Annotated in this window: 53 protein-coding genes (1 of these 53 only partly in view); 16 read left to right on the top strand and 37 right to left on the bottom strand. The window is 60.7% G+C overall.

Features of this window, described 5'->3' with window-relative positions; translation table 11 throughout:
• The 3 genes from AOA62_RS25390 to AOA62_RS25400 form a co-directional block, all read left to right on the top strand.
• Positions 1–1764: RHS repeat domain-containing protein (locus tag AOA62_RS25390; RefSeq protein ID WP_143521914.1), on the top strand; the 1764-nt coding region annotated here is incomplete at its 5' end.
• Positions 1761–2093, top strand: a complete 333-nt coding sequence (locus AOA62_RS25395; protein WP_017134605.1) for a hypothetical protein — start codon at positions 1761–1763, stop codon at positions 2091–2093. The genes AOA62_RS25390 and AOA62_RS25395, both read left to right, overlap by 4 nt.
• 205 nt (positions 2094–2298) lie before the next feature.
• Positions 2299–2682: a hypothetical protein gene (locus AOA62_RS25400; RefSeq protein WP_099550116.1), complete on the top strand. Its 384-nt coding sequence runs from the start codon at positions 2299–2301 to the stop codon at positions 2680–2682.
• A 56-nt stretch (positions 2683–2738) separates the two neighbouring features.
• Here AOA62_RS25400 and AOA62_RS25405 read toward each other — a convergent pair whose 3' ends face one another.
• The 8 genes from AOA62_RS25405 to AOA62_RS25440 form a co-directional block, all read right to left on the bottom strand.
• Positions 2739–4271 (bottom strand): sodium:solute symporter, encoded by a 1533-nt coding sequence (locus tag AOA62_RS25405; protein WP_099550117.1) that lies wholly within the window; start codon positions 4269–4271, stop codon positions 2739–2741.
• Positions 4271–4522, bottom strand: coding sequence for a hypothetical protein (locus tag AOA62_RS25410; protein WP_065931763.1), 252 nt, complete (start codon positions 4520–4522; stop codon positions 4271–4273). Before AOA62_RS25410 ends, AOA62_RS25405 begins: the two co-directional genes overlap by 1 nt.
• Positions 4523–4655: 133 nt before the next feature.
• Positions 4656–5591 carry a choline kinase family protein gene (locus AOA62_RS25415; protein ID WP_099550118.1) on the bottom strand — a complete coding sequence of 312 codons (936 nt, stop codon included), beginning with the start codon at positions 5589–5591 and terminating at the stop codon, positions 4656–4658.
• Positions 5588–6544, bottom strand: coding sequence for a phosphotransferase family protein (locus AOA62_RS25420; RefSeq protein ID WP_017134610.1), 957 nt, complete (start codon positions 6542–6544; stop codon positions 5588–5590). The genes AOA62_RS25415 and AOA62_RS25420 overlap by 4 nt, the downstream gene beginning before the upstream one ends.
• 8 nt (positions 6545–6552) lie before the next feature.
• A complete protein-coding gene (locus tag AOA62_RS25425; RefSeq protein WP_099550119.1) occupies positions 6553–7833 on the bottom strand; it encodes a Zn-dependent hydrolase in 1281 nt (426 codons plus the stop codon).
• Positions 7811–8569, bottom strand: coding sequence for a DeoR/GlpR family DNA-binding transcription regulator (locus tag AOA62_RS25430; RefSeq protein ID WP_017134612.1), 759 nt, complete (start codon positions 8567–8569; stop codon positions 7811–7813). The genes AOA62_RS25425 and AOA62_RS25430 overlap by 23 nt, the downstream gene beginning before the upstream one ends.
• Before the next feature lie 224 nt (positions 8570–8793).
• Positions 8794–10194 carry an amidase gene (locus AOA62_RS25435; protein WP_099550147.1) on the bottom strand — a complete coding sequence of 467 codons (1401 nt, stop codon included), beginning with the start codon at positions 10192–10194 and terminating at the stop codon, positions 8794–8796.
• 131 nt (positions 10195–10325) lie between these two features.
• Positions 10326–10763, bottom strand: a complete 438-nt coding sequence (locus AOA62_RS25440; RefSeq protein WP_017134614.1) for a DUF3995 domain-containing protein — start codon at positions 10761–10763, stop codon at positions 10326–10328.
• A 92-nt stretch (positions 10764–10855) separates the two neighbouring features.
• Between AOA62_RS25440 and AOA62_RS25445 the strand changes: the two genes are divergently transcribed.
• Both AOA62_RS25445 and AOA62_RS25450 read left to right on the top strand, forming a co-directional pair.
• Entirely contained in the window at positions 10856–11245 is a 390-nt protein-coding gene (locus AOA62_RS25445) for a DUF2946 domain-containing protein (RefSeq protein WP_017134615.1), read from the top strand.
• A gap of 94 nt (positions 11246–11339) precedes the next feature.
• Positions 11340–13466 (top strand): TonB-dependent siderophore receptor, encoded by a 2127-nt coding sequence (locus AOA62_RS25450; RefSeq protein ID WP_099550120.1) that lies wholly within the window; start codon positions 11340–11342, stop codon positions 13464–13466.
• Positions 13467–13582: 116 nt separating this feature from the next.
• On the opposite strand, the gene AOA62_RS25455 is transcribed toward AOA62_RS25450, so the two are convergent.
• Positions 13583–14602, bottom strand: a complete 1020-nt coding sequence (locus AOA62_RS25455; protein WP_017136434.1) for an ABC transporter substrate-binding protein — start codon at positions 14600–14602, stop codon at positions 13583–13585.
• Positions 14603–14734: 132 nt separating this feature from the next.
• Complete coding sequence (locus AOA62_RS25460) at positions 14735–15184, bottom strand: hypothetical protein (RefSeq protein ID WP_050547738.1); 450 nt, start codon at positions 15182–15184, stop codon at positions 14735–14737.
• Between the two features lie 407 nt (positions 15185–15591).
• Between AOA62_RS25460 and AOA62_RS25465 the strand changes: the two genes are divergently transcribed.
• From AOA62_RS25465 to AOA62_RS25475, 3 genes are all read left to right on the top strand, one after another.
• Positions 15592–15867, top strand: a complete 276-nt coding sequence (locus AOA62_RS25465; protein ID WP_017136432.1) for a hypothetical protein — start codon at positions 15592–15594, stop codon at positions 15865–15867.
• Positions 15868–15991: 124 nt separating this feature from the next.
• Positions 15992–16222, top strand: coding sequence for a hypothetical protein (locus AOA62_RS25470; protein WP_026013642.1), 231 nt, complete (start codon positions 15992–15994; stop codon positions 16220–16222).
• Between the two features lie 77 nt (positions 16223–16299).
• A complete protein-coding gene (locus AOA62_RS25475) occupies positions 16300–16536 on the top strand; it encodes a DUF2789 domain-containing protein (protein ID WP_099550121.1) in 237 nt (78 codons plus the stop codon).
• A gap of 6 nt (positions 16537–16542) precedes the next feature.
• On the opposite strand, the gene AOA62_RS25480 is transcribed toward AOA62_RS25475, so the two are convergent.
• The 14 genes from AOA62_RS25480 to iolC form a co-directional block, all read right to left on the bottom strand.
• Positions 16543–16746: a hypothetical protein gene (locus tag AOA62_RS25480; RefSeq protein ID WP_017136429.1), complete on the bottom strand. Its 204-nt coding sequence runs from the start codon at positions 16744–16746 to the stop codon at positions 16543–16545.
• A gap of 114 nt (positions 16747–16860) precedes the next feature.
• Positions 16861–18456 carry a methyl-accepting chemotaxis protein gene (locus AOA62_RS25485; RefSeq protein WP_099550122.1) on the bottom strand — a complete coding sequence of 532 codons (1596 nt, stop codon included), beginning with the start codon at positions 18454–18456 and terminating at the stop codon, positions 16861–16863.
• A gap of 181 nt (positions 18457–18637) precedes the next feature.
• Positions 18638–19042 (bottom strand): TraR/DksA C4-type zinc finger protein, encoded by a 405-nt coding sequence (locus AOA62_RS25490; RefSeq protein ID WP_003191666.1) that lies wholly within the window; start codon positions 19040–19042, stop codon positions 18638–18640.
• 461 nt (positions 19043–19503) lie between these two features.
• The gene (locus AOA62_RS25495; RefSeq protein WP_026013640.1) at positions 19504–20526 is read right to left on the bottom strand and encodes an ABC transporter permease; all 1023 of its coding nucleotides are present in this window, start codon (positions 20524–20526) and stop codon (positions 19504–19506) included.
• A gap of 31 nt (positions 20527–20557) precedes the next feature.
• Entirely contained in the window at positions 20558–22111 is a 1554-nt protein-coding gene (locus tag AOA62_RS25500) for a sugar ABC transporter ATP-binding protein (RefSeq protein WP_099550123.1), read from the bottom strand.
• Between the two features lie 63 nt (positions 22112–22174).
• Positions 22175–23104, bottom strand: coding sequence for a sugar ABC transporter substrate-binding protein (locus AOA62_RS25505; RefSeq protein WP_099550124.1), 930 nt, complete (start codon positions 23102–23104; stop codon positions 22175–22177).
• A gap of 48 nt (positions 23105–23152) precedes the next feature.
• The gene (locus AOA62_RS32095; RefSeq protein ID WP_163005443.1) at positions 23153–23329 is read right to left on the bottom strand and encodes a hypothetical protein; all 177 of its coding nucleotides are present in this window, start codon (positions 23327–23329) and stop codon (positions 23153–23155) included.
• A gap of 127 nt (positions 23330–23456) precedes the next feature.
• On the bottom strand, positions 23457–24485 hold the full coding sequence (locus tag AOA62_RS25510; protein ID WP_099550125.1) for a Gfo/Idh/MocA family oxidoreductase: 1029 nt from the start codon (positions 24483–24485) through the stop codon (positions 23457–23459).
• A 169-nt stretch (positions 24486–24654) separates the two neighbouring features.
• Positions 24655–25665: a Gfo/Idh/MocA family protein gene (locus tag AOA62_RS25515; RefSeq protein WP_056859439.1), complete on the bottom strand. Its 1011-nt coding sequence runs from the start codon at positions 25663–25665 to the stop codon at positions 24655–24657.
• An 18-nt stretch (positions 25666–25683) separates the two neighbouring features.
• A complete protein-coding gene (gene iolD / locus AOA62_RS25520; protein ID WP_099550126.1) occupies positions 25684–27615 on the bottom strand; it encodes a 3D-(3,5/4)-trihydroxycyclohexane-1,2-dione acylhydrolase (decyclizing) in 1932 nt (643 codons plus the stop codon).
• A gap of 88 nt (positions 27616–27703) precedes the next feature.
• On the bottom strand, positions 27704–28525 hold the full coding sequence (locus AOA62_RS25525) for a TIM barrel protein (RefSeq protein WP_017136422.1): 822 nt from the start codon (positions 28523–28525) through the stop codon (positions 27704–27706).
• Positions 28526–28551: 26 nt separating this feature from the next.
• Positions 28552–29340, bottom strand: a complete 789-nt coding sequence (gene iolB, locus AOA62_RS25530) for a 5-deoxy-glucuronate isomerase (protein ID WP_099550127.1) — start codon at positions 29338–29340, stop codon at positions 28552–28554.
• On the bottom strand, positions 29340–30230 hold the full coding sequence (gene iolE, locus AOA62_RS25535) for a myo-inosose-2 dehydratase (protein WP_099550128.1): 891 nt from the start codon (positions 30228–30230) through the stop codon (positions 29340–29342). Before iolE ends, iolB begins: the two co-directional genes overlap by 1 nt.
• 175 nt (positions 30231–30405) lie before the next feature.
• Positions 30406–32343 carry a 5-dehydro-2-deoxygluconokinase gene (iolC, locus tag AOA62_RS25540; RefSeq protein WP_099550129.1) on the bottom strand — a complete coding sequence of 646 codons (1938 nt, stop codon included), beginning with the start codon at positions 32341–32343 and terminating at the stop codon, positions 30406–30408.
• Between iolC and AOA62_RS31580 the strand changes: the two genes are divergently transcribed.
• Entirely contained in the window at positions 32342–32545 is a 204-nt protein-coding gene (locus AOA62_RS31580; RefSeq protein WP_138450968.1) for a hypothetical protein, read from the top strand. The genes iolC and AOA62_RS31580 overlap by 2 nt on opposite strands.
• A gap of 82 nt (positions 32546–32627) precedes the next feature.
• Positions 32628–33536, top strand: coding sequence for a MurR/RpiR family transcriptional regulator (locus AOA62_RS25545; protein WP_017136418.1), 909 nt, complete (start codon positions 32628–32630; stop codon positions 33534–33536).
• A 194-nt stretch (positions 33537–33730) separates the two neighbouring features.
• Here AOA62_RS25545 and AOA62_RS25550 read toward each other — a convergent pair whose 3' ends face one another.
• The 5 genes from AOA62_RS25550 to AOA62_RS25570 all read right to left on the bottom strand — a co-directional run bounded on the left by AOA62_RS25550 (position 33731) and on the right by AOA62_RS25570 (position 41181).
• Positions 33731–36841, bottom strand: coding sequence for an efflux RND transporter permease subunit (locus AOA62_RS25550; RefSeq protein WP_099550130.1), 3111 nt, complete (start codon positions 36839–36841; stop codon positions 33731–33733).
• Complete coding sequence (locus AOA62_RS25555) at positions 36838–38067, bottom strand: efflux RND transporter periplasmic adaptor subunit (protein ID WP_099550131.1); 1230 nt, start codon at positions 38065–38067, stop codon at positions 36838–36840. Before AOA62_RS25555 ends, AOA62_RS25550 begins: the two co-directional genes overlap by 4 nt.
• Positions 38060–39298 carry a TolC family protein gene (locus AOA62_RS25560; RefSeq protein ID WP_099550132.1) on the bottom strand — a complete coding sequence of 413 codons (1239 nt, stop codon included), beginning with the start codon at positions 39296–39298 and terminating at the stop codon, positions 38060–38062. The genes AOA62_RS25555 and AOA62_RS25560 overlap by 8 nt, the downstream gene beginning before the upstream one ends.
• A gap of 96 nt (positions 39299–39394) precedes the next feature.
• Positions 39395–39733, bottom strand: a complete 339-nt coding sequence (locus tag AOA62_RS25565; RefSeq protein WP_099550133.1) for a hypothetical protein — start codon at positions 39731–39733, stop codon at positions 39395–39397.
• Positions 39734–39759: 26 nt separating this feature from the next.
• Complete coding sequence (locus AOA62_RS25570) at positions 39760–41181, bottom strand: PLP-dependent aminotransferase family protein (protein ID WP_099550134.1); 1422 nt, start codon at positions 41179–41181, stop codon at positions 39760–39762.
• A gap of 94 nt (positions 41182–41275) precedes the next feature.
• Between AOA62_RS25570 and AOA62_RS25575 the strand changes: the two genes are divergently transcribed.
• Positions 41276–42490, top strand: coding sequence for a multidrug effflux MFS transporter (locus tag AOA62_RS25575; RefSeq protein ID WP_099550135.1), 1215 nt, complete (start codon positions 41276–41278; stop codon positions 42488–42490).
• Between the two features lie 96 nt (positions 42491–42586).
• Here AOA62_RS25575 and AOA62_RS25580 read toward each other — a convergent pair whose 3' ends face one another.
• On the bottom strand, positions 42587–43492 hold the full coding sequence (locus tag AOA62_RS25580) for a hypothetical protein (protein ID WP_017136412.1): 906 nt from the start codon (positions 43490–43492) through the stop codon (positions 42587–42589).
• Positions 43493–43904: 412 nt separating this feature from the next.
• Here AOA62_RS25580 and AOA62_RS25585 point away from each other — a divergent pair, with 412 nt between their 5' ends.
• Both AOA62_RS25585 and AOA62_RS25590 read left to right on the top strand, forming a co-directional pair.
• Positions 43905–44588, top strand: coding sequence for a response regulator transcription factor (locus AOA62_RS25585; RefSeq protein WP_003219726.1), 684 nt, complete (start codon positions 43905–43907; stop codon positions 44586–44588).
• Complete coding sequence (locus AOA62_RS25590; protein WP_099550136.1) at positions 44566–45960, top strand: HAMP domain-containing sensor histidine kinase; 1395 nt, start codon at positions 44566–44568, stop codon at positions 45958–45960. Before AOA62_RS25585 ends, AOA62_RS25590 begins: the two co-directional genes overlap by 23 nt.
• Positions 45961–46198: 238 nt before the next feature.
• On the opposite strand, the gene AOA62_RS25595 is transcribed toward AOA62_RS25590, so the two are convergent.
• The 3 genes from AOA62_RS25595 to AOA62_RS25605 are packed head-to-tail and all read right to left on the bottom strand — an operon-like array spanning position 46199 to position 48456.
• On the bottom strand, positions 46199–46609 hold the full coding sequence (locus AOA62_RS25595) for an SRPBCC family protein (RefSeq protein WP_017135357.1): 411 nt from the start codon (positions 46607–46609) through the stop codon (positions 46199–46201).
• A 27-nt stretch (positions 46610–46636) separates the two neighbouring features.
• Positions 46637–47434 (bottom strand): SDR family NAD(P)-dependent oxidoreductase, encoded by a 798-nt coding sequence (locus tag AOA62_RS25600; RefSeq protein ID WP_017135356.1) that lies wholly within the window; start codon positions 47432–47434, stop codon positions 46637–46639.
• Positions 47435–47451: 17 nt separating this feature from the next.
• Positions 47452–48456 (bottom strand): aldo/keto reductase, encoded by a 1005-nt coding sequence (locus AOA62_RS25605; RefSeq protein ID WP_099550137.1) that lies wholly within the window; start codon positions 48454–48456, stop codon positions 47452–47454.
• Between the two features lie 114 nt (positions 48457–48570).
• Here AOA62_RS25605 and AOA62_RS25610 point away from each other — a divergent pair, with 114 nt between their 5' ends.
• Positions 48571–49461: a LysR substrate-binding domain-containing protein gene (locus tag AOA62_RS25610; protein ID WP_017135354.1), complete on the top strand. Its 891-nt coding sequence runs from the start codon at positions 48571–48573 to the stop codon at positions 49459–49461.
• A gap of 116 nt (positions 49462–49577) precedes the next feature.
• Here the strand turns inward: AOA62_RS25610 and AOA62_RS25615 are convergent, their stop codons facing one another.
• Genes AOA62_RS25615 through AOA62_RS25625 form a run of 3 tightly spaced genes read right to left on the bottom strand, consistent with a single transcriptional unit; the run spans position 49578 to position 53337 of the window.
• Positions 49578–50870 carry an FAD-binding oxidoreductase gene (locus AOA62_RS25615; protein WP_099550138.1) on the bottom strand — a complete coding sequence of 431 codons (1293 nt, stop codon included), beginning with the start codon at positions 50868–50870 and terminating at the stop codon, positions 49578–49580.
• Entirely contained in the window at positions 50867–51955 is a 1089-nt protein-coding gene (locus AOA62_RS25620) for a polyamine ABC transporter substrate-binding protein (RefSeq protein WP_099550139.1), read from the bottom strand. Before AOA62_RS25620 ends, AOA62_RS25615 begins: the two co-directional genes overlap by 4 nt.
• 23 nt (positions 51956–51978) lie before the next feature.
• Positions 51979–53337 carry a glutamine synthetase family protein gene (locus AOA62_RS25625; protein ID WP_017135352.1) on the bottom strand — a complete coding sequence of 453 codons (1359 nt, stop codon included), beginning with the start codon at positions 53335–53337 and terminating at the stop codon, positions 51979–51981.
• A gap of 139 nt (positions 53338–53476) precedes the next feature.
• On the opposite strand from AOA62_RS25625, the gene AOA62_RS25630 reads away from it, so the two are divergent.
• The gene (locus AOA62_RS25630) at positions 53477–54373 is read left to right on the top strand and encodes a helix-turn-helix domain-containing protein (protein WP_099550140.1); all 897 of its coding nucleotides are present in this window, start codon (positions 53477–53479) and stop codon (positions 54371–54373) included.
• Between the two features lie 539 nt (positions 54374–54912).
• On the top strand, positions 54913–57060 hold the full coding sequence (locus tag AOA62_RS25640) for a TonB-dependent siderophore receptor (RefSeq protein WP_099550142.1): 2148 nt from the start codon (positions 54913–54915) through the stop codon (positions 57058–57060).
• Here AOA62_RS25640 and AOA62_RS25645 read toward each other — a convergent pair.
• Positions 57050–57318: the 3' portion of an MFS transporter gene (locus AOA62_RS25645; protein ID WP_099550143.1), read on the bottom strand. 862 nt of this gene lie beyond the right edge of the window; 269 of the gene's 1131 nt are visible here — the last part of the coding sequence; its start codon lies beyond the right edge, outside the window — the gene reads right to left on this strand; its stop codon occupies positions 57050–57052. The two genes, AOA62_RS25640 and AOA62_RS25645, sit on opposite strands and share 11 nt — an antisense overlap.

Below are 57318 nucleotides of genomic sequence, written 5' to 3' on the forward strand. Positions count from 1 at the left end.
CACGGCGACGACGGCAGTCAGCTCGTTACCCGTTACAAGCGAGACCACGCCGGGCGCCTCGTAAGAAAAACCCTGCCGGACGGCAATGTTGTCGACTATGCCTACGACCGCCAAGGCAACCTCCTAAGCGTCGACGACGGCCACTGGGCGCTGGCCTACGAGTACGATCCACAAAACCGCCTCACCGCCGAACACCAAGGCTGGGGCACCTTGCGCTACGGCTATGACGCCTGCGGCCAACTGCACAAACTGCGCCTGCCAGACAATAACCGCCTCACCTTCAACCACGACAAAGGCGGCCACCTTTCCACCGTCGAGCTGAATGGCGAAACCCTCACCTCCCACCTGTTCAAAACCGGCCGCGAACACCAACGCCAGCAGGGCCAGCTCCTCAGTCACTACCACTACGACGACCAAAACCGCCTGCACGCCCACGCCGTCAGCCAACAGCAACACACGCTATACCAACGCCAATACGACTACGACAAAACCGGCAACCTCACCCGCCTGCTCGACACCCGCAAAGGCGAACACCACTACCACTACGACCCCCTCGCCCGCCTGACCCGCGCCGACCACTCTCAAGACGTGCAGGAACGCTTCGGCCACGACCCGGCTGGCAACCTGCTCATGCAAGACCGCCCAGGCCCGGACATCGTGGCGGGGAATCGGTTGATGATCCAGGGCGATCATCAATATGACTACGACGCCTTCGGTAATTTGATCCGCCAGCGGCGTGGCAAGGGTCATAAGCTCGTCACCGAGTACCGCTACGACTGCCAGCATCGGTTGATTGGTATTACCCAACCCAATGGGCAAACCGCCAGCTATCGCTATGACCCGTTTGGACGGCGGATCAGCAAAACCGTTAACGACATAACCACGGAGTTTTTCTGGCAAGGCGACAAGCTGGTGGCAGAACACCACGCGGATCGGCATCGCAGCTACCTCTACGAGCCAGACAGTTTTCGCCCGTTGGTACTGCTGGAAGGCTTTGGCCCACAAGAAACAAAACCCTTCCACTACCAACTCGACCACCTCGGCACGCCGCAGGAACTGACAAACCCCGAAGGCGAAATCGTCTGGTCCGCGCACTACCGCGCCTACGGTGAAATCGCCCGCCTAGACGTCAGAAAAATCGATAACCCGCTGCGCTTCCAGGGCCAATATTTCGACGCGGAAAGCGGGCTGCACTACAACCGCCATCGCTACTACAATCCAGATATTGGTCGTTACCTGACGCCGGACCCTGTGAAGCTGGCGGGTGGGATTAACGCGTACCAGTATGTGCCCAACCCTACGGGGTGGGTGGATCCGCTGGGGCTAAATACTTGCCCTGGCGCAGGCAACTGTGATCCAGCTGTTGCAGCTAGCAGTCCACCCAAGTTCGCCAAAACAGACGAAGGAGATGTTGAACTACCCCAAACAGGGGGCGCACAACGGGCGGCCAAATACTCAGGCAACTGGAAAACGGCCGATCTAAATGAAAGTATCATCAAATTTGCGGGTTCAAACCCAGTTACTACAACGACGCACAAAGGTAAAAAAATATATAAAAACCCATCTGACGGCATTGAAATAGTAGAAGATTTAAGTGGTGGATACTTTAGAATACACGACCCTTCACTCCCGGGATCAAGACGTTATCTCAGTCTGGAAGGCATAGTACCAAACAACAAATTATCCCCTTCGGGAAAGCAAATGGGCAGAACACAGAGTGAATACAACGAAGCCACTCACTTCAACAAGAGTATAGAAAAGTGAAACTTATCTGCACGCCTTTGACTAAAGAAGCGATGATTCTATTAGACACTGACGAATGCCCAATCTCGTTATTGGCGAATTGCCCCCTGACCCATACAGAATATCAGCAGTTAATGGGATCAGGGGTTATCGACAAAATCAACAATTCGCTTGGAAAGATGATCGACGATTATGAAGACGAGAGCATCAACACCAATGAAGACCTCAAAAAATCACTATATATACTAGAAAATCATTCAATACCCGAAAACCAAGAGCTGGCAAGAAAAATAATCAAACTCAACAAACTGGCAATTGACAACAACACCGGGCTGTATTTCTTTTTTTAAACCATCACATGTATTGGCACAGGTAGCAGCACAACCAAGCTGCAAACAGCGCCAGTAACAGCTTTATTTTTATGACGAACCCATTTTTATCGTAATTGCAAACGACTACAGTGCTAAACAGACAGGGTTGATGCCGAATGCAAGAAAATCGAATCATTACCAAAACACTCACACGAAAACCGGCAATCTCCCACTCGGAAAAAACATGAAAATTGTAGTGATCGATACATTTTCCTATCTGAACGTATTGCACGTAAAATTCCATTCATCCTTCGGAGATGGCACTGCACTATGGAGCGATACTGCGCCAAAAATCGGTGAAATTATCGACGTTGAGTTTGATTTTGAGGAGGCTTTCTCATGGAATATAAACGTGAAGCCAACCGCTGAAAAATCTTCAAAAATCAAAATGGAGAACAGCCTCATCCAAATAACCGCCGAGCTGGTCCAAGCTGACGAAGAAGGATGTGTAGCATTAAAGCTCGGTGATTCAATAATCCTAATTGAGTTGGATGGTCCCATACCTCAGAAATCAGGATTTGTTGAACTCAGCGCTACCGCAATTCAACTTTACCCAACACATATTTGAGTCCACCTAAGTCAAACGCTCAAACCGGGGCCACAACCCGCAGCCCCGATCCATTTTCAACTCATAACCGGCGCAGCCCCCACCTGCACCCCACGCCCACTCGCGGCCATCTCAAACAACCCCTCCACCCGCGCTTGCTCCACCGCGCTCGGCTTGATCATCAGCGCGCACACCACAAAAATCGCAGCATTCACCACCAGCCCCACAATCCCGCTGGTCAACGACCCAAGCGCTGGAATGTCATCCGGGTACAGCGTGGTCAGTACAATCGCCACCATAATCCCCGCCAACATGCCGGCAATCGCGCCCTGTTTGTTGCCACGGCGACTGAAAATGCCGAAGAACAGCGGCACGGCCAGTTGAATGATGCCCTGGTAGGAGATCTGCGCCAGTAATTGCAGGCGCGAATAATCAAAGGTCAGGTAGGCCAGCACCGAGGCGGCGACGATAAACACCACCATGCCGGCCTTGGCCAGTAAGGTGAGTTGGCGGTCGGTGCGTGGGGTGTTCCAGGTGGCCAGGTCGTTGGCAAACTGGGTGCCGCAGACCTGCACGCAGCCGTCGACGTGGCCGATGCTGGCGGCCAGTACGATGACGATGGCTAGCGCCAGCAGCCATGGCCCGCCAATGTCGAACAGCGAGAGGAACCAGCCTTGTTGCGGGTGGGCCAGCACGTTGGGGTCCTGGCTGATGGCGGCGGCGAACAGCATGAGGATGCCGTAGAACCCGCCCACCAGCAGCATGGTATACAGTGTGCCCTTTTTCACCGCGCGCACGCCGCTGGCGGTGTAGATGCGCTGGAAGCTCATCGGCCAGCACATCGAGCCGATCACGCCGGTGAAGATCAGGCTGAACATGTACATCGGGCCATAACCGGTGCCGGCGGTGCCGGGAATTTGCAGCATTTTTTCCGGTAATTGCGCGAGGTTGGAAAACGCGGCCTGATCGCCGAAAAGCAGGAACACGCAGACCCCGGCGCACACCACGTAGGCGATCAGGCCCTGGAACATGTCGGTCATGATCAACCCGCGCATGCCCATGCTCACGGTCCAGTACTGACGGATCAGTACCACCGCCACGCCTGCAAACAGGCAGGTGGTGACGCCCCAACGGCCGAAGCTGGCGAACTGGAACAGCATCGCCAGGGCCTGGATGCCCATCACCACCCATGGAAACACCGAGATGATGCCGATAATCGAGGCGACCCGTTTTACCGCCGGGCTGTCGAAGCGCATGCCCAGCAGGTCCGGCTGGGTGCGCAGGTTGAAGCGTTTGCCCCAGGTCCAGGCGCGGCTGGCCATCAGGTACATCGCGGTCACGCCCAGGGTCGCATAGACCATGCCGTAGAAACCCAGGGCGCCGCCGACGCTCAGGGCAAAAAACGCGGTGAAGGTCGAGCCCGGCCACCAGGAGTTGGTGTAGCACATGGCGATATACCACGGCCCATAGGAGCGCCCGCCAACGGCGTAGTCGGAAAAACTGGTGCTTTCGCGGTTGGTGGCATAGAGCACGGCGATCATCCCGGCCAGGAACAGGCCGATCACACCGAAGGTAATGAACAAGTGGGCATCGCTGCTGGTGCTGATCATCACACGCCCTCCTCGTCAGGAATATCACCGGCCTTGAGCTCGGCCAGATACAACCCCCACACCCCAAGGGCGGCGAGTACGGCAATGGCGATCCAATAGAAAATCGGCAGCGGGATGCCTACCACCAAGGCGCGACTGCCACTCACGCTCAAATAAAACGGCGGGAATAACGCCAGCATCAACAACAGGAAAAAGTAGCCGCCGAAGATCTGGTTTCTCAGGCGTGCGGGTGACGCGCTTGCGGGTTTCATGATGGAGGGTGCTCCTTGAATTTCTGGATCGGTTTGTTGTGTGATCAATCAAAAAATCAAGCAGTGAAACGTCAGCGCAAACCAGCGCCAAAGGAGCTACAGGGTGACGCGTCGTTATTGTGCTGGCGCAGGCTCAGGCCTGTCTTAGCCAGGTTTCCCATTGCGAATCATTGATCACGCTACGTGCGCGCATGTGCTTCCAGGCACCGTATTTGTAGAAGTCGAAATCCAGCTGCGACACCGCGTGCTGGACCATCGCCCAGGTCGACCATTTGATGTCGGCCAGGGCCTTGTGCAACTTGATCCGCGCCAGCCGTTGCGGGGTGACCTGGCCGAAATAATCTTCGATCAGCGCCAGTTCCATTTCGTCGGTGAAGAACATCTCGCCAAACCACAGCGCCAGCTCGTAATGACGGTCGTTATTGGAGGCGTACTCAAAGTCCACCAGGCGAATCTGGCGGCGGTCATTGAGCATGAAATTCCCCGCCAGCGTGTCGTTCATGCACGGCGCCAAGTCGATGCCCGACGCTTGCAACGCGCCACGCGCCCGGTCACATTGGCGACGCAGCCAGGCATCATCGCTGGGCGTGCAGCCCTGCAGTTCTTCGACCTGGCGCTGATGCTCGGCAATCATGTCGAACACGGTTTTGGTCTGGCACAGCGGCGACTGGTCGTTGAACGCTTTCAGCGCATGCAGGGCGTTATGGCGCACATCGCGGTCGAGAAAGTCCTGATTCGAAGAGGCGCGCCAGCCTTCCATAAACTCGAAAACTTCAACGCCAAACTCTTCGAGGAAGGCAAACACCGGCGCACCATAGCCGGTTTGCGCGGCCTTGACGCTGGCGTCATGGGCGGTGCGCCGGTCGATAAACATCTCGGTGCCGGCGCCGGGCACTTTGAAGAAGTAGGCGGTGTTGAGCCCGCTGACCTCGACCCGCCAGTTGCTGTTGGAGATCCCGCCGCTGACCGGCTCGTAACGAATGCCCGAACCGCTCCAATCGCGTACGCCGCGCACTGCCGCCTCCAGTTGGCATTCTTGAGGCGTACAGGCCTCACCCATTGCTTTCATGCCTGCCCCTCCTGTACCTGCCGTAACCAACTTTCAAATCGCGGGTCTTGCAAGCTCTGCCGGCAGCGCAGCAAGGTCCACTGCCCCACCTTGGAGAACTCCAGGGGCCGCGTTGAGGTCGCGCCGACCCACAAGCCCCACAGCGTCCAATACCAATCATTGATCAGCGCATAGAGGCGGCAGCGGGCGTAATCGCACTCGCGACACTCACCGGCCCAGGCCTTGATGCCGTCACGCCACTGGCTTTCAAAGGCATACAACTCGTTGAGGCTGACGGCCACGTCGTACCACGGGTCAAAGCAACCAGCGTAGTCGAAGTCGATCAATTGCAGCGCGCCGCCGGGGCCGATCATCACATTGCTCGCCAGCCCGTCGCCGTGCAAGGGCACGCAGGTGCCAGGGCTCAATTGCAGCGCGGTCCAGGCCAGATCGATGCAGGTTTCAATCCACCCATGATCAGCGGGCAGGCCCACGCCGTCACGGCTGCACAGCTCACGCAGGTGCTGGATATCCTGCAACGGCGAACGGTTGAAGCCCGGTGAGGTGCCGACGTGCAACTGCCGCTTCAAGGCCCACAGCGCTTGCAGGCGCTGGGGTTGCAGTAACTCATCGAGCCGTGCCCAACGCCACTCGTGGGCCGGCAAGGCATCCAGCAGCAGCACGCCGGCAGCCACATCCACCAGGCGCACGCCGGGGGTCACGTCACAGTCAGCCGCCAGTTGGGTGGCGCGGCCGGTGCGCTCTATGTCGATCAGCGCACGCATATCGTCGTGCAGCACTTTGGCGTAGCACTGGCCCCAGGGCGCCGTGAGGTGAAAGCCGGTCCACTCGGTGGCCAGGCGTATCGGCGAGGCGATACCGGCAGTGCCGTCCGAGACCTCGACATGGGCAGACAGGCCGGCGGACTCCAGGGCGCCCATCAGGCGCGACAGTGCGTAGGAACAGTTGGACATGTCGTCCCTCACCGGTAAGCGTTGGGGGAAGTACAGGCGCAATGCAGCAGCGCGGTCAGCATCTGCAGGCCGGTGCGCATGTCGCGGTCATGGGTGAGTTCCGCCTCGTTATGGGACACGCCGTTGCTGCTCGGAATGAACAACAGGCATGCCGGGTAATGCCGGCCGAGGCTGATGGCGTCGTGGCCGGAGACCGTGACAGTGTTGCCGACCGCCAGCCCCAGTTGTTGACCGACACCGTAGGCCAATTCGGCAAAACCATGGTGTAACGCGATGGGCGCACGCAGGGCGCGGCTTTCGACTTCGTATGTGGTGGCGGTCGATGCAGCGACGGCCTTGAGGCAGGCATCCAGCCGATAACCGGCAACCGCCAGCAATGCCGTGTCCGGCGAGCGGTATTCCACATGCAAGGTGACGCGCGAGGGCACCACGTTCGGCGAGTTGGGGTAAATTTCCAGGCGCCCTACCGAGCTGTGAAACTGCAGCCCGTGCACGTCCGCTTCGGCGCGCACGGTGGTTATCGCATGCGCCGCCGCGAGCAAGGCATCTTTGCGGGCGGCCATCGGGGTTGGGCCGGTGTGGTTCTGTTCGCCGTCGAAACGGATACGCTGCTTGAGCGCCGCCCAGGTTTCACGCACTACGCCGATGTCCAGGCCCTGGCTTTCGAGGCCGTCGCTTTGTTCAACGTGGATTTCCACATAACCGGCCACATCCAGTTCAACCAGGCCGTCCCCCAGATAGCCGATCGCTTGCAGCGCATCCTTGAGGCGAATGCCGTCGCCATCGCGGCATTCCCAGGCTTCGTGCAGGGCCAGGTCGCCGGTAAACACGCTGCTGCCGATCAGGCTGGGTTGAAAGCGCGCGCCTTCTTCGTTGGTCCAGTTCACCACCGCCAGGTTGCACGCCGGGGTTTCGCCGCGCTCGTGCAGTTGGCGCGCCAGGCTGGCGATGGCGACTGCGCCAGCCAACACCCCATAGATACCGTCGAAACGCCCCGCGCTGGGCTGGCTGTCCAAGTGCGAGCCGCACAGCACATAGGGGGCGTCCGGGTTGAAGGTGATCAGCCCGAACAGATTGCCGATGGCGTCTACGCGCACGTCGAAACCGCGCTCACGCAGCCACGCGCTGAACAGGTCGCGCACCGCACCGTCTTCGGCCGATGCGGCCAGGCGGTGCAAACCACCTGCCGGTGTCGCACCGATGGCTGAGCTGTCGCGAAACAGCGTCTCGAAGGCCTCGACGTCCGCCTCACTGGGAGACAGCCACTCAGGGGTAAAGGATGTCGACATGGGCGTGCTCCAGGCAGGTCGCAAACTCCGCGGACGGAGGGCGATTGGTGACCAAAGTGGTGATGGCGCTGAACGGCAGTGTGTTGATGAACGTGCGATGGCCGAACTTGGCGTCGTCCGCGAGGATGACGCTGCGCAGGCAATGTTGGGTCAGGGTGCGGCGCAGCAGCGCCTCGGGCTCCTGGTAGTCCATGAAGCCCAGCTGCAAGTCCACCGCGCCGATGCCCATGAAGGCGATGTCGTAGTGAAACTGCCGGACAAATTCCAGGGTGTGGGCGCCGATCAGCGCATTGTCATTACGGCGCACATCACCGGGCACCACCAGCACCTGATTACTGCTTTGCTGGGTGATCAACTGCGCGATGTCCAGCGAGTTGGTGATGATGCGCAGTTGGCTGAAACCAATCAATTGCTGGGCCAGGGCCAGGGTCGAGGTGCCGGTATCGAGAAACAGCACCATGCCCTCGCTGACCAGTTTGGCAGCACAGACTGCCATGCGGGTCTTGGCCTGGGCCTTGATGCGGGTGCGCACTTGCAGCGGTTGTTCTTCGTTCAGCCTGGGCAAGATCGCGCCGCCATGGATGCGACGCAACTTGCCGGCCTCCTCCAGGTATTTGAAGTCGCGGCGAATGGTTTCTTCGCTGACGAACAGCGCTTGCGCCAGGTCCGACGCCTTGACGCGCTGATGTTGGGTGAGCATGAGCATGATTTCGTCGAGACGCGGCTGATTGAGCATAAAGGGTGCATTCCAAGGCAAATTCGAGCCGTCAGTATCGCGCGCTTTGCGCCCACCACGGTACGCGGCATGCACCAGTCCGGCGGGGGGCAAAGGACGACTGACGGCGATTGATCGGGTCACGTTTACCTCTCACTCATCGGGGTGTGAAAGGGCAGAAACACTACAAAAGGATCTGTCCAGGGCAGGCCTCTAACGAGCCGGCTCCACGGGGCAATCAGGCACTACAACAACAGCGGCGGCAGGTGCTGGTCCCAAGGCGCAATGGCTTCTACTGCGGCGCAGAACTGCAACACCTGGGCGTCGGCAAAGCGCGGCCCGACCACTTGCAAACCAATCGGCAAGCCGCTCGGGCTGAAGCCGCAAGGCAGGCTCGCAGCGGGGTTGCCGGTGATATTGAACGGGTAGGTAAAGGGCGTCCAACGTGCCCAGGGCACCGCGCCGTCCGCGCCCGGCCAGCCTTCGGGCGCGACCTGGTCGGCGGCGAACGGCAGGGTTGGCAGGGTGGGCAGCAGCAACACGTCATAGTCGTTGAACAGCGCGTGCACCTGGTTGGCGAAGTGCGCCCGTTGTTGCACGGCCTTGAGGTAGTCACCGAGGTCGTAATCGCCCGCGCGCTGGATCAGCGCGGCAAAGCCTGGGTCCAGTTGGTCGAGGCGATCCGCCAGGGCTTTGCCGTAGGCAATGCCGCGTCCGCCGACCCACAAGGTTTCGAATGTGGCGAGTGGGTCCTGCCAGTCCAGCGTCAAGGTGGTCACGGTGACCGGCAAGCGTTCCGCCAGGTTGTACACGGCGGCTTCGACGCTAGCGGCAATGACCGGGTCGACCGGGGTGTTGAACAATGTCGGGCAATACGCCACCCGCAGCGGCCCCAGTGGCTGGTCGCAGCGCGCCAGGCAGGATTCGGTCAATGCGGGCAAGGCCTGATGATCCAACGGATCCGGCCCGGAAAGGATGTCAAACAACAAAGCGCTGTCGCGCACCGTGCGCGTGATCGGCCCGGCATGGCTGAGCATTTCGGTGGCCGACCAAGGCCAGGTCGGAATGCGGCCCAGGGAGCCTTTCATGGCGAACGCCCCGCAGAACGCCGCCGGAATGCGCACCGACCCACCGCCATCGGAACCCAGCGTGCCCGGCACCATGCGTGCCGCCACGGCAATCGCCGAGCCGGAGCTGGAGCCGCCGCTGGTGAGGTGTGGGTTCCAGGGGTTGCGACCGTTGCCGAACACACGCGAGGTACTGGCGCCAGTCCAGCCGAATTCGGTGGTGGCGGTTTTGCCGAGGATGATTGCACCGGCGTCCTTAAGACGGCGAATGATTGGCGCATCCTGGCTGGGCACGTGATCAAGGCCGGTCAATGAGCCCCGGGTGGTGCGCAGGCCAGCGGTGGAAAACAGGTCTTTGATCCCAAAGGGCACGCCATGCAGCGGGCCACGCAACTGCCCTGCCCTGGCCTCTTCGGTCAGCACTTGCGCTTGCGCCAATGCCGAGTCGGCGTACACGTCGCCAAACGCATTGAGTGTGGGATTGTGGGTTTCGATTGCGTGCAGGCTTTGCTCGACCAGGTGTACCGCAGACAGCGTGCCCGCGCGAATGGCCTCGGCAGCGTCGATCACAGTGGGCATCAAGAGGTCTGTGTTCATTGAGTATCCTGGGCCGTCTGCACATGAGTCCGGTGGGTACGTCAATAAACGCCCGAGCCTGGGGGCGTGTCAAGTGGGTTTTGTTGGCTATGTGGTTTTTGTGTGCTTTGTTATCAGTTCCACGCCACGATCAATAAACCCGCGCCCAATACCAGGCACAAGGGTGAATAAAAATAGGTGTCCAAACGGGCAAATCGTGACCCGCTCACTTTCTTGAAAAAACCCACCAGTTCCGAATCGCCAATCGCCCTGGCGAACATCACCAAGGCAATCGCACTGATGCCCCATTGCAGCGCGCCGTGGGACACCGGCGAAAAGTACAACCCGGCACGCAGGCACACCAGCAAGGCAATCGCCACCAAGCCCATCGCCACCAGAAACGTGCCCAGTGCCGACGGTTTGAACGCCGGCCGTGGCCCCTGGGCGAACTCGCCGGGCAATTCGGGAATGGCGGCCAGGCTGCCGAGCTTGCCGCCGGCGGCCCAGTACAGATGCACCATGCTGATGCAGGTAAAAATCGCGACGATCCAGCGTGCGACGAAAAAGCTCATGGCAGGCGCTCCCTTAAATGTGCGAATGAGGATAGTCGGCCTGAGATTTTTTGTAGGCATTTCGTCGGCGGCTGATGGTAAAGTGCCGCCCCATGAAAATCGCCCGTGCCGACCGCTCACTCATTGCCTGGATGCTGTATTGCTGCGTCCTGTTCAATGTGTTCGCGTGCAGTATTGGACATGGGCAGATGCTGGGCATGCAGCTCAACGGCATCGGCGGCCAGTTTTGTACGGTCGACCCGCGCACCCAGGCGCCGGCACAGAACAACTCCACCGACGAGAACCTGCCAACGCTGTCCAAGGCGTTCGGTTGCCCATTGTGTTCGACCGGCGGCATGGGGCCAGCACTCAGTTCCAGCCTCAATGTGGCGGTGTTGCCCCAACCGCACGCGCCGCCGCCAGCGGTGGTGCTTGCCGCTGATATTCCTGCCCGCTTCACCTGGCCCACGGCCAACCCGCGTGCGCCTCCCGTTTTCGCCTGATCCCTGCGCTTTCTGATCTGCATCGACCACCGCTCCCTTTAGGACTGCGGAGGACTGTGCGTTGTTTTCAAGCCAAGATTTTCAGGATTCAACCATGAAACATTTACCCTTGTTGGCGGGCCTGTTCGGCTGCCTGCCTGTCTGTGGCTGGGCGCTCGAGCTGGCCCCCACCACCATTGATGGCGAACAAACCAGCGAACCGGGCCTGGCCCTGGACCAATCCAGCGGCACGGCGTCACGCCTGGGTTTAAGCATGCGCGAAACCCCGGCGTCGGTGGCCATTGCCAACCGCAACGACATTGAGCGCCATGGCGCAAAAACCTTCCGCGATGCGGCCAACACCTTGCCCGGCGTCAACGCCAGTGCGCCGCCGGGGTTTGGCGGGTTTGTGTCCTATCGTGGTTTTACCAGCAGCCAGATCACCCAGATGTTCAACGGCATCAACGTCGCCACCGGCCTGGCGCGGCCGGTGGATGCATGGATCTATGACCGGGTTGAGCTGGTCGGCGGCCCCTCCTCCCTGATCAACGGCGCCGGCTCAGTGGGCGGCTCGCTGAACTACGTGACCAAGCTTGCCACACGCGAGGAACAAGCCGCCGAAGGCCAGCTCACCTATGGCAGCTACGACACTGCCGGCATGGCCTTTGGCCTCAACCATGCCCTGACCGAACCCGGTGCCGAGGTGCAGCACTACGCGCGCCTGGATGTCAGCCGCAACACCAACCACAGTTACATCGACCGCGACCAGCGCGATGCCTGGAGCCTGGCGTTCTCCTTGCTCAGTGACCTCACCCCCAACCTGTCCCACACCCTGGCCCTGGAATACCAGGATGAACATGAGGACAGCCCGTATTGGGGCACGCCGGTGCTCAACCCCAAGGCGGGTGAGTTGAAAATCGACAAGCACAACCGCTTCAACAACTACAACGTCGCCGATGGTCGTTACGAGCAACGCACGATCTGGATGCGTTCGATCATCGACTACCGGATCAACGACAGCACCACACTGAAAAACACGCTGTATCACCTGGACAGCCAGCGTGACTACCGCAACCTGGAAACCTACCAGTACAACGCCGACAACAGCGCGGTGAACCGCTCGACCGCCTACCAGGTACGCCATCAGGGCGAGCAGCACGGCAACCAGTTCGAGCTGCGCCATGACGACAGCGTGTTCGGCCTGTCAACCACCTGGTCCGGCGGCTTCGAGTACAAGGTCAACAGCACCACCAATAACCCGTTGAATGTGCCGGGCAACAGCACGGTGGACCCGAATGCCTACAACCCCGGGCACTTCTACGACATTCCGGGCACCCGGCCTGGCTTTGTCAAAGACAAGACCAACGAGGTCACCACCAAAGCCTTGTTTGTGGAAAACCGCTTGGGCCTCACTGATAAACTCTCGCTGCTCACAGGACTGCGTTACGACGCCATCGACCTGGATGTGACTAACCATCGCGTGATCACCGCCACCAACCCACGCCACTTCAAGCGCAGTTGGGAGCCGGTCACCGGCCGCGTAGGCCTGACGTATCAGTTCATCCCATCGGCCAATGTGTATGTGCAATACAGCACCGCAGCGGAGCAACCTTCCACCACCACTCAAGTGTTCGACGTGTCGACCGGCAAACAGTGGGAAGTCGGCAGCAAGTTCGACTACCTCGACGGTCGCGGTTCGGCCACCGTCGCCGCCTACAGGATCGAGCGCAAGGACTTTGCCGTCACCGACCCGCTGGACCCGAACAACAGCATTCCGGTGGGTGCGCAGACCTCCAAGGGCATCGAGTTGGCCAGTTCGTTACGCATCACGCCACGGCTGCTGGCCGAAGGCAACTTTGCCTGGGTGGACGCCGAGTACGATGACTTCAACGAGAAAATCGCCAGCGGCGCAGTGGTATCGCGCAAGGGCAATACGCCCACCAACGTGCCCAAGCGCGTGGGCAACGTATGGCTGACGTATGACGTTGCCGAGGACTGGCAAGGCGGTGTGGATGCGCGGTATGTGGCCCAGGTGTATGCCGATAATGCCAATACCCAGACGGTGCCGGCCTACACGCTATTCGGCACGTTCCTGCGTTACAAAGTGGATTCACATACCTCGGTGACCGGGCGGGTACGTAACCTGACCAATGAGGTGTATGCAGAGTTTGCGCATGTGTCGCCGGCTTACTATTTAGGCGCGCCACGGACGTTTGAGTTGGCCGTACAAACCCGATTCTAAACCTGGAATAAAGATCAAAATGTGGGAGCCGGGCTTGCCCGCGATGGCGGTGTGTCAGTCATGTACGTTGACTGTTACACCGCCATCGCGGGCAAGCCCGGCTCCCACATTGAAGGTTACTTCAGGCTCGCCTCAACCTTCTGCGCCACCTGCGGCGTCAACCACGCCTTCCACACTTCAGGGTGTTCCTTGAGGAACACTTGCGCCACGTCACGCGGCGCCGTGTGATTTTCGCTCATCGCCGCCAAGGCTTTATTCAATGGCTCAATCGGAAACTGCACCTTGGTAAAGAACTCGGCAATCTGCGGCTGCGCTTGCTGGAACGGTGTCGACACACCGATGCTCAGCTTGGACGCCAACGAGCGCGTCGGCCGTGGGTTGGGGTTGTCTGCATCGGTCAGGGTCTTCCAGGCATCGGCGTCAAATGGCGGTTCTTCCAGCTGGATCAGCTTGTAACGGCCCATCAAGGGCGTTGGCGACCAGTAGTAGAACAGCACCGGCTTGCCACGACGGATCGACGACGCGATCTCCGCATCCAGCGCCGCACCCGAGCCGCTGCGAAAGTTCACATAGCTGTCGTTCAGGCCATACGCCTTGAGCTTCTGCGCGTTGACCACTTCCGAGGTCCAGCCGATCGGGCTGTTAAGAAAACGCCCTTTGCCGGGCGACTCCGGGTCTTTGAACACGTCCTTGTAACGCGCCAGGTCCTGCACGGTCTTGAGGTCCGGCGCCAGCGGTTTGAGGCCTTTGGCCGGGTCGCCCTTGACCACGTATTCCGGCACCCACCAACCTTCGGTGGCGCCTTTGACCGTATCGCCCAGGCCGATGACTTTGCCTTCGGCTTCGGCCTTGATCCACACCGGGCTGCGGCCGGCCCATTCTTCGCCGATCACCTGGATATCGTTTTTCGCCAGGGCGGTTTCCAGCGTAATGGTGGTACCGGGCAACGTATCAGTGGGCAGGTCATAGCCCTTTTCGACAATAAAGCGCAGCACTTCGGTGATCAGGCTACCGCTTTCCCAGTTCAGGTCGGCAAAGTGCACCGGCGTTTGCGCAGCCGATACCGGCAACGACAGACTCATGGTCGTCAACGCCGCAGCCGCAGCCGCAACCACCAGGGTTCTCAATCCTTTCATGCCTTTGCACCTCGCATTTTCACAGCCATAGCGGGCGGCTTTGCTGCGGATGCGCGAAGCCTCTGAATAGTTAAGTCAACTCAACTGTAGTAGAGGTTCCGGAGGCGCAAGAATACACGTGGCGTTTAGCAGTTACTCACTGGCCTTGAACGTCACCAGTTCACCCTTGCGCCACTTGGCGGCCTTGCCGGTCACGGCCTTGAGGGTTTTGGTCAAGCCTTCCTGCAATTGTTCATTGGCGGCAAACACCAGCATCACGCTGTGGCCTTCCTTGAACACGATGCCCTGGCCTTCGGTCGACGAAACAAAGGCGTAATCGCCCAAGCCATACACCGTCAACTTGATGTCGCGAAACTTCAGTTCGAACTTGCCGCCTTCACGGCTCGGCAACACGGCGGCACGAAAATGGTCGCCGACCTTGAGTTCCAGGCGCGGTTTGTCATCCACGACCAGCGCCGATTCAGTATCGATCTCGGCGATGTAAATGCCTTCCGGCGTCTGTTCAGTGATGTAAACGAAACGGGATTGAAACTGCTTGACCAACTTTGCGCGCAAATCACCCAGCACGAATAACGCGTGCATATCCAGATTACTGACTGCCAAGGAAACGCCCCCACATCAAAAAAGGCGCTGACCGCCAGAGCGGACAGCACAAAAAAACGGCCGTTACGGCTCGATCACACATTCGTAAAAAAACTGAAGAAACCTGCTGCCACGCCATAAGACTAGTACACAGATGCACGATGGACCTTATGCAAGGTCATCAGGCGACACAGCAAATCACAGGTTCAGCAGCCCGAGAACTCGGACCGACCCACTTCAGAGAATAACCCGGTTAAAAACGCGATTTCCGACAGCCTACACATTACATAACACCCGGAATGGAACCAGGCATCGGCTGCCGACGACAATACTAAAACAGCAACCCGGTTCAAAACCACTCGAAACGCTGCTGGTAAGTCCACAAGGTCGATCGACAGGAGCTGAGCATGCAACCACGTCAACACGCCGTTATGTCATCGCGCACTCGTTCATCATGTCCAGACGAGCGCCAATACTACTGCTTACATAACCCCAACGGGTACTCCAATTACGTTCTTTACCAAGTGGTACCGGCCGGACGCAATTTCTTTCATATCCTTGAAGTGACCAGCGGCAGGATCAAAGGCTTTCGCAGCACGCATTCCAAGGCTTGCGAATTGGCCCAACAACTTGAAGCCAACCTGCAAGCGGTTCACGCTGCGATCGTTTCGTCACCCGCCTGACTTTACTGCGCCGTCGCCCTTCAACAACTGCCATACTGGCCCGTCCATTGAAGTTTGCCCCTTGCGTGTCGGCGTTCATCAGTGCAGTGACCTTGATGCAGTTAACTTGAAGGGAAGGCTATACGTGACGGAATTTGATATTGGCGAATTTTTCATCCATGGCGATGCGCGAGAAGTAGATGGCGAGTTTCAAGCGGTGATCATTATGCGGGCCAAACCACCGCTGACCACGGTCACCACGCATCAGGTAGAAAAAGATCGTTGGTTCAAAACCGTCGACGCTGCGGCCATTGCCGGCAAAGATGCCGCCAGGGCGCTGAAATCCGCGGTGGATTCAGGTGCACTCAATTCCTGACCTGTGCAAATCCTGAACTCTGTCGCGTCCCCGGCCTCACATGCACAACATCCCTCACCTTGCATGGAGAACCCACCATGGACGCGCCAATCCCTACGCTTGAAACCCTGTTTGATCAACTCGGTCTGGATTCAACACCTGAAGCCATCGATGCTTTTATCGTCGCGCATCCGCTACCTGAAGACGTGAAGCTGATCGACGCACCCTTCTGGTCTGCGCAACAAGCGGCGTTTCTTAAAGAAGAACTGCGCGAAGACGCCGAATGGGCAATACCGGTGGATGAGCTGAACCAGCGCCTGCACCCGTCTAAATAACACGCCTCAATGCAGGCTGTCTGATTGTTCCAGGTGCATCAGTGCCTGCCAGGCGGCTCTGCACTCCTCGGCTTCACTGCGGCTGGCGAATGCCGTACCGCGTTGCTCGCCATTGAGCAACACCACCCAACAGGCTTTCTGGCCCAGCGCACGCAGGGTTTCGGGAACACCACTGCCGATCATCACGGCGACATCGACCTTGTTTTGCATGGAGCTTCTCCGTCACATTAGTTAGCTACCTAACAATATTGTCCATGCTACGGTTTTATTCCACGTGGAAAAAGCTATCTCCGGAATAGCTCCATTGCATAAACAGTAACAATCCTAACGCCCAGCCTTGGCCCCTTCCGGTTTATAGCCCAGGCGCAAGCCACCCCAATGCCGCCCCTTAACCATGATCGGCACCGACAAATCGTGCATCAGTTCGCCAGTATCGCGGGTATAGGTCTGCAACAGCACTGCTTGTTGATGGCTGCCACAACGAATGCCGGTACGGTCGTCGAACTTGCGTTTGGTACGGTTCTGCACGGCGTCAACCTGTGCATCGCCGGTCAGGGCGTGGGAGAACGCCTTGTTGTGTGTGGGCACATAGCCCTGCGGTGTGCAGGCAATCGCGAACACCAGCCCCTCATGGCGCGGCAGCAATGCCTCCTGGATCGTCGGCAGCACTTGGTCGGTGTAGCCATCAAAGCGCGTGTGGTATTTGCTCGGCCGGGTGTTGGGGATCGGCGTGTAGTTGCGGTCGAACAAGTCTTCCAGGCTGATGCGGTTTTGCACGATGTCAGCCTCGAACTGCTCACCAATACGGCTCGCCCCTTCGCGAGCCAGGTCGTAGATGCGCTGGTGATAGTCATCCAGCCCGACTTCAGCCAGGCGCTCACTGATGGTTTCAGCCTGTCCTTCCATCTGCACAGCGACCTCGGCCAGTTGCCGCGTCTGCTGGTCGCTCACCGTTAAATCGCTGCGCATCTGCTCTACCGCGTGGAACAGGCTGTCGAGTTGCGCGCGGTTGGTGTCGGTGCCTTGGGCGATCTCGTTGACCTGCCCTTCTACGTCGGCTGCCAGGCTGGCGATATTTTCCAGTTGCTCACCCGCCTGCTCCACCTGCTCGACGCCGATGTGCAAGTCGGCGGACAGTTGGCGAATCTGTTCCACCACCTGGGCGGTGCGTTGTTGAATATCGGCGACCATCACGCCGACCTCATCCGTCGCCGTGGCCGTACGCCCGGCCAGGCCACGCACTTCATCGGCCACTACGGCAAAGCCGCGCCCGTGCTCGCCGGCGCGCGCCGCTTCAATGGCGGCGTTCAGCGCGAGCAGGTTGGTCTGGCTGGCAATGGACTGGATCACCAGGGTCACGCGCTGAATCTCTTCACTGCGCTGGCTCAGCGCCTCGATCAACTCTCGGCTGGCATTGGCGCGCAGGCGCAGTTGGTGCATGCGAGTGATCGATTGAGCCAACACTTCGCGCCCTTCAGTACTGCGCTGGTGCGCCTGGCTGGCCGCGCCCAAGGCCTGCCGGCTGAGTTGAGAGGTGACTTGCTCGGTGCCGATCATCACTTCGGCGCTGCTGACAATTTGCTTGGCGGCGCCTAATTGCGATTGCACGCGCGCGGCCAGTTGCTTGACCGAATAGGCCACGCCGGCAGCGGAAAGTGCGTTATGACTGGTGGTGTAGGAAAGATCGCGAGTCAGCTCACCCAGCGTATCAATCGCCTGGGCAGGCGCTACACGCGGCACTCGGGCTTTGAGCGCAGGCAGCCAGATCACCAGCAAGGCCAGTGGCAGGCACAGGTACAGCGGCAAGCCGGCAAACGACAGGCCCAGCAGGACCAGCACCAGCGCGGTGCTCTGCATAAGCGGCGTCAGCCAGCCGGGCAGCACGCGCACCACCGTTTGCGGTGGCGCCGCTGCGCCCATCAGAGATCCGTCTCCAGCCATCGTCGTTACCCCTCTGTTTGTCGTTATTGTTGCTGCATTAAACGCCACTATTGGGCCATTATCCATGGGCCTTTCGTGGGGTGCTTGCAGCAGATCAATAGACAGGGACGTAACCGGTGTTTCTTCGGGCATCACAGCTGCGATGCCCGACTTCAGCGCATCAGGCCTGGCGCTGGTGCTTGTCGATCTGCTCGTGACGCTCTTGCGCTTCGATACAGTATTTGGTGGTCGGGCTGATCAGCAGGCGCTTGAGGCCGATAGGCTCGCCGCTGTCATCGCACCAGCCAAAAGAATCTTCCTTGATGCGTTCCAGGGCACGCTCAAGCTGCGGCAGCATGCGCTGGTCGCGGTCGATGGCGTTTACCAGCCAGGTGCGCTCTTCTTCCACAGAGGCAGCGTCAGCCGGGTCCGCCGGGGTGTCCAGGCTTTCGATGGCGATGCGGTTCTGCTCAATGCGCTCGTGGTGTTCCACTTTCATGTCTTGCAGCAACTTCTCGAAAAAAGCGTGCTGTTCGGCATTCATGTAGTCATCCGCCGGCATGGCCAGCAACTTTTCCTTTGTCATTGATTTCTCTATAAAAAATACGTGCATTAAGGCGAATAAGGGAGCGTTCCGGCAGACCTTCGCAGGCCTCGGAAGGGCGCCGTCCATTTCAAGCGCCACCCGGCACTCAATTTACGAGGGGCGGCAGTCTAAGGCCGACTGGAAGGCTCAGCAACTGAAAAGACAGGCATTTTTTCCCAATTAACCCCCAAAGGCACCAGGACGGGCTTGGCGAACGGTCATCGGAGTGCGTTTATAGCAAGAAATTCAGTGCTGTGGAGCTATATAGAAGACAAACGGTTAGAACGGTCTGATAAAGACTCGCTGTGGGAGCTGGCTTGCTGTGGCGAGGGAGCTTGCTCCCGTTCGACAGCGCGGCTGGAGCAGGCTTTTTAGGGGCGCTTCGCACCCCAGCGCAAGCAAGCTTGCTCGCCACAACAAGCCAGCTCCCACATTGGATAGGTGTTGCCCGTTAATCGGTATCAGCGCTTGAGCTTGCGCTTGTTGCGATACTGGTCGATCACCACCGCAATCACAATGATCAGCCCCTTGATGATGTCCTGGATATACGCATCCACCCCCACAAAGGTAAACCCGCTGGCCATCACGCCGAGAATCAGCGCACCGATCACGGTGCCGGTGATGCGCCCTACTCCGCCCGCCAGGCTGGTGCCGCCGATCACCGCCGCCGCAATCGCATCCAGCTCATAGGACATGCCCATGCCGGCCTGGCCGGTGGCGGCACGCGCCGAGGCCACCACACCGGCCAGGCCCGCCAGCAGACCGGCGATGCTGTAGACGATGATCAGGTGACGCTTGACGTTGATGCCCGAGGTGCGCGCCGCCTGCATGTTGCCGCCGATGGCGTAGGTGTACTTGCCGTACTTGGTGTAGCGCAGGGCGATATGGAAGATCACCGCCACCACCAGGAAGATAATCACCGGCATCGCACCATGGCCGATGGCGGTGTACGAATCCGAGAGCATGCTCACCGGCTGGCCTTCGGTGTAGTAGCGTGCCAGGCCACGGGCCGAGACCATCATGCCCAGGGTCGCAATAAACGGCGGAATGCCGGTCACCGCGATGATACTGCCGTTAATTGCCCCCGCCAGCAGCCCCACACCTAGGCCCATCGCCACCGGAATCCACACCGGCAAGTCGGTCAGGCTGGGAAACACTGCCCGGGAAAAGTCCGAGGTTTGCGCCAAACTGGCGGCAATCATCGCCGATAACGCCAACACCGAGCCTGAAGACAGATCGATACCGGTGGTGATGATCACCTGCGTCACGCCAATCGCCAGCAGGCCGATGATCGACACTTGCAGAATCATCAGCACCAGGCGCTGGGAGTTCATCAGGAAGCTCTGGTCGCGCACGATCCAGCCGAATAGCTCAAACACCAGGCCGATGCCGATCAACACCAGGAAGATACTCAGCTCGGTGGGTAAACGCCGACGGTGCTTGACCGGTGCCGTGGCAGGCTTGTTGTCTGTTATTGCGTTCATAGCCAATTACCTTCTTATTCTGTGCGGTTCGTCAGTGGACTACGGTCATACCGGAAGCCAGCTGCATGACTTTTTCCTGGGTCGCGTCGGCGCGATCCAGGGTGCCCATCAGTTCGCCTTCATGCATCACCATCACCCTGTCGCTCATGCCCAGCACTTCCGGCAGTTCGGAGGAAATCATGATCACCGCCATGCCTTCGCTGGCGAGGAAGGAAATCAAGCGATAGATCTCGGCCTTGGCGCCAACGTCGATGCCACGGGTCGGCTCATCGAGGATCAGCAAGCGCGGGTTGGTCATCAACCAGCGCGCCAACAGGGCTTTTTGCTGGTTGCCGCCGGACAGAGTGTCGATGCACTGCTCCAGTGACGGGGTTTTCACCCGCAGCTTCTTGCACATGTCTTCGCACAGCGCGCGCAGGGCTTTTTGCTGGATAAAGCCGTTACCCGAGTAATGCGGCAGCACCGCCATCTCCATGTTCTCCAGCACCGACAGGCACGGGAACAGGCCACTGAGCTTGCGGTCCTCGGTCAACAGCGCAAAGCCCTTCTCGATGGCCATGTGCGGGTCGGTGATGTGCACCGGCTTGCCATCAAGGGTGATCCGGCCGCTGGAACTTGGAGTGATGCCGAAAATGGTCTCTGCCACGTTGGTGCGCCCCGAGCCCATCAGCCCGGCGATGCCGAGAATTTCACCGGCATGCAGGTCGAACGACACGTCCTTGAACACGCCGTCCAGGCTCAAGTCGCGCACCGACAGCAGCAAGTCGCCGATGGGTGTCTCGCGCACCGGGAACAACTGGCTCAGCTCGCGGCCGACCATCATCGAGATCAGGCTGTCGCTGTTCATGCTGTCGGCGCGCTGCAGGCCGATGTACTGGCCGTCACGAAACACCGCCACTTCATCGGCGATGGCAAACACTTCGTTCATTTTGTGCGTGATGTAGACGATGCCTTTACCCTGGGACTTGAGGTCGGCAATGATCGAAAACAGGTGGGCCACTTCCTTTTCGGTAATGGCTGAAGTCGGTTCATCCATGATCAGGATGTCGGAGTCGTAGGACACCGCCTTGGCAATCTCGACCATCTGCCGCTCGGCGATGCTCAGGTTGCCGACGTGTTCTTCCGGGTCCAGGTTGATGCGCAAACGGGCCAGCAACTCGGCGGTGCAACGGTGCATTTCGCGGTGGTTGACCATGTGCAGGCTATTGAGCTGCTCGCGGCCGATCCAGATGTTCTCGGCGATGCTCATGTGCGGCATCAGGTTGAGTTCCTGGTGGATCATCGCGATCCCGGCCTTCTGCGCCGCCAGCGGTGTTTCAAACACAATCGGCTTGCCGCGCAGACGAATTTCCCCGGCGTCGGGCTGGTAGATGCCGGCGATGATTTTCATCAACGTCGACTTGCCCGCACCGTTCTCGCCCATCAGCGCCAGTACCGAGCCTGGGCGCACGCGCAGTTGCACATCGGCCAGGGCCACAACGCCGGGAAAGCCTTTGCTGATGTTGACGATTTCCAGCAGGTAGGGTTCTTCCAGCAGCGCGGGCTGGAGACCGGGAGGCTGCGAGACAGTGGCTTGAGCAAGCATATCGGGTACTCCATCAGCAGAGCGACCGTGGCCGCCCTGCTTGCTTATTGTTGTTATGAAGGGCTACTTGAAGTCTTTGACGTTATCCGGCGTGATCAGCTTGAACGGGATCACCACGTTCTGCTCGATGGGCTCGTTTTTAGCCATCTTGCGCGCAGTCTCCACCGACTTGTCGGCCTGGCCCTTGGCATCCTGGAAGGCCGACACGGTCATGTCGCCCTTGGTGATCGCATTAAGGCCGTCCGGCGTGCCGTCGACACCGGCGATCAACACGCCTTTTTTGCCTGCCGACTTCAGCGCCATGGATGCACCAATGGCCATCTCGTCATTGTTGGCCAGTACCGCGTCAAAATCGCGGCCCTGGGTCAGCCAGTCGTTAACCAGGGTCATGCCCTTGTCACGCAACCAGATACCGGTCTGTTCCTGTTCGATCTTGATGCCGGGGTACTTGGTCAGGACTTCCTTCACGCCCTTGGTACGGTTAGTGGTGGAGTTGTTCGCCAGGTCGCCCAACAGAATCACAATGTTGCCCTTGCCGCCGAGTTTGTCGGCGATGTATTGCATTTGCAGTTTGCCGGCCTCGACGTCATCGGACACCACCGCTGCCACGCCTGGGGCCAGGGTTGGGCTATCCGGGCGGCGGTTGACGAACACCAGCGGGATTTTCGCAGCGGTGGCGGCCTTGATGATGTTGGCGGTCGAGGCGGTGTCCACCGGGTTGACGATAATCGCGTCGACCTTCTGGCTGATGAAGTTCTCGACCTGGCTCAGTTGCTTGACCACATCGGCCCGAGCGTCTTCAAACTGCAATTGCACACCATCGCCCTTGGGATAGGACTTGGCTTGCTTGTCCATGTCTTCACGCAGGTAGGTCAGGAAGGTGTCATCAAAGGCGGACATGGTCACGCCAATCTTCAGGTCGGCGGCCGAGGCAACACCACTGGCCAGCAACATGGACAGGGCCAGCGCGGTAAAACGGATCGGGGTCTTCATGAACGGTCTGTCTCCACTTTCTTGTTGGTTTTTTGGACGTTGCGTTTATCAGCGCTCGGCGGGCAATCGAACCACCGGTGCCCCCGGGATGCAGCAGACCAGCGCGCCGTGGTTTTCGACACACAGCACATTAAGGAAGGAGAAGTAAAACGGCCGGGCGCGGGGCAGACCGCGTGGCGCTGAGGCAGGGCGTAAAACTCGCAGTACAGCGTTGAAGATTTTCATCTGACGGTACCTGGTTGTTTTTGATCTTGTTTTTGTTGAGCCGCGCGAATCGAGTTCGAACGTACTTTATGCAACCTGGAAAAGACTGTATTAGAAAATAATTTCCATATCAACATGTTTTAGAATTTTATTCTATTTTTGTCGAAACCACCTGCTGGCGCTCGGCGCTGAGGCGTGCGGCGTCCAATATACGGGTGGTTTCCAGCGCGTCATAGGCGCTTACCGGCAATGGCCCCTGCCCTTGCACGGCCAGTTGCAACTGGCGATAGAACTGCGTCCAGCAGCCCTTCTCGGATGGCACTCGTTCGCGATCCTCGCCTTGCTCGAACCAGCCCCAGCGTCGATGCTCCTCGGCGCCCCATTGCTCGCCTTCGGTTTTTGGCGACTTGCCGGCCATCAGCGCGTCTTCCTGGCCGTCCAGCCCATCGACGGTGTAACAACCCAGGGTGCCACTGACCCGAAAGCGCGGTGCCTGGCTGTTTTGCAGGGCGCTGCCCCACAGGTGCGAAATCACGCCATTGGTGTGGGTCAGGGAGACGAAAAAACCGTGATCAAGGGTGGGGTGTTGCGGCGTGAACTGCAATTGCGCAAACACCCGGTCCACTGGGCCGAACAATTGCAGCGCCTGGTCCACTAGATGGCTGCCCAGGTCACGCAGCCAGCCGCCGCCACTGGCATTGCCCACCGCTTGCGGGCTGTAGCGTTCGACGCGGGATTCAAAACGTGTGATCTCACCCAAGGCACCTGCGTCGATCAGTTTGCGCAGGGTCAGGTAATCCGAATCCCAGCGCCGGTTCTGGTAGACGCTGAGCAGCGAGCCCTGGCGCTCGGCGGCGATGATCAGCGCCTGGGCCTGTTCGGCGTTGCTGGCGAAGGGTTTGTCGCTGACCACCGCCACGCCGTGCTCGATGGCTTCCAACACCAGCGCCGGGCGGCCTTTGAGGGTGGTGGAGATCACCAGCGCGTCGACACCGGCCTCGACGATCTGGCCGATGCTGTCAAAAGCCTTTACGCCCGGAAGGTCAGTACTCAATTGCTGGCGGCGCTCCGCTGAACGGGTCACCACACCAACAAAAGTCGCACCGGGCAAGGTTGCAATCAGCGGCGCATGAAAGAAGCGCCCTCCGTGGCCGTAGCCGACTAGTCCGATTCGCATAAGTTGTTTCCTTGTTGAATTGCAAACCCAATCAAGTGTGGGAGCTGGCTTGCCTGCGATAGCGTCGTGTCAGCCGATGAAGCTGTCACTGATAGACCGCCATCGCAGCGGTGCGACGATTCGACAAGCCAGCTCCCACACTGACTGCATTCCACCTGGCAGATTGTGATTAGCCGTAAAAGTGCGGACGCTCCGGCAAGCTCACCTTCACGATCTGCTCACTGTTCTGCGCCTCGATGCATGCATCCGCCGCCACCGCCGCTGCAAAACCGTCCCAGGCCGAAGGCCCGCCGACTTGGCCCGCACGCACGCTGTCGATAAACGCCTGCAATTCCACGTCGTAAGCCCCGATAAAGCGGTCCTTCCAGTCCATCAAAATGGCATTCGACAGCTTCGCGCCACTGCGCATTTGCACCTGCGAAGGCTCCGGCAGTTTGGCAATGCCGGTCTCCCCCACCACTTCACACTGGATGTCGTAGCCGTACTGGCAGTTCACGAACACTTCCACGTCGATGCGCGTGCCCTTGGCGGTTTCCAACAGCACGATCTGCGGGTCGCGCAGGTGGGCCAGGGCTTTGCTCGACTTGCGCGGGAACACCACCTGCACCGACACATAGTCATCGTTGAGCAACCAACGCAGCACATCCAGCTCGTGGATCAAGGTGTCAGTGATCGCCATATCCGTCTTGTAGTTCTCGCCCACCGTCGGGTTGCGGTGCGCGCAATGCAGCATCAGCGGCTCGCCGATCTGGCCGCTGTCGATCACGGCCTTGAGGGCGCGATAACCTTCGTCATACGGGCGCATAAAGCCCACTTGCACCAGGCGCTTGCCGTAGGCCAGTTCGGCGTCGACGATCTTGCGGCAGCCTTGCGCCGTCACCGCCAACGGTTTTTCGCAGAACACCGGCTTGCCGGCGGCGATGGCGGCCAGCACGAACTCTTCGTGGCTCGGCCCCCAGGACGTGACGAGAATGGCTTCGACCTGTGGCGAGTTGATCAGCGCATGGCCATCGGCGTAGACCTCGGCGGCAAGCTTCAAATCAGCGACGACCTTGGCGGCTTGCTCAAGGTTGATGTCGGTTACCGCCACCACCTGGCTATTGAGCAAGGTCTGGCTGCAACGACGGATATGGTCACGGCCGATAGCGCCGGTGCCAATCACTCCAAGCTTTAACGACATACACAACTCCTCTTGTTATTAGTACTGCCGGGCCTTGGCCAGCTGTTCGTTGAGTTTTTTCGCGGCGGCATTCGTGCGTTCACTGGTGGACACCTGCGCCACGCCCACCCGCCACCACGACAGGTAGCCGTGGACCATGGTTTTGGGCAGTACCTTGATATCAATCAGCGTGGACACCGTTTGCGTGCGCGCATCGGCCAGCGCCGCCTGAAGCTGTTCCACGCTGCTGACCTTGTAGGTCTTGCAGCCATAGGCCGCCGCGCTCATGGCGAAATCCACCGGCACCAGGCCGCCGTCGAGCTTGCCGCTTTCGGGGTTACGAAAGCGGAACTCGGTGCCGAAGCTGTCCATGCCGTTGCCGATTTGCAGGTTGTTGATGCAACCGAACGCCATGTTGTCGAGCAGTATCACGTTGATCTTGCGCCGCTCCTGGATCGAGGTGGCCAGCTCCGAGTGCAGCATCATGTAAGAGCCATCGCCGACCAGCGCATACACTTCCTTGCTCGGCTCGGCCAGCTTCACACCGAGGGCGGCGTTGATCTCGTAGCCCATGCATGAATAGCCGTATTCGACGTGGTAGGTGTTGACGCCCTTGCTGCGCCAGGCGCGTTGCAAGTCGCCGGGCAGGCTGCCGGCGGCGGCGACGATGATCGCATCGTCTGCCAGGGTGTCGTTCAACACGCCGAGTACACGGCTCTGGGTCAGGCACGACCCGGTCAGCTCGATAAATTCGCGCAATACGGCGCGGTCCAGGTGGTCATCCACCTCCGGCACAAAATCGTCGCCGTGGTATTGCACCTGGTGCACGCGTTCCACTTCCGCGTCCAACTGCGCCTTGGCATCGCGGACCTGCTCGCCCCAGCCGGCGCGGTAGTCGCCCAAGGCGTCAGCCAACGCCTCAAGGGCCACTTGCGCATCGGCCAGCACTTGCACGCCGTCAAGCTTCAACGCGTCGCACGGGCTGATATTGAGGTTAAGAAACTTCACCTCGGCATGCTTGAACAGCGACTTGGACGAGGTGGTGAAATCGGTATAACGCGTGCCGATGCCGATGATCAGGTCCGCCTCGGGCGCCAACAGGTTCGCCGCCAGGCAGCCGGTTTCGCCGATGCCACCGACGTTCAATGGGTGGCTGGACACCACTGCACTCTTGCCCGCCTGGGTTTCGGCGAAGGGAATCTCAAAACGCTCGGCAAACGCTTGCAGGGCCGCATTCGCGCCGGAATACTTCACACCGCCGCCACAGATGATCAGCGGCTTGCGCTTGCCCCGGAAGGCTGCCAGCGCATCGCCGATCATTGCTGCAGTGGCCGGACGCCGCTCAATACGGTGCACGCGTTTTTGCAGGAAATAATCCGGGTAGTCCCAGGCTTCGGCCTGCACATCCTGCGGCAGCGCCAGGGTCACGGCGCCGGTTTCCGCAGGGTCTGTGAGCACGCGCATGGCATGGATCGCCGCCGTCATCAGCTGCTCAGGGCGGTTGATACGATCCCAGTATTTGCTCACCGAGCGGAACGCATCGTTGGTGCTGATGCTCAGGTCATGGAATTGCTCGATCTGTTGCAACACCGGGTCCGGCTGGCGGCTGGCGTACACATCACCGGGCAACAGCAGCAGCGGGATTCGGTTGGCCGTGGCGGTCGCCGCAGCGGTGAGCATATTCGCCGCGCCGGGGCCTACCGAGGCGGTGCACGCATAGATCTTGCGGCGCAGGTGCTGCTTGGCGAAACCGATGGCGGCATGGGCCATGCCTTGCTCGTTACGGCCCTGATGCACCACCAGGTCGCCGCTGTCCTGCTCCAGCGCCTGGCCCAGGCCCAGCACATTACCGTGGCCGAAAATCGTGAACACACCGGCGACAAACTTGCTCTGCACGCCATCGACTTCGATGTATTGGTTATCCAGGAACTTCACCAGGGCCTGGGCCATGGTCAGTCTTGTTGTGGTCATCACTTGCACCTTGTGTGAATGCAATTGGGTTGATTAACACTGCTTCAATGTGGGAGCTGGCTGGCTTGCTCCCACAGGTTAATCGGCGTCAGGTTCGGGGGTTTTGCAGGTGGGCGATACTGGCCCCGATGGCCTGCTGGATATCCGCCAGCCCATGCACACTCTCGGCAAACGGCTCAAACGACAGGTAACCGCCGTACCCGCTGCTGAGCAACGTGTCGATCTGCGCGGCGTTGCCGAGGATATCGCCCTCGCCCACCAGCACGCGGTGGCCGTCACGAATCGAATTGAGCGGCGCTTCAGCGTCTTCTACGCCAGAGATATGCACCAGGCCCGTCAGTTGCGGGAAGAACTCCTGCTCGCTGCCCAGGTGGTGGTGAAAGGTGTCATGCACCAGCCGGAACACATCCAGGCCGCCAATCGACTGAATCGCGTCCACCGCCACGCGCTTGCGGCGCAGGGCACATTCTTCAAAGCCCAGCGGCTCGATAAACCCGAGGATGCCGTACTCGCGCAATATCGGCGCCAGCTCGCTCAGCGCCGTGCGCAAACCGGCGGCACGCTGGGCTTCGTTGCGCGTATCGCCGCGCTCATTCAACGGGCACATCACCAGGCCCTGCGCGCCGCATTCACGGGCGTAAGTGGCGAGCTTGATGGCCTGGGCCCGGCGCTCGTCATTCCACACATCAAAGGGGTACAGCGCATTGATCGACAGCACCGTGATGCCCTGCACCGCGCACAATTCACGCACGCGGCTGGCCGGGGTGCCGTATTCGATTTCATGGCCTTTAAGGTCGTTGCGAATCTCGATGGCATCGCACTTGAGGGCCGCGGCCAGCTGGATAAAGTCCGGCAGGGACAGGTTGGGGGCGACCATGCGGTTAAGGGCAAAACGTAGCGGCGACTTCATTGTTGTTGTTCTCCGTCCAAAACCGTTTAAAGGTCCAGCAGCCAGCTGTGCTGCGGGTCGTTATGGAAATGCCAGGCGCGTTTTGGCCCGGCCATCACGTTGAGGTAATACGATTCGTAGCCATACGGCACGCTGACCGGGTGATACCCCTTGGGCACCACCACCAGGTCGCTGTTCTCCACGGCCATGGCCTGGTCGATGCTGCGATCGTCGGTGTACACGCGCTGGAACACAAAGCCTTGCGGCGGGTTGATCTGGTGGTAATAGGTTTCTTCCAGAAAGCTCTGGTGCGGCAGGTCGTCGGTGTCGTGCTTGTGCGGCGGGTAGCTCGACGAGTGCCCGGACGGCGTGCGTACTTCCACCACCAGCAGCGAATGGGCCGGCTCGCTGTCAGGCAGGATGTCGCACACGTAGCGGGTGTTGGCGCCTTTGCCGCGCACGCTGCGCTTGCACTGCTCGGGGCGAATCAGGCGCGGTTCAAAGCCAGGCGCGCCGGGCGCGGCACAGACGGCAATCTGCACGTCGCTCAAGGCGGTAATCTGCGCATCGGTGCCGGGCGGCAGGTACGCGGCGAAGGGGGATTTGTCTTCGAACACCGACTGGCGGTCGCCAAGGTTCTGCCAATTGAAGCCTTCGCCTTCTATATTGACGCGCCCGCTGAGCAGCACCAGGCACAGCTCTTTATCGCCGGCGCTGACCGGCAGGGTTTCGCCCAGGCTCAAGCGATACGCGGCAAAACCCACGTACTCCAGGCGCCCGTCTTCGAGGGCCACCATGGTTTGCCCGCGTTTGCTGCTTTTGACCAACAAGCTCATCACTTAGTCCTCTCGTTGAGCAGCGCACGCAAGGTGTCGTAGCCTTTTTTGGCATAGATATAGCTAGGCGCCACGGCCGGATCCTGCTCGGCTTCGACCACCAGCCAGCCCTTGTAGTGGGCAGCCAGCAGCACATCGAGCAACTCGGCAAAATCGATGTCGCCATCGCCGGGCACGGTGAACGTGCCGTTGACGATGCAGTCAGGGAAGCTCCACATCTGGTTGCGCGCCAGTTGCACCACCGGCTTGCGCACGTCCTTGAAATGCACGTGGCAGACGCGGTCGATGTGTTTGCGCAGGACCTCGAGGGGTTCGCCGCCCCCCATGTAGCAATGGCCCGAATCGAACAGCAGGCCGACTTCCGGGCCTGTTCGTTTCATCAGTTGGTCAATGTCTTCAGGGGATTCGACGTAGGCGCCCATATGGTGGTGATACGCCAGGCGCACGCCTTGGGACAGGGTGAAACGCGCCAGCTCCGTGAGCTTGTCGGCGTATTCCTGCCATGCGTGCTCGCTGTGAAAACGCGGGCGTTCGATCAGGCGCACCTTCGAGCCCTGGATCGAGTCAGCGACTTCGCCGTATACCAGCACGTCAGCGCCATTGAGTTTGAGCAGCTCGACATGGCCGGCGATGGCTTCGATTTCTTCGGCCACCGAACGGCGCGCCAGGCGGCTGGAGTACCAGCCGGAGACCAGCGCCAGGTCATAAGGACGCAGCACATCACCAACGCCTTTGGCGTCCTTGGGGAACTTGCCGTTGAGTTCGAAACCTTCGTAGCCGATCTCCTTGCCTTCGCTGAGCGCGGTGCTCAGCGGCGTTTCACCGCCGAGGGCCGGCAGGTCGTCGTTGCTCCAGGAGATCGGGTTGATGCCAATTCGGATTGCGGGCATGGCTGCACCTTTTATTGTTTTCAGATAGCACTGAGATCTGCTTTATGTGGGAGCTGGCTTGTGTGGGAGCTGGCTTGCCTGCGATGGCATCACCTCGGTTTCATGGGTAGACCGAGGCGATACCATCGCGGGCAAGCCCGGCTCCCACACAAGCGGCTCCCACATTTGACCGTGTTTAATTTCTGGAACTGCGCCAGGCATTGATGAGCTGCTCGAACGTCTGCTGCACCTGCTCAATCAACCCTTCATCATCAATCTCCCCCGCCATCCACGCACGGCTTGGCTCCTGGAAGATTGTGCGGCCCACCGCGAACCCACGGCAGGTGGTGCTTTGGCTGGCTTGCTGAAAGCCATCGGCCAGAAACTGCGCCGAAGCATTCAAGCCCAGCAGCACCACACCACGGCAGTACGGGTCACGCTCGTGGATCAGTTCGTCGAGCTTTTTCCAGTCTTCAGCCGACTGCGCCTCGATCTTCCACCACGCAGGATATATGCCCAGGTTGTACAGGCGCTTGAGGCTGCGATAGAGCACATCGGGATAGGTCGACGGGTGATCCTTGGGCGGCACGACTTCCAGCAGCAGTTCATGGCCGCTGACCAGGGACGCCTCGTACACCGCCTTGAGTTGCGCCTCCTGCTCCAGGCGCAGCATCGGCTCGTCGTCCGGGTGGAACTGCACCAGGCACTTGATGATTTGCTCCTGGGGCCAGGCAATCAGGTTGCTGCCCACCGAGCGGCCGTGTTCAAACGCAAGTGGCCGTGAGTTCTGCACCTCCACCGGGCGGGCGATCCACCAGCCACGGCCGCTGGCGGCATTCAATGCGTCCTGGCCGAAGCGCTGGTCGGCCAGCAGGCCCACATCGGCGTCGATGCCCTGCTGCGCCAGCTTGGTTTCCACACGTTCGATGGCCTGGATAAACAGCTGCTTGATATCACTGATACGGCTCAGGTCCTGACCACCTTTTTGCGCCAGGTCCACCAGTTGCCAGCGATGGTCGAAGGCAAACACAAACAACTGCTTCCAGGTTTTGCGCGGCACCGTGACGCGGTGCAGGCGTTGCAGGGTTACGTCCTGGTCCGGCCGGGTGATGGGCACCGGGCTGTTGAACAGGTAATCCAGTTCGGCGGGCGTGGGCATGGCCGGCGCGCAAGCGTGGCGGGACACGACCAGGCCGCCGCAGGCGTTGGCCAACTGGCTGCAACGCTCATCGCTGGCGTCATTGAGCCAGCCGCTGAGGAAGCCGGACATGAAGGCGTCACCAGCACCCAGTACATTGAGCACTTCAACCCGCACGCCGGGGTAAATCGCGCCGTCTTCCAGGCGCGCCGGGACGGCGCCGTGAATCACCGTGCAACCTTGCGGGCCGAGCTTGACCACCAGGGTCGCCGGGGTTAGTTCACGCACGGTGCGCAGCGCGGTCAGCAGGTCTTCACTGCCACCGGCGATCAAGAACTCTTCTTCCGTGCCGACGATCAGGTCGAAACGCGGCAGGATGCTCTGCACATGCTGGCTGACGTTCTGATCGGCGACAAACCGCGTTTCGCCATCCGCCTTGCCCGCCAGGCCCCACAGCACCGGGCGATAGTCGATATCCAGCACACGCTTGACGTTGTGCTTGGCGGCGTAATCCAGCGCCTGGATGCTGGCCTTGTACACGCCATCGGTGGAGAAATGTGTGCCGGTGATCAGCAAGGCTTTGCTGGAGGCGATAAAGACTTCGCTGATGTCTTCGGCGCGCAGTGCCATGTCGGCGCAGTTTTCGCGGTAGAACACCAGCGGGAAGGTTTCGCGGTCTTTAAGCCCCAGCAATACCAGGGCCGTGAGGCGCTCCGGGTCGACCTTGATACCGCTCACGTCACAGCCTTCACGGGCCAGGGATTCGAGCAGGAAACGGCCCATATGGTCATCGCCCACGCGGCTCAACATCGCCGACTTGAGGCCCAGCCGCGCCGTGCCGAAGGCGATGTTGGCGGAGGAACCGCCGAGGTACTTGGCAAAGCTGGACACGTCCTCAAGCCGCGCACCGACTTGCTGTGCATAGAGGTCGACGCCCAGGCGCCCGAGGCAAATCAGATCCAATTGACGCCCACTGGCAAAACGAGTCTGGCCCATGCTGGCTCCTGTTATTTTTATCAGCCTGCGTGGTGCCGCCGTGGTGACGGCACACGCTCTTGGTGCAAGCAGACTAGAACGTCCAGCGGCGGCAATCAATATTTATTCCATAATTATTTTTAGTGGAATATTTTTTCCAATAAGCCAGCATAATGGCATGCCAGCCGCCGTGCATCGTTTCAGCAGCCCACGGACGCCGTGATGCCGAGGTATTTTTTTGCGCCTACCCTGTAGACTTGCGTCACCCATCAGCGCATCAGACGAACACGCCAGAAGGATTGCCCATGTCCCGCACCGATCCCGAGACCACCCTGGAAGATACGATCGCCAGCCCTCCGATCAATGCCGAACGCCTGTTGCAGCTGATCACGGACGAATACGAAAGCCTGCCGCGCCAGCTCAAACGCATTGCCAGCTACATGAGCCAGCAGAGCGACCGCATCATGGTCGACCGCATCAGCGACATCGCCCGCGAATGCGAAGTGCACCCTTCGGCCATCGTGCGGTTTTCCCAGCGCTTCGGTTTCAGTGGGTTCAGCGAGATGCAGGCGCTGTTTCGCGAGGCCTACACCCACAAAACCACGCCGGTGCAGAACTACCAGCAGCGCATCCGCAGCATGATCGCCAACAAGTCGCAGAAGGCCAGCGGCGGCGACCTGGCGCGTGAGTGCGTGAATGCCACCCTCTCCGGCATCGAGCGCCTGGGGCTGGAACTGGATGATGTGGCGTTTGAGAAGGCGGTGGACCTGGTGGTCAACGCCGACAATATCTACGTGGTCGGCGTGCGCCGCTCGTTTGCCGTGGCCGATTACCTGGTCTACAACCTGCAGCACACCAACAAGCGCATCCACCTGATCTCGGGCCTGGGCGGCAGTTATCGCGAACAGATGCGCAGCGTGCGGGCCAACGACCTGGTGATTGCGATCAGCTTTACTCCCTACGGCAAAGAGACCCAGCATTGCCTGCGCATCGCCCAGCATCATCAGGCCAAGACCTTGATCATCACCGACAGCAACCTGTCGCCCCTGGCCAAACGGGCGAACGCGGTGTTGTTGGTGAATGAGGGTTCGTCGTTTGCCTTCCGCTCCTTGAGCGCCACGTTGTGCCTGTGCCAGGCGTTGTTTATTGCCGTGGCGTATCGGTTGGAATTGAAGGTGGATGAGATTCACGAGCAGGTCGGGTTTGACGACTGACGTGCCGATACTGAACGTTCGTTCCCACGCTCCGCGTGGAAATGCCTCCTGTGACGCTCCGCGTCACGACTCTTCAAAGCAGACGCGGAGCGTCCAGGGCTGCATTCCCACGCAGAGCGTGGGAACGATCACACTCGGTGTGTCTGATACATCGAGGTGATGCTATCGCAGGCAAGCCAGCTCCCACATTTTGTTCAGCGCTTGGCTTTTGGGCGGCGCATCAGTTGGTAGGCTGCCGGAATCACAAACAGCGACAGCAACGGCGCCGTCAACATCCCACCAATCATCGGCGCAGCAATGCGGCTCATGACTTCGCTGCCAGTCCCACCTCCAAGCAGAATCGGCAACAACCCGGCGATGATAACGGCCACGGTCATCGCCTTGGGCCTCACCCGCAACACCGCCCCCTCAGTAATGGCCGCCAGCAAATCACCATCCTTACGCTCAGCCCAGGCGTTTTTCAGATACAACAGCATGATCACCCCAAACTCAGCCGACACCCCCGCCAGCGCAATAAACCCCACGCCCGTGGCCACCGACAAATTGAAGCCCAGCCAGTAGAGCAACCACACACCGCCAGTCAGTGCGAACGGTAACGTGCCCAAAATCAGCACCGCCTCATCCACGCGGCGAAAGGTCAGGTACAGCAGCACAAAGATGATCAGCAAGGTAGCCGGCACCACCAGCTTCAGGCGCTCATTGGCCCGTTCCAGAAACTCGAACTGCCCCGAATAACTGAGGCTCATGCCCGGCAGCAAGTGCACCTGCTGCTCAATCGCCGCACGCAAGTCCTTTACCACTGAAGCCAGGTCACGGTCACGCACGTCGATATACACCCAGCCGGAAGGCCGTGCGTTTTCGCTTTTGAGCATCGGCGGGCCGTCACTGATCTTGAGCCTGGCCACCGTGCCGAGGGTGATCTGGCTGCCCTGCGGCGTGTAGATCGGCAGGCTGCCCAGCGCCTGCAGCGAGTCGCGCCACGCCTTGGGGTAACGCAAGCTGATGGGGAACCGCGCCAGGCCTTCGACCGTTTCGCCAATGGTTTCACCGCCAATCCCGCCCGCCACAATCGACTGCACATCGGCGATATTAAGCCCATATTGCGCAGCGGCCGAACGGTCGATATCCACGTCGATATAGCGCCCGCCGGTCAACCGCTCAGCCAGTGCCGAACTCACACCGGGCACGGTCCTGGCAACCTTCTCCACAGCCTGGGTCACCGCGTCGATCTGCATCAGGCTGGCGCCCGCGACCTTCACACCAATCGGGCTTTTGACGCCGGTGGCGAGCATGTCGATGCGGTTGCGGATCGGCGGGATCCAGATATTGGTCAGGCCCGGCACCTGCACCACACGGTCCAGCTCCTTCACCAGTTTTTCCGAGGTCATGCCGGGGCGCCATTGGTCCTTGGGCTTGAACTCAATCGTGGTTTCAAACATCTCCAGCGGTGCCGGGTCGGTGGCGGTTTCGGCGCGACCGGCCTTGCCGAACACGTGCGCCACTTCCGGTACGGTCTTGATCAGCCGGTCAGTACGTTGCAGCAACTCACCGGCGGTTTGCGTCGACAGCCCCGGCAGCGCCGACGGCATGTAGAGCAAGTCGCCCTCGTCCAGCGGCGGCAGGAACTCACCACCAAGTTTCGTCACCGGCCACAGCGCGCTCGCCACCATCAGCAGCGCCACCAGCAAGGTCAGACGCGGCCAGCGCAGCACCGCATCGAGGGCCGGCTGGTAGAGTTTGATCAAGCCACGATTGAGCGGGTTGCGCTGCTCATCGGGAATGCGCCCGCGAATCCAGTAGCCCATCAACACCGGGACCAAGGTCACCGACAACCCGGCCGCTGCCGCCATGGCGTAGGTCTTGGTGTAAGCCAACGGGCCGAACAGCCGGCCTTCCTGGGCTTGCAACGTGAACACCGGAATAAACGACAACGTGATGATCAGCAGGCAGAAAAACAGCGCAGGCCCTACTTCCACCGCCGCGTCGGTCATGACCCTCCAGTGGTCCTCACCTTTCAGTTCCCGGCCAGGATTGGCGTGGTGCCAGGCCTCGATTTTCTTGTGGGCGTTTTCAATCATCCCCACCGCCGCATCCACCATTGCGCCGATGGCAATCGCGATGCCGCCGAGCGACATGATGTTGGCGTTGATGCCCTGAAAGCGCATGACGATAAAGGCGATCAATACGCCCACCGGCAGCGAAATAATCGCCACCAGAGATGAACGCAGGTGCCAGAGAAAAATCCCGCACACCAGCGCCACCACCAAAAACTCCTCCAACAGCTTGTGGCTGAGGTTATCCACGGCGCGGTCGATCAACTTGCTGCGATCGTAGGTGGTGACAATATCCACGCCGGGCGGCAGGCTGCTTTTCAGTTGTTCCAGCTTGGTCTTGACCGCTGCAATGGCCTCACGCGCATTTTTGCCGCTGCGCAGGATCACCACGCCGCCGACGGCTTCGCCCTCGCCGTCCAGCTCACTGATGCCCCGACGCAGGTCCGGGCCAAGTTGAATGTTTGCCACGTCGCCAAGGCTCACCGGCACGTTGTTGGTGCCGAGCCGCAGGGGAATCGCGCGAAAATCCGCCAGGGTTTTCAGGTAGCCGGAGGCGCGCACCACGTATTCGGACTCGCCCATGTTCAGCACCGAGCCGCCGGTTTCCTGGTTGGCCTTGTCGATAGCCTCTTTGACCTGCGCCTGGGTAACGCCGCGACTCGCCATGGCCAGCGGGTCGAGCTGTACCTGGTACTGCTTGACCTGGCCGCCGATGGTCGCCACTTCGGCCACATTCGGCAGGGTCTTGAGTTCGAACTTGAGGAACCAGTCCTGCAGCGCACGCAGTTGCGCCAAGTCCTGCTGGCCGCTGCGGTCCACCAAGGCGTACTGGTAGATCCAGCCCACCCCGGTGGCGTCCGGCCCCAACGATGGCTTGGCCGATGCGGGCAGCCGCGCCTGCAATTGGCTGAGGTATTCCAGCACCCGCGAGCGCGCCCAATACAGGTCAGTGCCTTCGTCGAACAGCACGTACACATAGCTGTCGCCGAAGAACGAAAAACCGCGCACGGTCTTGGCGCCCGGTACCGACAGCATGGTGGTGGTCATCGGGTAAGTGACCTGGTTTTCGACAATTTGCGGCGCCTGGCCCGGGTACGGCGTGCGGATGATCACCTGCACATCCGAGAGGTCCGGCAAGGCATCCACCGGCGTATTTTGCACCGCCCACACGCCCCACGCGGTGATGAACAAGGTCGCGAGCAGCACCAGAAACCGGTTGGCCACCGACCAGCGAATCAGCAAGGCGATCATGGCTGGGCTCCTGGCTGCATGCTCATGCCCGACATGTCGGATGTTGGCGCGGTTATGCCGCTTAAACTGGCTTCGGAATCGAGCAGGAATTGGCCGGAGGCGACCACCTGCTGGCCTTCTTGCAAGCCGCCGAGGATCACGGTTTGGTCCTGATTTTCTACGCCCACTTCAACCTCTACCGGGCGATAGCGCCCGCCCTCCTCGGCCAGCATCACCAGCACGCGCTTGCCGGTGCGGATCAAGGCTTCGCTGGGCACTTGCAACACCGCTTGCCCGCTGGTTTGCGCCAGGCGCACCTGCGCGGTCATGCCGGGACGCAGGTTGCCGTCGGGGTTGGGCAACTCGACACGCACTTGCACAGTACGGCTGTCCATGGCGGTGGCCGGCAAAATCGCGCTGATGGTGCCGTCGACGGTTTTGCCCGGCAAACCGACAAAACGGCTCTGCACGGTTTGCCCCACGGCCAAGGTCGAGCCTTGGGCTTCGGGCACGGCAACCTGCAGCCACACCTGATCCAGGCCATTGATACGCGCCAGGGTCTGCCCTGCCGCCAGCGTCATGCCTTCGCGCACCTCCAAACTTTGCAGGGCGCCGCTCAACGGGCTGGTGACGGTCAACACCGACTGCACCCGGCCGCTGCGCTCCATCTGCTGGATCAACCCGGTCGGCATGCCGCTCAGACGCAACCGTTGCCGGGCTGCCGCGATCAACCCACTGTCGCCGCTGTGGCGCAGGCTCAGAAATTCTTCCTGGGCCGTCGCCCATTCGGGGATCAACAGGTCTGCCAACGGCGCGCCGGCCTTGAGCACATCACCCGGTGCCCGCGCATAGACGCGCTCGACGAACCCGGCAGCCCGCGCCTGTACCACCGCCACATCACGGTCGTTGAACGCGAGGATGCCCGACAGCTCCAGGGTCGACATCAGCACACCCCGGCTGACGCTCGCCAGGCGCACGCCGATGTTCTGGGTTTGCCGTGGGTCAATCTGCACTGCCGGCGTATCCGCAGCCGCCGTGCCTTCGGCATAACGCGGCACCAGTTGCATGTCCATAAACGGTGACTTGCCGGGTTTATCGAACTTCTGCTGCGGGTACATCGGGTCGTACCAGTACAGCGCCGGTTTGTCGTCCTTGGGTGCAACAGACGCCACCGAGTGAAATTGCGCCAGCCCATAGCCCGCGCCCAGACCCAGCAGCACCAGTGCTGCGACAATTGGATTATTCATGACTGGGTTCCCCGTAAGCGAAATACAGCTGGGCGCCGATCAGGGCGCGCTGTTCGATGGCATCAATCTGTTTGAAGCGGGCCTCGACAAGCTCACGGCGAGCGCCGACCACCGTGAGCAAATCGCCCTTGCCGGCGCGATAACCGGCCAGGCTGAGGGTGACTTTTTCTTCGGCCAGCGGCACCAGGCTGTCCTGGCTGCGCTGCACGGCGCGGTCCAGGCGCTGGTAAACCGCCAGGTCGTCGTCGAGCATCTGCGTGTGTTCGCGGGTGGCGGCTTCGCGTTCGGCGTCGAGTTGGTCCAACTCGGCCTGCTTGGCCGCGATGCCTGGGTTTTGTCGGCGACCGGGAAAGATCGGCAGGTCAAAACTCAATTGCAGCGTGACCATGTCGCCGTACTCACGGCTGCGGTGCCCGTAGTCGACTTCCCAGCTCCAGTCCGAGGTCTTTTGCGCCTTGGCCTCCTGCACGCGCGCCTGAACCTCGCGGGTGCGCGGCACGAAGGCTTGCAGTTCGGGGTGTTGATGCAGGTTGTGGCTGTAGCCGTGGCTGTCGATGCTCCAATTGGGTAACTGGCCGCTGGGGGCTTGATTGGCGGCGGCGCCGATCCAGCGCTTGAGGGCAGCGCGGGCCTGGGCACGTTGCTGGGTCAGCTCGTCCTCACGGCCCGCCAATTCGGCGGCTTCCTGTTTGGGAATCACCGCATCGGACGCCTGGCCGCGCCCGCCGGCCAACTGCGCGCGCACGCTGTCTTGCAGCAGGCGGTTCTGCTGATAGAAGTCTTGGAACAAGGCCTCTTTGCGCTCCACCGCGTAAGCACGGATCCACGCCTGCGCAGTGGCCTGGCGCACGTTAAGGCGCTCGATGCGCCCTTCGGCGGCGGTGCGTTCTATGGTTGCATCAGCCAGCTCGACCCGGGCTTTGCGCTTGTCGCGGCTGGGCACCTGTTGCTGCAGGCCGATCATTTGTTGCGTCATGTCATCGCCATACAACGTGCCGCGATTCGGCCCGCCGATGGGAAAATTCTGCAGGCCCACCAGCAGTTTCGGGTCGGGCAATTCGCCGGCCGGAATCGCCGCGTGTGTCGCGGCTTGCAGCTTGGCGGATTCAGCCACCAGCGAAGGCGCGTTGTTCTGCGCCAGGCGCAGGGCCTCATCCAGGGTCAGCGCCGAGGCGAGCACCGGCCACACCAGCACGCCCACCACCAGGGCGCGCACATAGAGGGAATTCATCGTAAAGATTCCTGATCTGTTCCACTGCTCGCCGCGTTATGCGGCCCACAGCAAGGCCATCCCGCAGTGGGGATGGGTTTTCAGATGCAACAGGAATCAGCTACGCGGCGGGCGCCAGACGCCGGAGGGCGTGCGGTCGGGGATAAAATCAGATGTGTGGCCGATGGCCAAAGGATGAGCTCGTGCCAGCGGTGCCTTGAGCACCGCCAGGGACAATTGCAGCAGGCCGCCGGTCTTGCATTCCTGGCCCGGCTTGCAGACTTTGCCGTGATCATAGCCGTCCTGGCAGCAGTCGGGGCTCATGTCGGTCATCACCTGCATGTCTGCCATCTTCATCGGGCACGGCTCGGTGCTCGACGGCACTCCCGCCATCCCGGTCAGGGGAAGCGTGAGGCTTAACAGCATGACCAGGATTAAACGCAGGAGGCGGCTCATGGGGCGCGAGTCTAGCCAAGGGGCGGTTAAGCCGCCATTAACAATTTCGTGAGAACTCGGCCGTGAAAACGAATCTGCGCCAGGGTCAGCGCGGTGTAGCCGATGATCACCGCAGGCGACAGGCTGGCCTCGTCACAGAACTTGCCCAACGGCTGCAAAGTCAGGCCGACGGCGGCAGCGCGGCTACAAAAATCCGCCTCGCAGACGCCTGCCGGCAACCACAGCACAAAATGCAACCCGGCCTGCTGGCCGCTAACCCTGCAGCCCTCCGGCAGACAGGCGAGCAATGCATCGCGGCGCGCCTGATAAGCCTGGCGTGAAGCGCGCAAATGACGCACAAACGCCCCACTGCCCAGGAATTCGACCAAGCCCAATTGATCCGTGGCGCCCACCGAATGCCCGGTCAATTGTGAAGTGTGCAATAACGCGGGCCGCAGCGCCCTGGGCACCACCATGAAACCCACACGCAAGCCGGGAAACAGGTTCTTGTTGAAGCTGCCGCAATAGATTACCCGGTCGCCGGAATCGAGGGATTTGAGCGCAGCCAGCGGCGCGCTGTTGTAGTTGTATTCGCTGTCGTAATCGTCTTCGACCACCCAGGCGTCAGCGCGTGCGGCCCAGTCCAGCAATGCCAGGCGGCGCGAGACCGACAAGGTCATGCCCAATGGCGCCTGGTGGGCAGGCGACACGTAAGCCAACCGCGCCGTGGCTGGGAGTTGGTCGGTGTCGAGGCCTTCGGCCGTGACCGGGATCGATTGAACCTGCGCGCCAGCCAGGCTGAACAGGCGCCGCGCAGGCTTATAGCCTGGGTCTTCGACGCATGCCGTGTCGCCGGGTTTGAGCAGCGTGCGCGCGATCAGGTCGAGGGCGTGACGAATGCCCGTGGTGACAATCACCTCATCCGCCTCACAGTGCATGCCGCGGTAACTGCGCAGGTAGTCGGCGATTTGCTCGCGCAACGCCGGTAACCCGGCCGGGTGCGCGGCCTCCAGCGCACCCGGCCCCGCCGACAGCAAGCCACGGGAAATACAGCGTGCCCAGGTTTTCAAGTCGAACAGACTGGCATCCGGGCGCCGGGCCACAAAAGGCACGTGGCTTTGCACGCCGGCGTCGGGCTGATCAGGCACGGCCAGGCGGCGCGGTTTGCTGCTCGGCGCCGGGGCCGCGATAAACTCCTCGGGGATCACTGCACTCACCCGCGTGCCGGAGCCCGCCACGCGCTCGACATACCCCTCGCTGTGCAAGCGCTCGAACGCCGCCTCCAGGGTGCCACGCGACACCAACCAACGCTCGGCCAGGCTGCGGGTCGAGGGCAAGCGGCTGCCCACCGGCAACTGGCGATTGAGGATGGCGGCGCGCAACGCGTCATAGGCACCCTGCTGCTTGCTGACGTCCAGCGTATCCGGGCGCGGCAAGTCCAAGATGGCGGCGGTTTTTCCTCGGCGCATAAGTGGTCCAGTGTTTTAAGCCATAAGCGGCTCAAAGAATTAAACCACAAAGTCGTTAGAGTTCAGGCTCTACTCGTTAGCAAAGAAGCTTCCCATGACTCAACGCGCCCTCTCCACCGGGTTCTGGCTGGTCCTGCTGACCGTGCTGATCGCCCTGCCCCGCCTCACGCTCGACCTGCATCTGCCAGCCTTGCCCGCCATGGCCGACTACTTCCACAGCAGCGACAGCCAACTGCAACTGACCCTCACGCTGTACACCCTGGGCTCGGCGATTTCCCTGCTGGTCAGCGGCCCGTTGACCGACCGCTTCGGCCGGCGCCCGGTCTTGCTGGCCGGGCTGCTGCTGTACGTGGTGGCGACGGTGACCTGCGCCCAGGCCAACAGCCTCGGCGTGCTGGTGATCGCCCGGCTGTTCCAGGCCCTAGGCGGTTGCTGTACCACGGTGATCGGTCGGGTGATCGTGCGCGATTACTTCGACCGCCACGAACAAGCGCGTCTGCTCGGCCTGATCTCCATGGCCATGGCCATCTCGCCGATGGCCGCGCCAGTGCTTGGCAGCCTGATGCTGCCCTTGATCAACTGGCGTGGCTTGTTTGTGCTGCTGGCCGTGATCGGCGCCGTGCTGTGCCTGGTGGTTTACCGCCGCCTGCCGGAAACCCGCCCGACCGAAGTTGCCGCTGCGCCGCCGAGCAACCTGCTGCGCGTGTATGGCCAACTGCTGCGCGACCGCTATTTCCTGCGGTACGCCTTGGCCATCGGCTGTGTGTACAGCACGTATTTTCCGTTTATCAGCGAGTCGTCTTCGCTGTTGCAGCGCGGCTACCAACTGACGGCTACGGAATACGCGCTGGTATTCGCCGCGACGATCAGCGGCTACATGCTCGGGGCGAACCTGTTTCGCCGTTTGGTATTGCGCTTCGAGCCCGACCGCTTGATCAACGCTGGTATCGGCCTGAATGTGCTGGGCAGCTTTTTGCTGGCGATGGCGACCCTCGCGCTGCCGGGAGAATGGCTGGCGATTGTGCTGCCGATGGTGGTGATCATGGTGTCGGTGGGGATGGTGATTCCGGCCTGCCAGCTGTCGGTGCTGCAGCCCTATGGCGCGATTGCGGGGACGGCGTCGGGGTTGTTCTTTTTTATCCAGATGATTCTGACGGCGGTGAGCAGCTGGGTGACGGGGTTGTTGTCGGATGGCACTTCACTGCCCTTGGTGATCATGACCGCAGCGGCCAGCGCCTTGCTGATCACAACCTGGCTGACATTACACAAAACCAAATGTGGGAGCGGGCTTGCCCGCTCCCACAGTTAACCGGAATCAGTGCATGAAAATCGCGATCAGGATGATCACCGGAATCGGCACGCCGAGGAACCACAGTAGTAATGAGCGCATGATGTTCTCCTTGAATTAACGAACGTAGTTTTCGGTTTCGACGTACACCACAGCATCCCGACGACGACCGCCGAAGGTTGCTGCGAAGCTGGCAAAGAACGCGCCGATCAAGAGGGCCACAAAGGTCCACAGCGAGGTGTAGGCAGCGACTTTGGCGGCAGTATCGGCCGCTTGCTTGGCTTTGAGCTTGGCATCGTCAATGGCTTTACGGGCTTCGCCGTAGACCTTGTCGATACGCGCTTCGGCGTCGGCCTGGCTGAGGTTGGTGCGCTGGCTGATCAACTGGGCCAGGTAGGTACGGTCCTCCGGTGCCAATTGGCCGTCGTTGCTCAGGGTGCGGGTGAGGATGCGTGCGACCACGCCGTGTACCGCGTCATCGCTGACGGCAGCTGGGCGGTCATCGCGGAACAGGCTGTCGACGTAGTAGTCGAAGTCGCCGCTGTTGGCGCCCTTGGCTGCGCTACCGGCGGCCTGGCTGATTCCGCTGGCGGCACCTGCTGCGACACTGGCACCGGCTTTCACGCCGCCACTGACCACGCTGCTGACCGAACCGACCACCAGTACTGCGGTGACCAAAGTGGCGACGGCCCAGGCGAGGAAACCATGGGCCGTGTCGCGAAAGTACACTTCATCGCCATGCATATTCGCCCACTTCACACGCAACCGGCCGGCAATGTAACCGCCCAGGCCCGAAGCGACGATTTGGGTGAATGCCAGCCAGATAATCGTGGAAATACCCAGCCCCTTGGCGCTCATGCCGCTGTCGGCCCACGGCGACACCGCCGAAAAGCCCAGGCCGAAGCCCAACAGCACCAGGATAAGCGACAGTGCAGCCGCCGCAGCGGCCCCGGCAAAGATTGCGCCCCAGGAAACCCCAGAGCGCGCGCTTGACTCTTGCAGCGTGGATGACGATGTGATCATTGTTGTTTTGCTCCCGGCAGGAAAAATAGTGTTACAAGTCTCAAAAGGGACAGTGCAGGCAGCGTGCCAGCCGGGCAAAAAAATTAAAATCCTGTTATTTCAACGAGTTAAGTAATTTGAACTTCGCAGGACCGTGCAACTTGCAAGAAACAGCAGTGGCGGGCGTGCTTTATGCAATCTCCCTTCAAATCCGCTCACTGTGGGAGCTGGCTTGCCTGCGATAGCGGTCTTCCAGGTTGATATTTTGTCTCTGACACACCGCTATCGCAGGCAAGCCAGCTCCCACAATGATTGTGTGCAACCCGGATATTTGTGGTGGTTTTGCCAAGATGAAGTTTAATTTAGGAAACATTCAGCTACTTCTTGGCAAAATGACCCCACTTCTAGTGTGAATCGCTCACCAGGTAATCCTATGACCCGTATTTTGACCATCGAGGATGACGCCGTAACGGCCCGCGAGATCGTCGCCGAGCTGAGTAGCCATGGACTGGATGTGGATTGGGTGGACAACGGCCGCGAAGGCCTGGTCCGCGCCGTGAGTGGTGATTACGATCTGATCACCCTCGACCGGATGCTGCCGGAGCTGGATGGCCTGGCCATCGTCACGACCCTGCGCACCATCGGGGTGTCGACGCCGATCTTGATGATCAGCGCCCTCTCCGATGTCGACGAACGCGTGCGCGGCCTGCGGGCCGGTGGTGATGACTACTTGACCAAGCCGTTCGCCTCCGACGAAATGGCTGCCCGTGTCGAAGTGCTGCTGCGGCGCAAAAGCACGGTCAAGGAGTTCGAAACCGCCCTGCGCGTGGCCGACCTGGAACTGAACCTGATCAGCCGCGAAGCCAGCCGTGCCGAGCAGCCGCTGAGCCTGCTGCCCACCGAATACAAACTGCTTGAGTTTCTGATGCGCAACACCGGGCAGATCCTGTCGCGGATGATGATCTTCGAGGAAGTCTGGGGTTATCACTTCGACCCGGGCACCAACCTGATCGATGTGCATATCGGTCGCCTGCGCAAGAAAATCGATCCACCGGGCCTCACACCGCTGATCCGCACGGTACGAGGTTCCGGTTATGTCATTGCTGAACCCCTCTAAGGGCTGGCGCTCCTCCAGCAGCCGCTTGCTGGCGCTCTACAGTTCGCTGTTCGTGGCCTGGAGTTGCATCCTCATGGGGGTGCTGTATTTCGAAGTCTCGGGTTACCTGGGCGACCTGTCCCGCCACTCGTTGATGCAGCGCCAGCACTTGTTTCAGCGTTTCGACGGCGAAGAACTGGTGGAAGCCCTGACCACCAGCATGACCTTCGACATGAAGGGCGTGGACGCCTATGGCCTGTTCGATGAGCAATTTCGCCCCCTGAGCGGGCCGATTCGCGCCGTGCCGCCGGACTTGCCGCTGGACGGCAAGATCCACGCGCTGGCCAATTGCGTCGAGTCCGACGACCCCAAACTGCCCAAAGACAGCTGCGACGCCGTCGCCACCCACACCGAAGACGGCCGCTGGCTGGTGCTGGTGCGAGCCAACGGTTCGCTGTTCGGCGTCACCCGGATCATCTGGCATGCGCTGCTGTGGGCGCTGTCGTTGACGATTATTCCCGGCGCGGCCGGTTGGCATTTGCTGCGCCGCCGCCCGCTGCGGCGTATTCGCGGGATCCAGGCCAGCGCCGAGGCCATCGTCGCCGGCGACCTGACCCACCGTTTGCCGCTGTCGAATCGCCGTGATGAGCTGGACATGCTCGCGGCCATCGTCAACGCCATGCTCGACCGCATCGAGAAGCTGATGAACGAGGTCAAGGGCGTGTGCGACAACATTGCCCACGACCTGCGCACTCCGCTGACACGCTTGCGCGCGCAGCTTTACCGCATCAAGCAGGAAGCCGAGGAAAACTCGGTGTACGCGGTGAAGCTCGACGACGCCATCGCCGAGACCGACACCCTGATGGCGCGCTTTCGCGGGCTATTGCGCATCTCGGAGCTGGAAGACCACCAGCGCCGCTCGGGTTTCCTGGTAATGGACCCGTTGCCACTGCTGCGCGAGCTGCATGACTTTTATCTGCCGTTGGCCGAGGAAGGCGAATTGCAGTTGCGCCTCGAAGTGCCCGAAGCGCTGCCGTGGATCACCGGCGACCGTGCGCTGCTGTTCGAAGCCTTGGCCAACCTGCTGAGCAACTCGATCAAGTTCTCGCCCGCCGGTGGCGAGGTGATCTTGCGTGGTGTGAATGACGGCGGCAGCACGCGCATCGAAGTGCACGACTCCGGGCCGGGTATTCCGGCGGCGGAACGTGATGCGGTGTTCCAGCGTTTTTATCGCGTGGATGAAAGCGACCAGCAAGGCGGCTTCGGTTTGGGCTTGTCGATTGTGGCGGCGATCATCAACTTGCACGGGTTCAAGCTGGAGGTTGGCAGCAGCCAGCGTGGCGGTGCGCGGTTGGTGCTGGAGTGTCGGCAGCAGTTGATGCCCGAAGCCTGATCGTTCCCACGCTCCGCGTGGGAATGCAGCCCAGGACGCTCCGCGTCCCACAGCGTGACGCGGAGCGTCACAAGAGGCATTCCCACGCAGAGCGTGGGAACGATCATCTCCAGCCCCTACAAAACCTTGTGGGAGCTGGCTTGCCTGCGATGACGATGTACCCGGCAAATTTGCATTGCCTGACACTCCGCTATCGCAGGCAAGCCAGCTCCCACATTGAAACGGCTTTGCCAGTTAGTTAGAAGTTGGCGCGCAGCGCTTCGAGGCCGCCGCTGTACACTCCGGTGAACAACTCTTCCACCGCCGCGTCCGTGGTCCCGGCTGCCGGGGTGAACACGCCGGACCAGGTCACTTTCGCCGAGCTGTCGGTGAGCGCCTCAACCTGCAAGGTCGCCAGGTAAGCACTCACCGGAAACGGCGATTGCTCGATGGTGTAGCTGTAGTTGCGTGCCACGTTATCAAAACGCTGCAAACGCTCGACTACCACACCGCCATCTGCGGTTTGCAGGTGGCGCACGCGCCCGCCCTCGCTCGGCTCGCTCTTGACGATAAACGGCAGCCAATCCGGTAGCGCGTTGAAGCCACCGACCAATTGCCAGACCTGATCGGCCGAAACCGGGATTTCAATTACAGAAGAAGCTGTCGCCACACTAAATACTCCAGGAAAAATAAGACTTCAGATCGCCATGCTGTCGACCACACCACCGTCGACCCGCAGCGCAGCGCCTGTGGTTGCAGAGGACAGCGGTGAAGCAATGTACGCCACCAGGTTCGCCACTTCATCCACATTCGCCGCGCGCTGGATGATCGAGGTCGGCCGTGCGTTACGTACAAATACGTCGGCCTCGTCCCGCGCACTGCGCCCGGACTTTTGTGTGGCGTCCTTGAGCATCTGCTCCAGGCCGTCGGTAAAGGTCGGCCCCGGCAGCACTGCGTTAACCGTCACGCCGGTGCCCGCCAAGCGCTTGGCCAGGCCATGGGAAACCGCGAGGTTGGCGCTTTTGGTCACGCCGTAGTTGATCATGTCGGCCGGTGTGGCCACGCCGGACTCCGACGACACGAAGATCACCCGCCCCCAGCCCTGCTCGACCATGCCGGGCGTGTAATGCCGTGCCAGGCGCACGCCGGAGATCACATTGACCTCATAGAAGCGCGTCCACTCGCTGTCGGGCGCATCAAAGAAATCCACATCGTTGAAGATGCCGAGGTTGTTGACCAGGATGTCGGCACGCGGTTCGGCGGCGAACAGTTTCGCGGCGCCTTCGGCGGTGCCAAGATCCGCCACCAGCCCGCGCAGATCAGCGCCCGGCACCGCCTGGCGAATGCTTGCCAGCGCATCGTCGACCTTGCCCGATTCGCGCCCGATCACCACCACGGTGGCACCGCAGGCGGCCAGCGCCTGGCTGATGCCCAGGCCAATACCGGCGGTGCTGCCGCTGACGATAGCTACTTTGCCGCTTACATCAATGTTCATCGGTGGTACTCCTGAAGTTAGAGCGGCAGAGGCGCACGGGCCGAAATCAACCGGGCCTCGCGCAGCGCCTGCCAGAAGGCTGCCGGGATCTTCTCTGACAACGCCGCAACGTCTTCGGCAATCCGCCCCGGACGACTGGCACCTGGAATCACCGCCGCCACGGCCGGATGCGCCAGGGAAAATTGCAGGGCTGCGGCTTTTATACTTACCCCAAACGCCTGGGCAATCGCCTTGATCTGCTCGACTTTATCGATGATCGCGGGGCTCGCCTGCTGGTATTCGAAGTGCGCGCCACCGGCCAGAATGCCGGAGCTGTAAGGCCCGCCGACGACGATCTCGACATTCTGCGCCAAGGCTGCGTCCATCAAACGCTGCAAGGCACGTTCGTGGTCCAGCAAAGTGTAGCGGCCGGCCAGCAGGAAGCCATCGGGCCGGGCTTCGCTGAGGTCAAGGGTCAACTCGCAGGGTTCAACGCGGTTGACGCCCAGGCCCCAGGCCTTGATCACGCCTTCTTCGCGCAGGCGGGTCAGCACCTTGAAGGCGCCGGTGCGGGCCTGGTTGAAGTAGTCCAGCCATTGGTCGCCGTAAAAGTCCTGGGCGATGTCGTGAATCCACACGATGTCCAGGCGGTCGGTTTGCAGGCGCTCGAGGCTGTCTTCGATGGAACGCAAGGTGGCGTCGGCACTGTAGTCATTGAGCATCTTGTTGGGGCGGCCGTGTTCGAACACGCCGCTTTTTTCGCCGAGGTCGCGGGCGCTTTCTTCGACTTCATCGAGAATCACCCGGCCAACTTTGGTGCTGAGCACGAAGTCATCGCGGTTGTACTGAGACAGCGCATGGCCCAGGCGGATTTCCGACAGGCCCGAGCCGTAGAAGGGAGCGGTGTCGAAGTAACGCACGCCGTGATTCCAGGCAGCCTCGACGGTGGCCTGGGCTTCGTCTTCGGCAATTGCGCGGAACATATTGCCCAGCGGTGCGGTGCCGAAGCCCAGCGGGCCGGGCAATTTGTCTTTCAAGCTCATGGTGGGTCCTCAATCGGTTGTGGGTCGCTGTGACCGTTGAGCAGATCCTAGATTGCATAGATCGGACCGTCCAAGACATACTGCGACCAACTTGAGTCCTGAAAGGTCTTACACATGATTGATCTTCGCCAACTGCGCTACTTCGAAGTGGTCGCGGAAGAAGAACACGTCGGCCGTGCCGCCGAGCGCCTGCATATCTCGCAGTCACCGCTGAGCCGCCAGATCGCCCAGCTTGAAGAGCGCCTGGGCCTGACCTTGTTCGAACGCAGCCAGCAGCGCATCCGCCTGACCCGCGATGGCCAGACGTTCCTGGCGGAAACCAAGGCGCTGTTGACCCACGCCAATCGCTTGGAATCCTTGGGCAAACGCCTGGGACGCGGCGAAGAAGGCGGCTTGTGCATCGGCTACATCGAAAACGCGATGCACGCCGGCGTGCTGCCCAATGCGTTGCGCGTATTGAGGGATGACCGGCCTACCGTGCATATCAAGCTGTACAACTTGCCGTCGCTGGAACAGCTCGAAGGCTTGCGTCAACGCAGCCTCGACATTGCCCTGGTCGGCGAGCCACCGGCCACCGATGACCCGGACCTGACGGCGCTGCAGGTGCTGGACGACCCGATGCTGCTGGCGCTGCCGGAACATCATGCATTGGCGCGCCACAGCGAGTTGTTACCCGAGCATCTGGCTGATCAGGAGTGGATCGGCGTGCAACGCAAGCCTGGCGCCAACCCGGCGGATGACTTTGTGGCGGCGTGCATTCGTGCTGGTTTTACGCCGCAAATCCCTATGGAAGCCAGTGAGCCGTTTACCGCCCTGGGGTTGGTGGCCTCGGGTTTGGGTGTGGCGATGGTGCAAAAGGGGCTGAGCCGGAATGCGCCGCCTGGGGTGGTGTTGCGTGAATTGCCATGGCTGACCTACACCACGCCGCTGTGGGCGGCATGGCACCGGGTTAATTTGCGGCCTTTGGTGGAAACGTTCAGGAAGGTGCTGACTGAAAGCCTGTGAAGGCCAGGGCAACGGGTAACCTCATCGCCCCGGACATACTCGGTCCAATGTCAGCCACTCACGCCCTTACCTCAATCTTTCCCCCTCAGGCTCATCCGGTTAAACGCGGCTGCCAGTCAGAGCATTTCTCGCAACCGATACCACAGCATCCCCAACGCCAGCAGCGGCGAGCGCAGGGCCTTGCCGCCGGGGAAGGTCATGTGCGGCACTTGGCTGAAGATATCCAGGCCGTGGCTTGCACCGGCGTGAATGCCTTCGGCAAGCAGGCGCGCGCACCAGTGGGTCACGTTCAGGCCATGCCCGGAATAGCCCTGGGCGTAGAACACATTCGGGTACTGCTTGAGGCGCCCGACCTGGGGAAAGCGGTTGGCGGTGATGCCGATCTTGCCGCCCCACTGGAACTCGATGGCGGTGCCTGCCAACTGCGGGAACACCTTGAGCAACTTGGGCTGCATATACGCGGCAATATCCGCAGGGTCACGCCCCGAGTAATGGCAGGCGCCGCCGAACAGCAGGCGCCGGTCAGCCGAGAGCCGGTAGTAATCGAGCCCGACTTTCTGATCGCACAGGGCGAGGTTTTGCGGAATCAACTGCTGGGCCAATTCGACCGACAGAGGCTCGGTGGCGATGATGTAGCTGCCCGCCGGCAGTACCTTACCGCTCAAGCGCGGTTCCAGTTCCTCCAAGTGCGCGTTACAAGCCAGTACCAGATTAGCCGCGCGCACCGTGCCGCCGGCGCAACGCACCTGCACCGTATCGCCGTGTACAAGCTCCAGCACCTGGGTCTGTTCGAAAATCTTCACCCCGAGCGACTCGGCCACCTGCGCCTCGCCCAGCACCAGGTTCAACGGGTGCAAGTGCCCGGAGCCCATGTCCACCAGGCCGCCAGCGTAGACGCTGGAGCCCACCACCTGCGCCATGTCTTGCGGGCCGACCAGGCGGGTTTCAGGGGCATACCCCAGCGCTGCCAGGCCGGCCTGCTCGCCCTTGAACGCGGCAAACTGCGCCGGGGTGTTGGCCAGTTCGCAAAAGCCCCAACGCAAATCGCAGTCAATGTTGTGCTGGGCGATACGCTCGCCCACCAGCGCCACCGAGTCGATCCCGGCGTGCTGCAGGTAACGCACGCCCTCCTCACCCACATACTTGGCGAACCCCGACACATCATGGCCGATACCACGAATCAGTTGCCCGCCATTACGCCCACTGGCGCCCCAGCCGATGCGCCGGGCCTCCAGCAGGATCACCGAGAGCCCGCGCTGGGCCAGTTCGATGGCGGTGTTGACGCCAGTGAACCCGCCGCCTATCACGCACACATCGGCGCTCAGGTCGGCGCCCAGTGACGGGCGCTCCGGCATGGTATTGGCCGAAGCCCGGTAGTAGGACCGGGCGTGGTCATTGGACGGGATCATTTGTTGGTCTTCACTTTGCTCCAGGCGCGGGTCATCAGGCGCATGGTCGCCGGGGTCGGCGTGGTGGAAATATAGAGTTTGTCGAGCACTTCCTGGGACGGGTACACCTCATGGTTGTTGACCAGCTCCGGCGCCATAAAGGGCTTGGCCGCCGGGTTGGCGTTGGCATAACCGACCGCGGCACTGACCTTGGCGATCACCTCTGGGTCGAGCAAATAATTGATGAAGGCGTGGGCCTCTTTCGGGTTCCCGGCGTCGGCAGGAATCGCCAGCAAGTCGAACCACAGGTTGGAGCCTTCCTTGGGAATCGAGTAGGCGATGTTCACGCCGTTCCTGGCTTCCTTGGCGCGGTTGGCGGCTTGAAATACGTCGCCTGAATAGCCGAAGGCCACGCAGATATCGCCGTTGGCCAGGTCCGAGATGTACTTGGACGAATGGAAGTAGGTGATGTACGGGCGCAACGTCAGCAGCTTGGCTTCGGCCTGTTTGTAGTCCTCGGGGTTTTCGCTGCGCGGGTCTTTGCCCATGTAATTGAGAATCGCCGGGAACAGCTCATCGGCTGAATCGAGAAAAGCCACGCCGCACTCGTGCAGCTTCTTGATGTTCTCGGGCTCAAACAGCACCGCCCATGAGTCGATGTGGTCGATCCCCAGCACTTGCTTGACCTTGTCGACGTTGTAGCCGATGCCGTTGGTGCCCCACAGGTACGGCACCGAGTGCGCGTTGCCGGGGTCGTTTTTCTCCAGCAGCTTGAGCAGTTTGGGGTCGAGGTTCTTGAAGTTGGGCAACTGCGAGCGGTCGAGTTTCAAGAACGCACCGGCTTTTACCTGGCGTGCCAGGAAGTGGTTGGACGGCACCACCACGTCATAGCCGGTGCGCCCGGCGAGCAACTTGCCTTCCAGGGTTTCGTTGGAGTCGAACACGTCATAGATCACCTTGATCCCGGTCTTGGCCTGGAAATCGGCCAAGGTGGTCTCGCCTATGTAGTCGGTCCAGTTATAGACGCTGACCGTCTGGGCGGCCTGGCCGCTGCTGCTGAACGCCGCGACAAGAGCCAGCGGGAGAAGCTTTTTCACAAGACGCATATCGACACCCCTTTATTGGTTTTTTAGACGCTCAACAGCAGGAACTCACGCTCCCAGGAACTGATCACTCGCTTGAAATTCTCGTGCTCGGCGCGCTTGACCGCCACATAGCCACGCACGAACTTATCGCCCAGGTACTGCTTGACCGTGTCGCAGTCCTCCATGCGCGCCAGCGCATCTTCGAGGGTAAACGGCAGGCGCAGGTTGCGGCGCTCATAGGCACGGCCTTCCACCGGCGCGCTCGGCTCAATTTGCTCGATCATGCCCAGGTAGCCGCACAGCAAGCTCGCGGCAATCGCCAGGTACGGGTTGGCATCCGCGCCCGGCAGGCGGTTTTCCACGCGCATCGCGTCGGGGCTGGAGGTCGGTACACGCAGGCCGACGGTGCGGTTTTCTTCGCCCCACTCCACGTTGACCGGCGCCGAGGTGTCCGGCAAAAAGCGGCGGAACGAGTTCACGTTCGGCGCGAACATCGGCAGCAGCTTGGGAATGTACTTTTGCAAGCCGCCGATGTGATGCAAGAACAGCTGGCTCATCTTGCCGTCGGCGTCGACGAACACCGGCTTGCCGGTGGCGATCTCCACCACGCTCTGGTGCAGGTGCATGGCGCTGCCCGGTTCGTCGGCCACTGGCTTGGCCATAAAGGTCGCGGCCACGTTGTGCTTGAGCGCGGCTTCACGCAGGGTGCGTTTGAACACGGTGATCTGGTCGGCCAGGTCGAGGGCATCGCCATGGCGGAAGTTGATTTCCATCTGCGCCGGGCCGTCTTCGTGGATCAGCGTGTCAAGGTCCAGACCCTGCAGTTCACACCAGTCATAGACGTCTTCGAACAGCGGGTCGAATTCGTTGGCGGCGTCGATGGAAAACGACTGGCGCCCGGTTTCGGCCCGGCCCGAACGGCCCACCGGGGTTTTCAGCGGCAGGTCCGGGTCTTCGCAGCGCTGGGTCAGGTAGAACTCCATTTCTGGCGCGACAATCGGCTGCCAACCTTTGTCGGTGTACAGTTGCAGGACTTTTTTCAACACGTTACGCGGCGACAACTCGATGGGGTTGCCCTGCTTGTCGAAGGTGTCATGGATCACGATGGCGGTGGGTTCGATCGCCCACGGCACCACGTAAGTGGCGTTGGACACCGGCCGGCAGATCATGTCGATGTCGGCAGGGTCGAGCAGGTCGTAGTAGATATCGTCGTCGACAAAGTCCCCGGTCACCGTTTGCAGCAGCACACTCTCCGGCAGGCGCATGCCTCGCTCATGCAGGAACTTGTTGGTGGGCGCAATTTTGCCGCGTGCGATGCCAGTCAAATCACTGATCACGCACTCGACTTCGGTAATCTTGTGTTCTTTCAGCCAGGCGGACAGCTGATCGAAGGGGGCGTTCATAAGGACCTCGTCATGGGTTGGTTGCACGCGCCGACTTGTACTCCCGGCGCATTGAGGTCTATCTTGGGCCAGCCTTCAAACGGCATCTATCCACTTTGCACGAACCATAACGCACCAATAGAGTGCGCCCAGGTTACCCATGACACAGGCAACAGCTTTGCGCGTACAGGCCTTCACCACCGGTGATGTGGCCGCTCAATGCAGTGCGACACCCGGTTGGGTGCAGCAGTACCAGCAGATGTCCCCAGGGCATTTTGCCGGGCAGATCCGCTACCTCGACCTGCACGGCGTCGAGGTTTACGAAGAGTGCATGAACACGCGCGTGGAGCAGCATTTCAATGCGCCACCGGGCTCCCTGGCGTTCTGTTTCGATGGCAGCGACAACGCGCTGTACATGCTCAATGGCGAGAGCCGCAACACCTGGATCACCCCGGAAAACTACCGCGAAGTCGCGGTGGTATTCGGCCCTCAGTTCGTGCAGCGCCATGGTTTGGATGTGGCGAAACTTGAGGGGTTGTTCATGGCACCGCTGACGTGCCAGCAGAACGCGCTGTTCACCCGTTGGCTCAGTGGCACGCTGACACGGCTGTCCGCGCTGACTGACCCTATCAGCCGTGATGCCCTCACCCAGCAATTGCTTGATGACTGCCTGTTTATTCTCGACAACGCTTGTGTGTGCCTGGACCGCAGCTCGTTGCAGCGGCGCAGCGACGAGCGCCTGTTGATGGCGCGTATCGGTGAATGGGCGGCGGATGCGCCGGATGAAACCGCCAACCTGCTGGAACTGGCGCAGATCGCCGGTGTGCCGTTACGCCAATTGCAGCAAGGCTTTAAGACCTACACCGGAATGAGCCCGGCGCAGTGGTTGCGCTTGCGCCGGTTGAACGGGGCGCGGCGTGAGTTGTTGAGCTCGACTCGGGCCACGGTGGCTGAGGTGGCGATGAACTGGTCGTTCTGGCACTTGGGGCGGTTTTCCCAGAGTTATCGGGCGTTGTTTCGGGAGTTGCCCAGTGAGACGCTCAGGCGTTTGGGTTGACGGGTGTTTTTGGTACTGACCTGGGGGCCAAAGGATGTAAGAGCCGCAGCAACAGCAGAGCCATACTCGGTCAAAGGTGGGAGCTGGCTTGCCTGCGATGGCATCAACCGGTTGTACCTGATGTACCGAGGTGTCTGCATCGCAGGCAAGCCAGCTCCCACAGAAAAGCAGCTCTTCAGTGTATGCAAATTCGCCTTTCGCTTTTGATTTAACCACTCAGGTCGGCTACTAGGCCGCCGTGCTGTAGATTTTGATCTTGATCTGAGGCGCCCCGTTAACCACGGATTCAAGCCTTCGTTCTGGCACACCGAGCCTAAGCGAGGCACCGAGTGGTGGGGCGAAGACCTTTTGGTTACTTTTGGCTGGGCCGGCATTCCGGGCGTTTGCCAAAAGTGACCCGCTGTAAGAGCGGAACCCTACTCAGCCGTTACCGCAGCAACGGATATGTACACAACACAACCATTCTCAATAACTTGTAAATCCCAGCACATCCCCCTAGCTTATGCGCCCCCCGCCCTGCGCTTTAAGGCCCTACCCCCATGGTTGTGCGTTTTCGTCCCGTCGTTACCTCACGTTTCGCCCTTGGCCTGCTACTCAGCGGCAGCCTGGGCAACAGCATGGCCGCTGAAATCGAACTACCGGCGGTAAACGTCCAGGGCCAGGAAGACTCCGGCTATCGCACCAACAGCGCCTCGGTCGGCGGCTTCAACGAAGCGCCGTTGCTGGACACTCCGGCATCAATCACCGTGATCAACGCCGAACTGATCAAAGACCAGCAGGCGCGGCTGCTCAGCGAAGTGCTACGCAACGACGCCTCGGTAGGCGACAGCTACGCCCCCATCGGCTACTACGAAAACTTCGTGATCCGCGGCTTCTCACTGAACGCCGCGAGCAGCTACAAAATCAACGGCCGCACCATCACTGGCGAGCAAAACGTCGCCCTGGAAAACAAGCAGCAGGTCGAAGTGCTCAAGGGCCTGGCGGGTTTGCAAAGCGGTATTTCCGAACCCAGCGGCGTGATCAACTACGTGACAAAACGCCCGGAAGATGTGCGCTCGGTTACCGTGTCCACCGATGACCGAGGCAGCGGTTACATAGCCACCGACGTGGGTGGCTGGTTTGGCAGCGAGCAGCAATTCGGCCTGCGCGCCAACGTCGCCCACGAAGACCTCAATTCGTATGTCGAGCACGCCGATGGCCAGCGCGATTTTGTGTCCCTGGCCTTCGACTGGAACATCAGCCCCGACGCGGTGCTGCAACTGGACGCGGAATACCAGAACAAGCAACAGCGCTCCGTGCCGGGTTATCAACTGCTGGGCGGCACCGAAGTGCCCCATGACGCGTCACCGAAGAAACTGCTGGGGCACCAGAGTGGCTCCCATCAGGTCGGCATCGATTCGCTGAACCTCAATGGCAAGTTTGAATACCGCTTCAGTGATCAGTGGAAAGGCAGCCTCAGTGCCGCCCGCAGCAAAGTGGTGATTGATGATTACAGCTCGTTTGCCTGGGGTGGCGCCACGACCGGCATGGGCAATTACTTCACGCCGGACGGCAACTACGACATTTACGACTACCGCAGCCCCGACGACACCCGTCGTGATGATGAAGTACAGGCGGCAATGACGGGCCTGTTCGATACAGGCAGCCTGGGCCATGAACTGACTTTCGGCACCAGCGCGTTTCGACGGGTGATCGACAAGCGCAAGTCCGTCAACGAATACATCGGCAGCGGTAATATCAACCAAGACGCACCGACCTTCGAGCCTACTGATAAGCCGCTGTACCCCAGCCACCGCAACCTCGACAGCCGCCAATACGGCCTGTTCGTCACCGACCGCATCCGCTTCAACGAGCAATGGCAAACCATCATTGGCGGGCGCGAAGTGCGCCTGGATGAAAAAGCGTTCGATGAAACAACGGGCAACGAAATTCGCCACACCCAGCAATACGTGTTCCTGCCCCAGGCATCATTGATTTACAAACCGGTGGACAATATTTCGCTGTACACCAGCTACAGCAAAGGCCTGTCTCTGGGCGGCACGGCACCGTGGATAGCGAACAACTCCGGTGACACCCTGGCGCCGACGGTTTCCCGGCAAATCGAAGCCGGCGTGAAATACGACTGGCGCCGCATCAGTTTCACCGCCGCCGTATTCCAGACCCGTCAAGCCTACCAATACGCCAAGCCCGATGGCACCGGTCAATTCACCTACGCCCAACAAGGCGAACAAAAAAACACCGGCCTGGAACTCTCCGCCAACGGCTGGGCCACCGACCGCCTGCAGATCGCCACCAGCGTCGCGGCGATTCGCGCCCGGGTGACCAACAGCGGCACGCCGGACTACGAAGGCCACCAGGCCATCAACGTACCCAAACTGCGCGCCAGCCTGTACGCCGATTACGCCCTGCCGTGGACGAATGGGCTGGCCGTGCTGGGCGGCGTGCAATACAGCGCCAAGAAGTACGCCGACCGCACCGGCAATGTGCAGGTGGGCGACTACGCCGTGGTGAATGTCGGCAGCCGCTACACCACTAAAATCGACGGCTATGAAACCGTATTCCGCCTCAGCGTCGACAACCTGTTCGACAAACGCTACTGGCGCGATGCAGGCGAATACATGGGCGATGATTACCTGTTCCAGGGCGCGCCCTTGACCGCGCGCCTGAGTGCTTCGGTCAACTTCTGAGCCCGCGCGGTGCTGCCAGCCACAGCGCCGCCAAACCACAGACCAACAGGCTCCAGCCCAGGTCCTGGGCCCAGGCGACCAGGGTCAACCCGGCGCCGATCACCAGGTAGTACAACAAGCCAAACAGCGCGGCGGCCGTGCCCAGGCGATCCTGATAAGCCACCAGCGCGGCCCCCAGCACATTGGGAATGGCCATGCCGAACGCCAGCACCACCAGCAGCATCGGCCATACAAACATCCAGCTGTGTTGCAGCAGCA

It is taken from the genome of Pseudomonas sp. 2995-3 (genome assembly GCF_002742565.1).
GTDB lineage: Bacteria > Pseudomonadota > Gammaproteobacteria > Pseudomonadales > Pseudomonadaceae > Aquipseudomonas > Aquipseudomonas edaphica.

Coding starts and splice junctions, on each gene's coding strand:
- AOA62_RS25400 (WP_099550116.1), top strand. CDS start 2,299: ATGAAAATTGTAGTGATCGATACATTTTCCTATCTGAACGTATTGCAC.
- AOA62_RS25405 (WP_099550117.1), bottom strand. CDS start 4,271: ATGATCAGCACCAGCAGCGATGCCCACTTGTTCATTACCTTCGGTGTG.
- AOA62_RS25410 (WP_065931763.1), bottom strand. CDS start 4,522: ATGAAACCCGCAAGCGCGTCACCCGCACGCCTGAGAAACCAGATCTTC.
- AOA62_RS25415 (WP_099550118.1), bottom strand. CDS start 5,591: ATGAAAGCAATGGGTGAGGCCTGTACGCCTCAAGAATGCCAACTGGAG.
- AOA62_RS25420 (WP_017134610.1), bottom strand. CDS start 6,544: ATGTCCAACTGTTCCTACGCACTGTCGCGCCTGATGGGCGCCCTGGAG.
- AOA62_RS25425 (WP_099550119.1), bottom strand. CDS start 7,833: ATGTCGACATCCTTTACCCCTGAGTGGCTGTCTCCCAGTGAGGCGGAC.
- AOA62_RS25430 (WP_017134612.1), bottom strand. CDS start 8,569: ATGCTCAATCAGCCGCGTCTCGACGAAATCATGCTCATGCTCACCCAA.
- AOA62_RS25435 (WP_099550147.1), bottom strand. CDS start 10,194: ATGCCCACTGTGATCGACGCTGCCGAGGCCATTCGCGCGGGCACGCTG.
- AOA62_RS25440 (WP_017134614.1), bottom strand. CDS start 10,763: ATGAGCTTTTTCGTCGCACGCTGGATCGTCGCGATTTTTACCTGCATC.
- AOA62_RS25445 (WP_017134615.1), top strand. CDS start 10,856: ATGAAAATCGCCCGTGCCGACCGCTCACTCATTGCCTGGATGCTGTAT.
- AOA62_RS25450 (WP_099550120.1), top strand. CDS start 11,340: ATGAAACATTTACCCTTGTTGGCGGGCCTGTTCGGCTGCCTGCCTGTC.
- AOA62_RS25455 (WP_017136434.1), bottom strand. CDS start 14,602: ATGAAAGGATTGAGAACCCTGGTGGTTGCGGCTGCGGCTGCGGCGTTG.
- AOA62_RS25460 (WP_050547738.1), bottom strand. CDS start 15,184: ATGCACGCGTTATTCGTGCTGGGTGATTTGCGCGCAAAGTTGGTCAAG.
- AOA62_RS25465 (WP_017136432.1), top strand. CDS start 15,592: ATGCAACCACGTCAACACGCCGTTATGTCATCGCGCACTCGTTCATCA.
- AOA62_RS25475 (WP_099550121.1), top strand. CDS start 16,300: ATGGACGCGCCAATCCCTACGCTTGAAACCCTGTTTGATCAACTCGGT.
- AOA62_RS25480 (WP_017136429.1), bottom strand. CDS start 16,746: ATGCAAAACAAGGTCGATGTCGCCGTGATGATCGGCAGTGGTGTTCCC.
- AOA62_RS25485 (WP_099550122.1), bottom strand. CDS start 18,456: ATGGGCGCAGCGGCGCCACCGCAAACGGTGGTGCGCGTGCTGCCCGGC.
- AOA62_RS25490 (WP_003191666.1), bottom strand. CDS start 19,042: ATGACAAAGGAAAAGTTGCTGGCCATGCCGGCGGATGACTACATGAAT.
- AOA62_RS25495 (WP_026013640.1), bottom strand. CDS start 20,526: ATGAACGCAATAACAGACAACAAGCCTGCCACGGCACCGGTCAAGCAC.
- AOA62_RS25500 (WP_099550123.1), bottom strand. CDS start 22,111: ATGCTTGCTCAAGCCACTGTCTCGCAGCCTCCCGGTCTCCAGCCCGCG.
- AOA62_RS25505 (WP_099550124.1), bottom strand. CDS start 23,104: ATGAAGACCCCGATCCGTTTTACCGCGCTGGCCCTGTCCATGTTGCTG.
- AOA62_RS32095 (WP_163005443.1), bottom strand. CDS start 23,329: ATGAAAATCTTCAACGCTGTACTGCGAGTTTTACGCCCTGCCTCAGCG.
- AOA62_RS25510 (WP_099550125.1), bottom strand. CDS start 24,485: ATGCGAATCGGACTAGTCGGCTACGGCCACGGAGGGCGCTTCTTTCAT.
- AOA62_RS25515 (WP_056859439.1), bottom strand. CDS start 25,665: ATGTCGTTAAAGCTTGGAGTGATTGGCACCGGCGCTATCGGCCGTGAC.
- iolD (WP_099550126.1), bottom strand. CDS start 27,615: ATGACCACAACAAGACTGACCATGGCCCAGGCCCTGGTGAAGTTCCTG.
- AOA62_RS25525 (WP_017136422.1), bottom strand. CDS start 28,525: ATGAAGTCGCCGCTACGTTTTGCCCTTAACCGCATGGTCGCCCCCAAC.
- iolB (WP_099550127.1), bottom strand. CDS start 29,340: ATGAGCTTGTTGGTCAAAAGCAGCAAACGCGGGCAAACCATGGTGGCC.
- iolE (WP_099550128.1), bottom strand. CDS start 30,230: ATGCCCGCAATCCGAATTGGCATCAACCCGATCTCCTGGAGCAACGAC.
- AOA62_RS31580 (WP_138450968.1), top strand. CDS start 32,342: ATGCTGGCTCCTGTTATTTTTATCAGCCTGCGTGGTGCCGCCGTGGTG.
- iolC (WP_099550129.1), bottom strand. CDS start 32,343: ATGGGCCAGACTCGTTTTGCCAGTGGGCGTCAATTGGATCTGATTTGC.
- AOA62_RS25545 (WP_017136418.1), top strand. CDS start 32,628: ATGTCCCGCACCGATCCCGAGACCACCCTGGAAGATACGATCGCCAGC.
- AOA62_RS25550 (WP_099550130.1), bottom strand. CDS start 36,841: ATGATCGCCTTGCTGATTCGCTGGTCGGTGGCCAACCGGTTTCTGGTG.
- AOA62_RS25555 (WP_099550131.1), bottom strand. CDS start 38,067: ATGAATAATCCAATTGTCGCAGCACTGGTGCTGCTGGGTCTGGGCGCG.
- AOA62_RS25560 (WP_099550132.1), bottom strand. CDS start 39,298: ATGAATTCCCTCTATGTGCGCGCCCTGGTGGTGGGCGTGCTGGTGTGG.
- AOA62_RS25565 (WP_099550133.1), bottom strand. CDS start 39,733: ATGAGCCGCCTCCTGCGTTTAATCCTGGTCATGCTGTTAAGCCTCACG.
- AOA62_RS25570 (WP_099550134.1), bottom strand. CDS start 41,181: ATGCGCCGAGGAAAAACCGCCGCCATCTTGGACTTGCCGCGCCCGGAT.
- AOA62_RS25575 (WP_099550135.1), top strand. CDS start 41,276: ATGACTCAACGCGCCCTCTCCACCGGGTTCTGGCTGGTCCTGCTGACC.
- AOA62_RS25580 (WP_017136412.1), bottom strand. CDS start 43,492: ATGATCACATCGTCATCCACGCTGCAAGAGTCAAGCGCGCGCTCTGGG.
- AOA62_RS25585 (WP_003219726.1), top strand. CDS start 43,905: ATGACCCGTATTTTGACCATCGAGGATGACGCCGTAACGGCCCGCGAG.
- AOA62_RS25590 (WP_099550136.1), top strand. CDS start 44,566: ATGTCATTGCTGAACCCCTCTAAGGGCTGGCGCTCCTCCAGCAGCCGC.
- AOA62_RS25600 (WP_017135356.1), bottom strand. CDS start 47,434: ATGAACATTGATGTAAGCGGCAAAGTAGCTATCGTCAGCGGCAGCACC.
- AOA62_RS25605 (WP_099550137.1), bottom strand. CDS start 48,456: ATGAGCTTGAAAGACAAATTGCCCGGCCCGCTGGGCTTCGGCACCGCA.
- AOA62_RS25610 (WP_017135354.1), top strand. CDS start 48,571: ATGATTGATCTTCGCCAACTGCGCTACTTCGAAGTGGTCGCGGAAGAA.
- AOA62_RS25615 (WP_099550138.1), bottom strand. CDS start 50,870: ATGATCCCGTCCAATGACCACGCCCGGTCCTACTACCGGGCTTCGGCC.
- AOA62_RS25620 (WP_099550139.1), bottom strand. CDS start 51,955: ATGCGTCTTGTGAAAAAGCTTCTCCCGCTGGCTCTTGTCGCGGCGTTC.
- AOA62_RS25625 (WP_017135352.1), bottom strand. CDS start 53,337: ATGAACGCCCCCTTCGATCAGCTGTCCGCCTGGCTGAAAGAACACAAG.
- AOA62_RS25630 (WP_099550140.1), top strand. CDS start 53,477: ATGACACAGGCAACAGCTTTGCGCGTACAGGCCTTCACCACCGGTGAT.
- AOA62_RS25640 (WP_099550142.1), top strand. CDS start 54,913: ATGGTTGTGCGTTTTCGTCCCGTCGTTACCTCACGTTTCGCCCTTGGC.